Here is a 57671-nt window from a genome sequence, read left to right on the forward strand (position 1 = left end):
CTCGGATGAGTTAATTGCCTATACGCCCATGTCTATTGGTGATTCTTTTCAAATTATTTATACGCATTCGATTCATTTAACCGATGTGGAAGAATCCTATCAAGTTACGAATGAGCAGAAAATCCGCCAGTATGAAATGAGCTTTGACGAATTCGGAATTGGCATGCCCTCATCTGCAACAGGTGACCAAGAACTTGTAATAGAAAATGGACGTTACCATCTTAAAAATATGAATGTTATTCATTCCTACTTGCCGATACGGATTGCCGATGTTGTTCCCGAACAGCGACTCGTTTGGAATGAGGGAAACCAACAAATTTGGTTTAACGATTATTTTGAACCCCGTTCTTACATAACTATTGAGTTGAAATCTTTAAACGTATGGCAAGTTTTGAGAGGAGTAGAATTAAGTGAGCACGAATAACGAAGCGATATCACAGGAAGAACAAGATCAATTAATGCAAAAGTATGATCCAGAATCACGAACACGGAACGTAAAAGGCATTACAGCAGCCATCGTCTTTATAGGGTTGCTGTCGTTTTCATTATTTCATATTTATACAGGGATTTTTGGTGCATTCACAGCGCAAATTCAGCGTACGATTCATTTAGGCTTTGCCTTAACGCTCATTTTCCTACTCTTTCCTGCTAGACGCAAAACAACGAAAGATAGCGTACCATGGTACGATTACTTGCTAGCGTTAACCGCTATTATTGTCAGTGCGTACTGGCCCGTTTTTTACAGTGATTTAGTTCAACAAATTGGCGGGATTGCCACGACGACCCAATTTATTATTGGTGCCTTAGCGGTTGTACTTGTCTTTGAAGCAACACGTCGAGCAGTCGGCTTACCGATTGTCATTATTGCTGGACTTTTCGTAGTCTACGCCCTTTTTGGTCCATATATGCCAGGCTTTCTGGCACATCGAGGTTTAAACTTAGATCAATTCATTAACTCTATGTTCTTTACAACACAAGGAATTTTAGGAACACCCTTACAAGTATCATCAACCTTTATTTTCTTATTTCTTTTATTTGGAGCGTTTTTAATTCAAACGGGGGTCGGCGGATATTTTAATGATTTGGCGATTTCCATTGCCGGACGGAGAATAGGTGGACCTGCTAAAGTAGCGATCTTCTCTAGTGCACTTAACGGTACGATTTCCGGGAGTTCAGTGGCAAATACTGTCACAACAGGTGCCTATACGATACCGATGATGAAAAGATTAGGATATAAGCCGAATTTCGCTGGAGCTGTAGAAGCAGCCGCTTCAACAGGTGGACAGATTATGCCGCCTATCATGGGGGCAGCCGCCTTCTTAATGATTGAATTTGCTGGAGTGAGCTATTGGGAAATCGCCAGAGCTGCGATCATCCCAGCCATTCTCTACTTTTCTGGTATTTGGATTATGACTCATTTTGAAGCTAAACGCTTAAACTTACTCGGATTACCGGCAGACCAAATTCCAGCAAAAATGGTGATTATAAAAAAGCTCCACCTTTTACTCCCAATTTTATTAATCATTTTTTTACTCTTTCGAGGATTTAGTATTGAGCGAGCCGCCTTACTTGGAATTTTGTCTACAGTCATTGTCAGTTTATTTTTAAAAGAAACAAGAATCACGCCAAGTAAATTTGTTCTTGCTTTAACAAGCGGGGCACGTACAGCATTAGGAATTGCTGCTGCAACGGCTTGTGCTGGTATTATTGTTGGCGTTGTCACAACAACTGGGCTTGGATTGAAAATGGGAAATATGATTGTCGGTCTTGCAGGCACGTTTACAACTAGTCCTGAGATCCAATTACTCCTTACACTCGTCCTCACCATGATTACTTGTATTATCATTGGGATGGGTTCACCGACAACAGCAAACTATATCATTACATCGACCATCGCGCTCCCAGCAATTATTGCACTAAATGGAGAATTAGAAGTGGCCATTCCAATTCTTGCTGCGCATATGTTTGTCTTTTATTTCGGTATACTTGCTGACATCACACCGCCCGTTGCGCTGGCCGCATTTGCCGCCACGGGAATATCAGGCGGCGAACCAATACGAACAGGAATTAATGCGACGAAGCTAGCCATAGCCGCATTTATTATTCCTTATATGTTCGTCTTACAACCACAATTGTTAATGATTGATTCGACCCCGCTCGAGATTGGCGTTACCTTCGTCACTGCCTTTGTTGGCATGATCGCCATTGGCGCATGCATGATTGGCTATTGGTATCGTAAAATAAATTGGTTCGAGCGAATACTTTCTCTAGCAGCGGGGCTATTATTGATTTATCCAGAAGGGTACTCAGATATTATTGGATTTGTTCTTTTCGTTGGCTTAATCGTTCTTCAACTCTTGACCATGAAAAAAAATAAATCAACTGCATCCCTTCAAAACTAACCTTAAAAAACCGCCTGAAAGCAGAATCTCTGTCTTCAGGCGGTTATATTTATTTAATCGTGTAAATCATTCGGGTTAGCTCTTCTTCGTAATCCGTATCGGCTTGAAAGCCAACTTCTTCAAACACATGCCGTGCGTGCGTATTGTCCTTGGCAATCAATACACATATTTTATCGGGATCGGTTTCGTCTTTTAAAAACTCGACACACTTTTGTACAAACGCTCGCCCTTTCCCTTTTCCTGTTTCTTCAGGGTTTAAACCAGGAGCGATCTCAATCATTCCATTTATGCGTTTAACACCGATAAAGCCAATTATTTCGTGCTCACGGTAAATCGCGTACTGCCATGTGTTTTTCTTCCCAAACTCCAAAAAGGATGACATATGGGAGTGTTGTTCATCATGAAAAAATGAATACGCTCCTTTGTAATGCCATTGATACGCAACCCACTTTGCTTGATCCTCCGTCATAGCCACAAAGCGCATACGATGTTTCCCCCCATCCAAATTTACAACTTCTCTTTCTTTATTGTTACAAATCGAAAAAATAGCCGTTCTACAAAATGACAGGTATATTGCTTCCCTTAATCAGAAAAACTGATTAAAAAGGAGGTATTTACTTGAAACACGTTGGTATCTTTTTAACAAAACTACTCATTAGTTTGTTTGCCTTCAGCGTCGGTTTCCTTTTCTTTACAGAAGCAACCTATGTTGATGTTCTCACATTTGCTTTATTAACAACTATTTTATCTTACATTGCTGTTGATTTAATCATCTTACCTCGATTTGGCAATCGTACTGCCTTAGTGAGCGATTTTATTCTCACTTACTTTATTGTATGGGTATTTGGTTCTGTCTTGTTTGCGAACTATATGCTTATTGCATGGGGTAGCATCTTGGCAACGAGCATCATTACCTTTTGTGAAGTCTTTGTTCATAACTACCTGCTTAAGCATATGTACGCACAAGAAAGACGCCGTCAACCACGAGCACAATTCGCATTCAATACAGAATTAGCAGAAGATGAAGATCCGACAGCATCAATAAAGAGAGAAAAAGATTAAAATGACGATAGCTTGTCGACTAAGTCGATAAGCTTTTTTATTGTTCTACATTAATCATATAAGGATATTTTTAAACCCTCATTTCTCTAGTGTACCATAATCAACAAAAACTGCGCGAAAGGAGTTTTAAAATTAGACACATTTTCTTCAAGCAACATTTTCCATTAACCGTAAAAAACTTGCTGCGAAATGACACGGCAACAAGTTTCAATCACTAGATGTTTTCTATTAACAATCCTCTTAACTCCGATTGACCGTTAAGAAGGCCTTTCTCAAAAATAAAGGTCCATGGCATACTCGTAAACGGAGGCAATGTGTGAATGGAAAAGTTTTTTTCAGCAATCGTCTGCCCTTTTTCTACGTAAGCAAGAGGCCGCCCCTCCCACTCTTCAGGATGTTCGGACCGATTTTGAACAATCACCGTAACAAGCAAATCGTCTCGATGATTAAAAGCCTGTCGATACGGAATAAAGCGTTGATCAGGCTCCTGCTGTAGCAATTGTTGAATTTGGCTCAAATCGTTTGGGTCAATGGTTTTTTCCCAAGCGGGATGTAGCATAAGTGTCTGCACCATCTATCAACTCCACATTTTTACTACCCTAATCCTATCTCGTTTTTTATGTTTTGTAAAAATGGTGTCGCTTCGTTACGAACCCGTTCCGCTCCCTCCTGCAACAATCGCTTCATTTCCTTTGGCTTTGACATCCACTCTTTGTAGCTTTCTCTTGGTTCTTCTAATGTGCGATTCATCACGGTAAACAATTCCGCTTTCGCCTCTCCCCAGCTAATTCCTTTTTGAAATGCTTCCTTCATGGCATTAACCTCATCGGCAGTCGCAAATACTTGATATAATTGAAACACATTTGACGTAGCTGACTCTTTTGGCTCATGAGGAAGTAAAGAATCAGTCTTAATTTTATTGATTCTTTTCTTAAGTTCCTCTTTTTCCAAAAAAATTGGAATGGTATTCCCATAGCTCTTGCTCATTTTCCGACCATCTAGACCAGGCAATACGGCAACATCTTCCATAATGGATGCATCAGGAAGCCTGATTGACATGCCATGCTTCCGTTTCATTGCCAGTCCTAATTCTCGTGCCATTTCGATATGTTGAATTTGATCTCGCCCTACAGGTACAAGGTCTGGCTGCAAAAGCAAAATGTCCGCTGCCATTAAGATAGGATAGGTGTATAAACCCATGTTCACACCAGAATCGAGATCTCGCTCGGCGCGTTTATTCTCATCAACGATTGCTTTATATGCATGGGCTCGATTCATCAATCCTTTTGGAGAAAGAGTCGCGAGCACCCAACTAAGCTCAAATATTTCTGGAATGCTAGACTGTCGATAAAGAACAGATTTATTTGGATCAAGACCTAATGCCAACCATGTTGCGACAACCCCGTTTGTTGACATTTCTAGCGATTTCTTCTGATGCGCCTGCGTTAACGCATGTCCGTTGGCAACAAAGTAGTAAGCATCATGGTTTTTAGTAAGGTCCAGTGCCGGCTTAATCGCGCCAATATAGTTTCCTAAATGAATTTCTCCAGTTGGTTTAATGCCTGTTAAACTACGCTTCATTCCGTTTTCCTCCTTTTTCAACATAAAAAGGGCTACCCATCCCAAAAAGGACGGATAACCCGTGGTGCCACCTTCATTCGTTCCATATAAGAACGCGCTCATTCCGTACGAGAGTCTTGCTCTGATACGTTGTCTTTTATAACGGTAAGACACCCGCCTTGCCTACTGCACATTTCAGCAAGGAAGCTCCGAAGTCCATTCCCCATGCAGGCTACACTAGTTCGCACCAACCACTAGCTCTCTTAAGCACCCTTACATACGTACTTACTCTTCATCCACGCTTATTTTTATCTATCATAGTGTATTTTCTGACAAACCGCAATAATATTTTGATAAATGAATGAATTTCATAACTTAAAATTGATTCAAATGATACAATTACTCTTATAAGAGAAAGGCGGCGAGCACGTTTGCATATCATTGACACAGTCCCTGATTTTTTAGCAAAAAATGTCCATAGTTTGATGACTCTTAAGGATTATCACCGCACGTATCCAGATGCATTTAAAGAGTACTTCTCTTATCACTGTCCTTCAACGGAAGAGCGGTTTAAACAAGCTTTGCAACGCTATTTAAACGATCTTCCCCATATTAAAACAGTGCACCAGCAGTTGCCATCTATATTAGAAACTATTAATACACGATATAAAGAACGATATGAATTGTCATTTAAGCAACACATTTATTTTATAGTTGGCGCCTATAGTTCAAATGCTTTTACTCATAGGCAAATTACACCTGATATTACATTTGCATTAGAGCAACTCCCACAGCATCATGATGGACTTCGAGTTCTAGCTGCACATGAATTTGGACATGCACTTCATCAAACATGGACCGATACCGCTGGAATGGATTGGTCTCATGTTCAGTGGGACAATCACCTTTTATCCCTTTATCGTGAGGGGGTTGCCACTCACTTTTCAAGAGAAATTGTTCCAGATGCCCCTCCTCACATTTACTTTACATTCGGATCTGACTACTTAGGAAATGAATCTTGGTTAGCCTTTGCTCAAGAAAACGAACAAACGCTCAAATCTGCTTTTTATATGGATTATCAACAACTCAGTCCTCAAGAGGTTTTCCGTGAATGGTTTTCGATTAATGGCGGGAAACGATTTGGCTATACGCGACTCGCTTACTTTCTCGCCGATCGCTTTTTTCAACAAAAGCGAAAGAAAACGGGAGAACGTGAAGCCATCCTTGCTTGGCGAGACCCATTCTTTCTAAAAGAAATCGAAAAGTGGCTTAGAGACGCGTAAGCAGTTTCAAAAATGATACCAAGTTACAAATAAGTGCATACTTGTGCCTCCCTTTGGATCAAACTACACTAGAGTTAGGAAAAACATTCGGATCACTGAGGTCCAAAAGGAGACGATTATGAGTAACGAAAAAATTGCCATTGTTTATTACAGTTCAACTGGTACAAACTACCAACTAGCTAAATGGGCTGAAGAAGCAGCAAAAGCAACTGGTGCAGAAGTGAAAGTACTAAAATTCCCTGAGCTCGCTCCTGATGCAGCGATTGATGCAAACCCTGCATGGCGTGCGCACGTAGACGCGACTAAAGATATTCCTGAAGTAACGGCTAACGACATGGAATGGGCTGACGGATTTATCTTCTCTGTCCCTTCTCGTTTCGGTAACGTACCTGGTCAAGCAAAACAATTCTTTGATACTCTCGGCGGCCTTTGGGCTGGCGGAAAACTTGCCAACAAAGTTGTCAGTGCAATGTCTTCAGCAGCAAATGCACACGGTGGTCAAGAGCAAACAGTTCTTTCTCTATACACAACGATGTTCCACTGGGGTGCCATTATTGCTGGACCTGGATACACAGATCCAGTAGCGTTCTCTTCTGGCGGAAACCCTTACGGCACGAGCGTAACGGTGGATCAAGAAGGAAATATGGTGGAAGACGTAGAAGAAGCGGTTAAACACCAAGCAAGACGCACAGTATCTGTAACAAGCTGGGTAAAAGCAGGTCAATAAATGATAAAAAACGCGAACGATGGATGGAAGCTCCCTTCGTTTGCGTTTTTTCGTTTTATCTTTATTCATAAAATCATTTTACTGAATAGTTGTTCCAATGACTCGATAACCTTTTCGTTTCAAAAACCGAGCCGATCGGCTAATTTCTTGTTCATCTCTGCCAATTAAATGAACGGTTTTATTCCTTATATCTTTATAGTAACGCTTTAAATACGGCAAAGGAATATTAATGGTGTTTGATAATTCATCTTTATATGCAAGGTGATAATCTCTTACATCTACACACTGCACATCCGTTTTAGTACCGTCAGCACTTTGTAAGCACGACATACGTATCGTTCCTCTCCTCTTGTTTCTCTCTATCTATATGATGCCCTTATAGGGTATGTGTTCAACGTGTAAGTTCTCCCAATTCTGTTCCTCTCGTATCATAGCGGACAACGACCGTTTTGCCAACAAAAATGTCTTAGAAATGGGTTACGATTGTGCACCTTGCATATGCGCTTCACTCATTGACTCATACTGTAAAATTTTTTGATCCAATCGATCAAGCGTTTCTGTCATATCTTGTAAACGTTCTTTTAATTGTGCTCGTTGCTCAATCAAAATTTTCGCGGTTGCGCCGTTTCATCTCCTTGTTGATAAAGCGCCACGTATTCAATTAACACTTCAATTGGTAAGCCTGCTTTACGCATACATTTCGCAAACTCAATTCTGCGGCAATCCAGCTCGTCGTATTCACGTATGCCACTTTTGCTTCGTTTCACACGAGGAATCAGTCCGATCCGTTCATAATACCGCAATGTATCTTGAGATAATCCCGTTTTGTCGCTCACTTCAGAAATTAACATATGACAGCCTCCTTCATTCTATCGTAGCACTTGGAGTTTACTTCAAGGCAAGTATCCCATTCCATGTTTTGTCGTTCTATTTTACAGCACCTTTTTCTTTTTCTCCAAAATACTTTTCATGTTTAATCCAATTCTGATTGGGAATACAAGGAGCAACACATGATTACGAGGAGTGACATAAATGAAACCCCAACATTTATATATAAATGGCGAATTTGTTGAATCACAATCGAATGACATCATTGACGTCATTAACCCAGCTACAGAAGAAGTTATTTCTAAAGTTGTTGATGCAACAGAAGAAGAAACGAATAACGCGGTTGAATCTGCTTGGCGCGGTCAAAAAGAGTGGGAAAAAGTACCTCAAATTGAACGCGGACAAATCGTACGCAAAATCGGTGATGAGATTGCCGCAGACAAAGAAACATTTGCTAAAATGCTCAGTGAAGAACAAGGAAAACCTTTAGAAGAAGCCCGTGGCGAAATCGATACAGCAGTAAGCTTTTTCCACTACATGTCTGAATGGAACCGTAAGATTGGCGGCGATATCATGCCGAGCGATGACCCCAATGAACAAATCCTTATTCAGAAAAAGCCAATTGGTGTGGTAGCAGGTATTATTCCTTGGAACTACCCTGTCTTCATCTTTGCACGTAAAGTGGCAACCTCTTTAATTACAGGTTGTTCTGTTGTCATTAAACCATCCGAAGAAACGCCAAATACAGCGATTGCGTTTTCAAAAATCCTTGATAACGTTGGTTTACCAAAAGGCGTTTATAACTTAGTTACAGGTAAAGGTGACACGGTCGGAAATCGCCTAAGCAGCCATCCAAAAGTTGCGCTAATTAGTATGACTGGAAGCGTACCAGCCGGCACAAAAGTAATGGAAGCAGCAGCTCAAAATATTACGAAAGTGAATTTAGAGCTTGGCGGGAAGGCCCCTATCATCGTCTCAAAACATGCTGATCTTGATCTAGCTGTAAAAAATATTAAAGCTTCCCGTATCGAAAATGCTGGACAAGCTTGTATCTCAGCTGAACGAGTTTATGTACAAGAAGAAGTAGCAGACGCATTTACCAAGAAAATGGTCGCAGCTATGGAAGATACAAAAGTTGGCTATTCTTTAAATGATGACAATGTTGAAATGGGACCTCTATCCAGTGCTCATCACTTAGAAAAAGTAGAATCTCTTGTGAACAATGCGAAAGACAACGGCGCACGCATTGAAGTAGGCGGAGAGCGTATGAACATGGATAAAGGATACTTTTATGCACCTACCGTTATTACAAACGTGAAGCATGAAGATGAGATTATGACAACGGAAGTGTTCGGTCCAGTCTTGCCTATCACCACATACAAAACGTTTGCTGAAGCCATTGAGTATGCAAATGATTCCATTTATGGCTTGGCATCTGCTCTTTACACGAACAATTATAATGAAATGATGCAAGCAGCTCGCGACCTTCATTATGGTGAAACATTCGTTAACCGTGAAACAGGAGAAGCAATCCAAGGCTACCACGCAGGAATGCGTCAATCTGGGATTGGCGGTACCGACGGAAAGCACGGTTTAAACGACTTCCTTTCTACACATGTAATGTACTTGGCTTATAAAGACAATAACTAAAAGAAGGTTGGCATGATGCCAACCTTCTTTTTTTATGCAAATTGGCGTAAATCTCGAAAGGATTGAAGGATGTAATCAGGCTTTCCTTCCGCTTCACCAAAACCGTATGCTGCAAAAGCAAATGGAATCCCCGCAATAGCAGCAGCCTTCTCATCGCCTTTCGTATCTCCAACATATAACGGACTTCGCAACTGGTTTCTTTGCATAATAAGCTTAATATTCTCGCCTTTTGGCAGTCCCGTTCTACCAGGGTTTTCATAATCACTAAAATAATGGTTTAATCCATGGGATTGAAAAAAGGCTTCAATATAGCCATCACGACAGTTACTTACGATAAAAAGCTTATAGCGCATAGACAATGCCTTCAGCACTTCTTCGACGTCATCAAATAAGACAGCGCCTTCTTCTTTTAAAACGGCAAGCTCTTCTACCCCACACTCATCCATTAAATGCTTTTTCTCATCAACCGAAAGCTCTGGAAAAAGCACATCCGCTATTTCCGGAATCACAAGTCCCATCGTCCTTGTCAAATCTTCTTTTTCCACAGTTTTCACTGAATACACGCTTTGCGCAATCGCTTTATTCCAGGCACGTACTACCTGTTCCCGTGAATCCCATAACGTACCATCTAAATCAAAGATAATGCTGTCCATTTATTCACCACTCCCTACACGTTCAATCAATCTTACCATTCATTCTAACAACATTAACATCATTCCTTCTAAGATTGTTAAAAATTGCATCGGTTGGGATTTGAAAATAAGCGGATTCTAACTATAACAAGATTCTCTTCTGGAAAGGGGGTAAAGCGATGCAGCCTATTCAAACACTTTTTGATTCCATTATCCCGCTTCCTTCTACTATTGATAAAGCACTTATGATTACTGGGATTACGGATCGATCATCAGAAGTAAAACAAGGATATGTATTTTTCGCCATCAAAGGATATGCCACCGATGGCCACGATTACATTCATGATGCCATTCGAAAAGGGGCAGCCGCCATTATCGGTGAAAAGGAAAACCTAAGCTTGCCAGTACCGTATGTAAACGTCGATCAAAGCAGACTCGTTCTTGCGAAACTTGCTAGTCGTTTTTATGATAAGCAAGAGAAAAAACCAGTTATGATTGGCATTACTGGGACGAACGGGAAAACAACGACCTCATTTATGTTAAAACATCTTTTTGAATCGGTTGGATTATCGTGTGCGTTATTCGGTACGGTCGTAAACATCATTAATGGCGAGGAATTAACTTCGACGACAAATACGACATTAGGACCTATTGAGCTGCATCGACAGCTGGCCTTAAGCAATGACGACATTGTTATTATGGAAGTCTCCTCACATGCATTGACGCAAAACCGCGTTGCCGGCATCACGTTTGATTTCGCTCTTTTTACAAACCTTAGTCAAGATCACCTTGATTATCATCAAACGATGGACGACTATTTTTTAGCGAAAAAAGCGCTGTTTGCTCTATTGCATCGAGATGGAAAAGCAATTATAAATGGTTATAATCAATGGGGCGAAACGCTAGCCACTTCTTTAAAATCGGAACAGCTCCCTGTACACGTATTAGGTGACACAGGGGATTTTAAACTGAAGACGATCCATTTTGATTCTCCTATGAAAGCCATTCTGTCGGAACAAAACCGTGAATGTACGCTTACAGTTCCGCTCATTGGCGAACATAATATGTATAATGCAGCGATGGCGTATATGACTGCACGTTTATATGGCTTGCCACAAGGTAAAATTGTTCAAGCATTCGCTTCGTTCAAAGGAGCACCAGGAAGATTTGAACTGTTTTCTCACCCAGCTGGAGCAACATTTGTTGTCGATTACGCTCACACAGAAGACGCTTTTTCTTATTGCCTGCAAGCCATTAAACAGATGGGAGCCAACTCCATTACGCATATCTTTGGGTTTCGTGGGAATCGTGATTCAGGAAAACGTGAAGCCATGATTGCAACGTCTGAAAAATGGGCCAACCATATTGTGTTAACGTTTGATGATTTAAATAACGTCTCCGAAGAGGACATGCGACGAACCTTATTATCGTTCACATTAAAAAACGGAAGCATTCAAACAAGTCGTCCCCTCGCCATTGAAAAAGCATGGAATTCAGCTAAAAAAGACGACTGGGTTTTAATTACCGGTAAAGGCCATGAACGATATAAGCAAGCGTTCCAATACAATAGCGTTTCAGACAGCGACACAATCAAACATTTACAAAATGGAACCTTAACACGCAGAGCCGTCAAAACATCGTAGGAAGAAATAGAGGTTCAACTCTCACGATAAGAGTTGAACCTTTTTATTTTTGCCAACGATGCTGTTTACACAACCGTCACGTTATACGTTTTTTTCAGTCCATTTAAGCGATTCATCTGTTTCATCCCGGCTGCTGTTTCACTATAAGATTTCCCATTATAAAGAGGAGCTTTGTGATACAGTTTACGAACATTGACCTCTAGACCTTCTCCTCTCACGCTTTCGCTAACGTGTAGACGATCGGTTCGATATAAGAGCACTTCCATAAGTTCTTGAACTTCTTTTTGGTTTGAAGCTTTTAATTCCGCAAGAAGCTCATCATCCGTCATTGACTCAATAGGAGAAGGGTTATCTTGCAAATGTAGTCGCACAGCTTCAGCTAACACCCTATCCACCGCAAGCAGAAGTGGTGACAAAAAAAGAGCATGATCGTTTACCACACAATCCATAATAAAAGCACAAGTGTCGGCATCTGCTTCAATTCCCTGGCTTGTCCAACGAATATGTGGAAGCAGGTCTTTTGGCAACCCCTCTATTCCTCCCAGCATATACGTATCACGTAAGAAACTATCCAGATGATCGAGTCCCATTCCATCAGTCGTCCCTAGTAACCCGTTCTCCTCGTTTAAACATTGAATGACCTTTTCTACTGAAATTCCGTTCTGTGACAAGATTGAGGTAATGTCCTCTTCCGTTCGAATCGATATTTCCGTTAAATGGTGATGGTTATAGCCAAGCGTCCGCTCAACCGCATGGGAAAACGGAAGATGGCCAATATCATGTAAGATTGCCGCTGCTCGCAAATCTTCACGCTCACGAAAAAACATCGCTGTTAGCTTCCATACACCTAGTGTGTGTTCAAATCTTGAATGGGTGACTGGCGAAACAAAAGACCCTGCTCCATAATGGGCTAACTGTTTTAAGCGTTTGATTTTTCTTGTTTGAAAAAGCGCTCGCTCCCAATTGAACATCTGCACATTAGGGTAAAGCGGCTCTATTAGAAGCATAGCTCTCCCTCCTATCGATACGTATCGTGAGAAGGTGTAAAGAGATCTTCCTCAACTTCTCGAACGACTGAAAAATGGTCAACATTATAATGACCGTGCAAGGCGACGTTATGGTGTGCAATAATTTGATTTGCAGACAGCACATCACTATTAGACGTTGAATGAGCATCACCTGCCAACGTTACATCAAAGCCATTAACGGTAGCAGTTCGAACAGCCGTATCAATGCAGTGCTCCGTTTTACAACCAGCTATAACAAGATGCCCCACCTGATGTTGCTTTAAATAATCCAATAACCCGGTTTGATAAAAAGCATTTGTTGCTTCTTTATCAAAACAAACATCGCTACTTGCTCTATTGATTTCAGGGTGAACATCAAACCCTTCTCCCTCTCCTTCTGCCACGTCTTTATCGCGAATAAAAATGACCGGTACTGCAAGCTCCCTTGCTTTTTGAATGAGAAGGTTGATCTTTCTTAATAAGAGATCCTTTTGAAAAACACCTTGTTCCACATGATTCCCTTCAACTAAATCTTTTTGAGTATCAATAATTAGTAAAACTTGGTTCATACATGACCTCCCTCAATTAGTAAGACAACTCATTTTACCATATATTCATTTTTTTCAATTAATTAAAATTTGCACGATTTCCCATCTACACAATTGACGGATAAGGTAAAATAAAAGAACGAAGACGATTTCACATGATTTCAGGAGGATGAATAATGACAGTTAATCTTTTTAACAATGTGGATTTAGTAATCTTTGATTTAGATGGCACACTCTACGAAGATACGGACCACTTTGACTACTATGCGAACACGCTAGCGCAAGAGCTCGAAACGTCAAAACAAGACCAATTTTTTGCGGATTACGAAAAAATGAAAAAAGGTCAACATACGGTAGCCATAGGAAAAGCATACGACGTTAGACGCGATGTCATTGTTGAAGTTGAACCATTTAATGGACATGTTGAAAAAGTACATAGATGGAACGGAGAAGAAGTTCCCCAATCTGAATGGAAAGACATGTACCAAACACCGGTTACATATGATTTTGACACACTTATTGCAATTGGCGATGGCTGGTGGCTTCCGAATGTCGCTGCACGCCACTACGGGATTGAAAACCCACAGCCTGCATACGATGCAACAAAAGAGTATATGGCAACAGAAGATTTTTCGCTTACGATCATTGAAGGATTACGTGAAGGCCTGCTTGCGTTGAAAGAAAAAAATTCAATCGTTTTATTAACGAACAGCACGGAAGATGATGTGGAACGCCTGCTTCACCTTTTGGATCTTGAACATGTTTTTCACGATGTTGTGACGTCTGCACGTAAACCTCAGCACACAGTAGAACGGTTCAAAGAGATTATGGCAACGTATAATGCCTCAACTGAACGAACGTTATCGATCGGTGACAATTATTTAAATGAAATTATTCCTGCGCAAACACTTGGCATGAAAGCGATCTATATTGATTTAGAGGAAGGCCCTATGTCTTTCGGTGATTTAAAAGTACGCAGTATCTCTGATTTAATCGAACAAATGAAAGAGATTTAACCTTTAGGACGAGCACAAAAATTTGCTCGTCTTTTTCTTTTTAACTAAAAGTTCCGACTATTTACCTAAAATACTTGTCAGATTATTTTACAAATTACATACCAATATCCTCTTTTTTCTTTTATGCTATACGTATATGATAAAGATTAACTCATTCACTTACATATTACATATTTAGTAGGAGGTTCATCATGGAAACATTTATTGTAGCGGTAAACAACATCTTATGGAGTTCTCCCGTTGTTTACACATTGCTTGGTATCGGGTTAATATTTTCAATTTTAACTCGATTCTTACAGGTAAGGCATATTAAAGACATGTTTGTGCTTATGTTTAAAGGAAAATCATCCGATGCCGGGGTTTCATCGTTCCAAGCCTTATCCGTCGCCCTAGCAGGAAGAGTTGGGACCGGTAACATAGCTGGTGTCGCTTCCGCTATTTTCTACGGGGGACCAGGTGCGGTCTTTTGGATGTGGGCGATAGCCTTTTTAGGTGCATCAAGCGCGTTTATGGAATCCACCCTCGCTCAAGTTTATAAAACAAAGCAAAATGGCCAATATCGAGGTGGTCCAGCTTACTATATTGAAAAAGGGCTTGGACAAAAATGGTTCGGTATTACATTCGCAATTGCCGCTTTAATCGCGATGTCGCTCCTAATGCCAGGCGTGCAGTCTAACGCAATTGCAGCAGCGATGACAAATGCCTTTGATATTCCGAATTGGGTAACAGGTGTTTTCCTCATCGCTGTGCTCGGCTTAATTATTTTAGGTGGAATCAAATGGATCGCGAATACCGCGGCTTTTATCGTTCCATTTATGGCCATTATTTATATGATTATGGCGGCTGTTATTATTGGCATGAACATTACAGAAGTTCCGGCAACCATTCAGCTAATTGTTAGCAGTGCCTTTGGTATGGACTCTATTTTCGGGGGACTACTCGGAAGTGCAATCGCTTGGGGCGTTATGCGTGGGGTTTACTCAAACGAAGCAGGTCAAGGAACTGGTGCGCACGCGGCAGGTGCAGCAGAAGTATCGCACCCAACAAAACAAGGACTTGTGCAAGCAGGTTCTGTCTATATTGATACGTTACTTGTTTGTTCCGCGACAGCTTTTATGATTCTGTTTACAGGGATGTACAATACACAAGGTGTAAGCGAAGGGGATCCGAATATCGTCAATGCTCTTCCGAATACAGAAGTTGGACCAGAATATACCCAAGCAGCGATTAACAGTATTTTCCCTTCATTCGGAACAGGGTTTGTCGCCATCGCCCTTTTATTCTTTGCCTTTACAACCATTATGGCTTACTACTACATCGCCGAGACCAATGTTGCTTACTTAATGCGAGGAAGAAAAGCAGCCATCCCGATGCTGTTAATAAAATTAATTTTACTTGGCGCTACGTACTTTGGAACCGTTCGAACAGCAGAAAACGCCTGGTTACTCGGGGATATCGGCCTTGGATTGATGGTGTGGATCAACGTCATTGCCATCGTACTACTCGCGAAACCAGCTCTCCGATGCTTAAAAGATTACGAAGAACAAAAAGCACAGGGGCTTGATCCTGTCTTCGATCCGAAAAAATTAGGCATTAAAAATGCAACGTTTTGGGAGACATATGAAGATCCAGAGAAAAGAAAGTCTGTGTAAAACGTAACGAAAAACCCACCATGAGACGATCGTCTCATGATGGGTTTTTAAAATTGAACATTAGCTTGTCTACATATCAATCATTTTAATAATTTTTGCTGGATTTCCGCCAACAACCGCGTTATCTGGTACATCCTTTGTCACAACCGCACCAGAAGCAATGACCGCACGATTACCAATGGTCACACCAGGATTAATGACTGCTCGTCCACCAATCCAGACGTCATCGCCAATTTGAACAGGCTTCCCTAACTCTAACCCACTCGCTCGTTCTACTGGATCAAGAGGATGCGTCGCAGTATAAACATGCACACCAGGTCCTAGCATACAATTGTCTCCAAACGTAATGGCACATACGTCCAAAAACACCGCATCAAAATTCGCAAAAAAATTTTTACCCACACGAATATTATAACCATAGTCAACCTTAATTGTTCCTTCAAAAGAAGCTTGATTCTCTGAGTAGCCAATCAGATTATTTAAAATGGCTTTTCGCTCTGATTCATGGCTCGTTTGGTTGTACGCATGCATCAACGCTCTCGCTTTTTTTCGATCTTTAGCCAGTTCAACATCTGCTGGATTATATAATTTTCCAAGAAGCATCTTTTCTTTTTCCGTTGCCATCATCGTTCCCCCCTAAGACTCAGTTAATTCTAATTGTATATGGTCGGCTAAAAAGCGTTCTCGCAAATTTTCTGGCGGATACTCGTTTGTGATGACCACATCAATATCTGCTAAATCAGCTGATTTGTAATAACTGGTCTTATTAAACTTTTCGTAGTCCGCTAGCACGTACACACGCTTCGCTCGCTTAATGGCTTCTTTTGTTATTCTCGCGTCTTCTTTATCCACAAAATAAATCCCGTCTTCTGTTAAACTAGCCGCGCCGATGAAAGCATAGTCAAAATACACATCTTCTAGTAAGTTTTTTATCAAGTAAAGATCATAAAAAAAGCGGTTTTCATGATTAAAGCGACCACCTAGTAAATGAAAATCAACGAAATCCTTTTTAGCTAAAATTTCAGCGTTATCAAGAGAATGGGTATAGACAGAGATCTTTTTGCTCACAAGATCACTTAATAGCGCGATTGTGGTGGACACATCAAAAAAACATAAGTCATTGTCTTTTAAAAAAGTTGCTGCTTTTTTCGCAATCTCTCTTTTTTCACGCGAAGCCCGTTCCTTCCGCTCATTAAAGCCTGATTCTTTATATTTTTCGAGTTCACTCATTAAAAACGTCGAAGCAATGCCACCGTGAGTACGCACCGCATTTCCCTCATCTACAAGTCGAATAATATCACGCCTCGCTGTATCACGAGACACGTCTAATAACTGACAAACATCTTGATTGGAGAGCTTCCCTCGTTTTTTTAACTCAGCGACTATTTTCACTAGCCTCTCTTCTTGATACATTTGCCATCACCTCAATAAGTATATATAAGCAATTTTAAGTATTTTATATAAATAAGTCAATAAATTATCTAAAACACTTATAAATACTTTTGAAGGAACATTGAGTATCGGAGATTCTATAAGATTAAAATGCTTATAACGTGCTCGCATTTATTTGTATAAAGTTTTTATCTGAATAGTGTTAAAATAAATGTAACAGATTATAGCGAATGGAGAGAACAGAATGAGCTCAATCTTCACAACAAACTTTGATAAGTACGCCAATCCAGATCAATACGATCATGATTATGGTGACTATAAAGATGATTATCTATTTCTCAAAGAGCATATTCAAGCACTCACAGGACCTATCATTGATTTAGCTTGTGGAACCGGGCGTGTAACGATTCCTCTTGCAAAAGCGGGTTATCAATTAATTGGCGTAGACTTACATGGAGGAATGTTAGCACATGCAAAAAGAAAGGCTGAAACGTTAAAACTTCCAATTCATTTCTACGAACAAGATTGCACTCAACTTGACTTGAACACATGTGCACCACTTATTTATATGACCGGAAACTCCTTTCAGCATTTTCTAACAAATGAAAGTCAAGATCAACTCTTTCAGTCTGTAAGAAAACACCTACGACCGAATGGTGAGTTTATTTTTGATACGCGAAACCCTATCTTAGAAGAATTAGCTGAAGACTTCATTGAACACGTAGATTACACGGATAAAGAAGGGAACGTTTTGGTTGAGACACATTCAGAACGATACGATGCTTTAACTCAAATCTTATCTTGCACAACGGAACGTGAAGGAGTTAAGGAATCAATTGATCTGCGCTACATGTATCCCCAGGAGTTACTGCGACTGCTCACAACCCAAGGGTTTACGATAAAAGCAGTACATGGCTCGTGGAAGAAACAACCCTTCACAGCTAAAAGTCCGCAAATCATTGTTCACTGCCAATTAACTACAGAAGAAAAGCCAGTTTAATCAAACTGGCTGAGTCCAATCAGGCTTAAACGGAAACGAACGAAACCCCCATTTACTCATCATCATTAATAAATGAAAAAAACGGGAGCAGCATACCGAGGAAGGCAACTATGCTAATAAGCAAGCCAATAAACAGATAAAGCGGTCGAATACCAACTAAATCCCCAAAACCTCCTCCTACTAAAACGCCAAACGGCATGCTCACTCTTATGAGCAATAACCGAATTGAAAACACTTTTCCCATAAGCCGATTCGGAATTCGTTGCTGGCAGAGCGTGAGGTTATGTATGCTAAAAATGGCCATTGCGAATCCGCCTATCGCTTCGGTGACAATCGCAAAAGAGATACTTTGATTAAAGGCTAAGACAGTGAACGTCATCCCTCCAACAAACAACGCCCCAAGCATGGTTCGCCTTCTACTAACGCTTTTAATTTTCGGCGTAATGATTGCACCGAGTGCATAACCAATCGGAAAACCTGCCATAAAGAATCCATATTGAGCGTACGTTCCTGAGAGTTCACCAGTGATATAAGGCAAGGTTGTTACCATCGTTACCCCTACACCGAACTGCACAAAAGCTAAGAATACGCCTAACCAGACAATAATTTTTTGTTTGAAGAAAAACGTAAATCCCTCGCGAAAATCTTCAAGCCATGCCTTTCTTATCTCCGTATCATCCAGACGTGGTTCATCAATAAAAAGCAATGCGCAACCACTGACCACAAGCAGTATACAAACCATAGCTAACGTTATTTGAACACCAATACCTTCAATCGTTACCCCAGCTGCAATTGGTGCAAGGAACATCATGATTCTGACGGTACTGTCTACATAGGCATTGGCTTGCTTTAATTGATTCGATTTCACAATCGTAGGTAAGATGGCTTGATTCGCTGGGACATACAAGGGAGAGATCAGACCAATGATAATTTGAACGACATAGATGTGCCAAATGTCGATGTTGCCAACAGTTAGGGCCAACAGGGGGACTACAAATACGCACGCCCTTAGCCACTGACTTATGACCATCATCCACTTTCTGCTCCACCGATCAATAAAAGGGCCAATAAATAATTGCAGAACTAAAGATGGTAAAAAATAGAGCAACCACATGCTCCCTAACGCAAACGTTGAACCTGTAAGCTGGAAAACAAGAATTGAATGACAAAATGTCCCGAACGCTCCACCTAATTCTGATATAACATTTCCTGACCAAGTTGCAAGAAAGGAACGATTGGTTAACAGAGAGGGTTGCTTCATCTACACGGATCGCTCTAAATATTTGGCTAGTTCTTTGTCCATTAATAAAAGGGCTTGTCTTCTTAGTGAATATTTCATCCCCTTCATTTCAACAAGCTTTGCTGCGCGCAGCATTTTTAAATGATGGTGAATTGTCGACTTCCCTAACGCTAGTTGTTCCGTCATCTCCTGCAAACTGCAGTCGCCTTCCGCTAAAATTTTCACCATTTTTAATCGAATATCATCACCTAATGCTTTATATTTTTGCACCAAAAAATCTGGAGCCGCGTAGGGGTCGTTAGGCGATAAGCTCGCATTTGAAACAGGGTAATAAAATACTTTTGTCCCTTCAATGTCTGCTTCGATGTTCCATGGACGGTAGCAAATCTGAGGAATGAGCAGGACGTTGAATACATGAGGCTCTGGCTGATAATCTATTCCGCCTGTTGCCCATTGTACAAATTCTTCTGATGAAAGTTGAGTGCTCATTTTCATCTTTTCCTCATAATCCGTTTGTAAAATTTTTATGCGTTCTTGCTCAACATTCGAAACAACCTCGTCATACCACTGTGTCATCACATTCACTAAATGATTTTTTAATTCATTCACATCCACATGAACGATAAACGACATGTACTGAGGAAAAAAGGGATTGTCCGCCGCAACGCCTTTTAACTGATCCAGTGCGTGCTCATCCCCATTTGCAGCCTGTTCCCGCACCTCTTGAAACTCCTCACCAATATAAGGCAAGCAAAAAAATTTGATTTGCGAAGACGACCTCGTCTGAATAAATGTTAAAAATTCATCCAAAGTTGAATCAGGCACCTCATGTAACAATTGAAGCAACGCTTTCCACGTATTATGCTGTTGAACATAACCCAACTGCTCTTTCAACGATTTAGGCAGCGTTTCCTTTAATTGGCGCCATTCTGACTCAGGCACTTCTAATGTATCAAGTAACCGCTCATTTGTAACTGCCGCAATCCCTAGCGCACACTCCCATAGAATCGAATAACGAACTTTCACATGATAAGACTTCCTTTTTCGAACCGTAGATTGAATGATCTCCATTTTCTCGCCTCCATAGTGATGTTTGAGCTCAATCGTAACGGAAAAGAAATAAACATTCAATACTTTTAGAACAAAAAGTTCTATAATTATTGAATATATACTCAAAAAAATCATCTTACTCTTAGTAAGATGACATGTACTAGGTTACCCTTCAAAAAATCTCTCTAACTTAATTGCTTAATGGTAAACGCACGTGAGCCAATTCGTGCGCCTGGAGCAGCAATAGAATAGAAGAATTGCACCACAGATCCAGCCGCTAGTTCCCCCTGCCACAGCAACGGAATACTATCAACAATCGCGACATTTGATCCGAAACTACTGCCAATTAATTGAACATTGTTGGCGACAAAATAAAATTGAACAGGTAAATCTGTCTCTACTTGAACAACAGCCAAAAGTTCATAAACGCCCGTTTGCTGAATTGTGAACGCATCTCCACCAATTGTAATGTTCCGAGCCGGACCAAACGTGTTAAACGTAAAAGGTGCTTGCCCTGCTGTTGGTACAAGCGAACCAGAAACAAAATACTGTGATGCGTAATTCAGTGAAACCGCTGTTCCTGTTCCCGCTGGACCTGGTGGGCCGGTTGGACCCGTCACACCTATTCCTGTCGCTCCTGTTGAACCGGTAACGCCTACTCCTGTAGTACCAGTCGCTCCATTTGGACCTGTTACGCCACTTGGACCTTGTGGCCCTGTGGCGCCTGTAGCTCCTGTAATCCCTATTCCTGTAGAACCTTGATCTCCTGTTGGACCCGTCGGGCCGATTGGACCTTGTAATCCTGTTTCCCCTCTTGGACCAGTCAATCCTCTAGATCCTAGACCAGCTGGTCCCGTTTCCCCAGTGTGGCCTGTCGGACCAGTTGGACCGGTAAATCCAGTCAGTCCCGTTCCGAATCCTGGTGGACCCGTCGGACCGGTTGGACCTGGAATTCGCTGCATACTTTTACCACATTTCGCACCGCCATTTGTTGGTGTCCTCATGTAATGCTCAATTGAGTTACACTGACAATAAGAACCGTTTTTAAAATGATTATTATCCACACCTCTTCAATCCTTTTCATCATTATCTATACAAATAGCTTTATCTATAGATATGAATAGAAAGGAACATGGGTTCACTAAACACCGATTTCTCTATTCATAAGGAAAGCCTTATCGGATTTAAAACACCATACTGTACAAGATCCTCAAACCGATTTTCTTTCCAAACATGTTCACGTAAGACTCCTTCTTGCTTCATTCCGATTTTCTCCATAATTCTACCAGAAGCTGGGTTTGATTTAAAAAAACGCGCAAACACTTTGTGAAGCTGTTTCTCTTGAAAAGCAAATTCAACCATTGCTTGCGCCGCTTCCGTTCCAATCCCTTTACCCCAATAAGGCTCACCAATCCAATAAGCAAGCTCCCCATGCGCGTGCTGTTTATTCGGTGTTAACGCAATGGCTCCATATAACGTACCTGTTTCTAAATCTGTAATCGCAAACTCGTAACGTTTATCCTGGTCAAAATTTTCATGATGGCTTTTCATCCAGAACATTGCATCCTCTTCTGTATAAGGAAACGGAAGGGTCAATGTCGATTTATAAAGATTGTAGTTATTACAAAGACTTTTAATTATAGGCGCATCTTCTTTTCGACAAAATCGCAACTTTAAACGACTTGTGACAATCTCTTTTTGTTTCGCTTTATCCATCTTGATTACTCAGCTCCTTTAAAAGTAAAAAAACTACCGCCTCTGTAGAGACGGTAGGGATGTCCTAACGTGGTACCACTCTTATTCACTTGCGCGTTTAACACAAGTCTCAAATTTGTAACGAAATGCAGTCGGCTGCCCTCCGTCTAGACTTACTTTTTATTTCAGTCTAGCCACTTTATAAGCGACTTCAGGTAAACGATTGACTACCTTTTCAGCAACTGGCAGCTCTCTGACAACCGTTGTCATCCCTACTACTCTTATTCCTCGTGTTTATTCGATAAAGATAAAATTGAGAAAGGTTCTACATACCCACCTGCTCTTATCTAACAACTGTTCATGTAAAAACCAATATTCCTAATAAAATGATCACAATGACACTAAACACGATTCCCGTCGTTTTCCAGCCAAACATTCCAACTAGATCAGCCAACCCGCCTCCATAACCACGATCATAGGCGTCCTTTAGGTTTCCAGTTGGGTTTCTTTTTTGTTCTTGCTGCCGAAGCTTTTCTCGCTTTTGTTCAGAGGATTGTTTTTCATTCGACATGGAGCTCACTTCCTTTTCAAACTCAGCCTTGTAAGATTCAGTATTTAGGCGCTTATTACCTGCATTCTTCTGATAAAAATTTATTGCTTCTGGCAGAAAAAAGACTATTTTTAAGCGGAAAACCGTTTTATAATAAGGAATATCATCAAGAACTTATAAGGAGGGGCGCAAGGATGTTGAGTAGTTTTTTTCTTTTCGCTTTAACGAGCTTTTTACTAATTATCGTACCTGGACCTGATACAGCAATTGTGACCAGAAATACGATTGTGCACAAAACAACTGGTGGCTTTCAGACATTGATTGGCACATGCCTTGCCCTATCTATTCATACAACAGCAGCCGTTATTGGTTTATCCGCGATTATTATGCAATCAGCAGTGATTTTTACCATTTTTAAATATGTTGGAGCCGCTTACTTAATCTATTTAGGTGTGAAGGCGCTTTTTGAAATGAAGAAACGAGGCTATGGTTCCGTTGATGAAGAAGAAGCACTTCCAAGTCAAAATAAATCGCTCATGCTGCAAGGGTTTTTAACAAACATTTCCAACCCAAAAGTAGCAGTATTTTTCTTAACTCTAATGCCGCAATTCGTTCAACCTGGGGCAAATACAATTGTAACCTTCTCCATACTAGGTGCGATTTATTTAATCATTCAATTTCTCTGGTTTGTCGTCTATATATACGTTATTAACTACGCGCGTGTATGGATGAAAAAAGCAAGTGTTAAAAAAGCAATGGACGGCTTAACTGGCGCGGTTTTCATTGGATTTGGTCTACGACTAGCATTTGAAAAACAACCCTAATACATGATCAGACTGGGCTTTTTTCGCCCAGTCTTCGCTTTTAATAAATAAAATCGACCGTATAGCCCTCATCTTCAAGAATGGAAACAATACTCGGTTCTGCCACCAAATGCATAGATCCAACAATCACAAAATATGTTTGGCCACTATCTTCTTGTAAAATTTCGTCAATCGTTTGTGCCATGTCGTAGTTGCGTGATTCATTTAACTCGTACGCATACTCATTATCTACTTCCGATTCCTCTAGTTCATCCCATAAGCTTTCTAATCCTTCAGTATCGCCCTCGACCCACATATCAGCCATTGCCTCAAGCTCTTCATCTGCTTCATCAAACGTTTCAAGCGTTCCTTCTAACATTTGAATTTGGGTTTCCATTGAAAAACCTGAGAGCACCTCAAATTGTGCTTCAATGCTTTCCAACTCTCTAATTTCTTTTTCGTCTTCAACTGCTCGATTTAAGAAATATTCTTCTACCCCTGCCGACTCTTCTACATTACTTTCGCCAATTGAAAAAGCGAGCAACATGTTCTCAACAAACCAAGGTTCAAACCCTTGGAAAAGCTCAATCGGAACACCGTTGTCGGTTAAAATGGCCTCTAACTGTTCGTAAGCTTCATCTGAGATTAACTCATCGAGGGTCGTATCATCCGCCAGCAAAGCCCGCTCGGTCATCATCATCTCTAGCTCATTTAAATCAGCATGGATGAGATCAACTTCTGGAAGAACTACATCCGCAGCATCATAAGCTGCTTCTGTTTGAGGATTTAACGGATAAAAATCCTCTCGTCCTACGTGAATCGTTCCTTGTAAATAAACTTCCGTATCACCTTGTTCTACTTTCCATAAAAATCCACCGTTTCCTTCTTCAATCTCTACCGTCTCTTCTCCTTCATTCTCTTGATTAGCATCATTACATGCAGCGAGTATGGTAACCGCAGCAATCGCCACTAAACCAAATTTTTTATTCATTAATCCATCCTCCAAATACCGTTTATGTATCGTCTTTCCTTTCATATTTAGCGCCTCCAAAAACGATGGAAGCAGCTAGTAAACACCCGATCATGATCCACGTAACGATACTTGAAAACCTATCGTGTAAGAGATAAACGCTAATTAATTGACTAAACATCATGAACACAATAAGTCCATATAAGACATTTACAACCTTCATCCTCTACGCACACCTGCAAAAATCCATTTGTAATAAATCGTCATACTTACCCAAATCATAAATGGCAATAACGCTGCGCCAATTCCCATCGAAAGCAACACAATGGCCCATTTATCAACTGGTGCCACATAGAGAATGATACCGACAGGCAGACCATAAACAACAACGCTTCCTGCTTGCTTCAATAGGAATCCCAACCTCTTTCTACCTTGAGCATGCCACTTATTCGCCACTTCTGTATTGGCGACCCAGAGCAGGATCATTCCGACAGCAGCAGAAATAGAAGCTACCGTACCATTCAGACTTGTGCGCATACTTGAGCTAACATACATCCCTATCCATAAAATCAAGCTCAATCCTAACAAGAAGAACGCCATCCCTACATAAGGCTTTTTGCCATTGTATTTTTCTACTAATGTGTCGCTATCGGTATGCAGGGGCACAGATTGAGGAGCAGAGCGAAACAAGTGTTGGTCACCTGTTGAAAAAATATGCGTCCAACCACTATCAGAAAAATACGCCCTATACTCAGCTTGTTCTTCGAAATCAAGTGAACGCCTATCTAAACTATAGATATACTCTTTTGGCTCGCCTTTCTCCAATGAATAGCCCATAAACGCCTGGTGTTTCACATGCCAGCCTTTTAAAGACATTCTCCTTAATTTTTCCATATCCTTTTTTTCCGCAAAGGCCGTACCGCCTGACATCATATATTTCATCCCTTCCCCCCCTTTTGATTCATGCTAGCTTCTGCAAGTTCAATCAGTTGTTTCCTCACATCGATTTCTTTCATTAACACTTCCTGACCGGATATTGTTAATGCATACGTTTTTCGACGTGCGTCGGTTGCATCATACAGATAAATCCAGTCTAGGTTGAGCATTTTTTTAATGATCGTGTACATAGAGGCAGGACCAATAACGACGGCGCCTTTAGAAGTTTCTTCAATTAGAGTCATAATCGCGTAACCATGCCTCGGCTCTGTTAACGCTGTCATAATATAAAACATTGAGTCTGTTACATGTTCCGTAGATTTCACTGGCTCACCTTCTATATCCATAATAGATATATCACAATATGATATAAAAACAATATCATAGACCTGTGAACATGTCTAGTGTTGAATTATAAATTTTCTAACTTTTCTATCCTTACCGTATCCTTGCTTTTCCAATGTACGGTTTTATTCATTCCTCCGTATACGACTGAAACACTAGTTGCCCCATTTTATCCCTCCAAATTTTTTCTTTCGTGCATGCATGTTACAATAAGCCACATGTTGTAACAAAGGAGATCTAGATCATGAATTCTTTTAAGCTAGCGATTTCGCCTCAAGACGTATCGACCATTATCCTTCTGCTCATAACTTAACGGAAATCAACATGGGCGAATTAAGCATCGTGTTTGCATAAAGAAATCTTAAACGCTGGACTTTTGTTTAAAGCGGTTGACGGCTTACGGTTTTATGCCAAGCAAGAACATCATGCCGCTTACCATTATTCTGAACCAATGAATGTACGCATTGCTTGATGCATAAAAAAAGAAGCAGATCGAATCTGCTTCTTTTTATGAGGTTGGAGAGGACGAATCAGCTTGAATCGTATCTTCAATCTCAAGATGTTCTTTTAACGTGGACTGTATTTCTTGAAGATTCATTGGGTCAACCCGCTCATACCAAATACTTTGACCTTGTGCGTTGGGCTGTCTAAAGCCTTCTGTTTGCAGTTGAAGACTTTCAATTTCATTAATCGACCCTGCGTAACCACTTAGAGAAACAATGTTGCCCATTGTTAAATCCATTCTTAAATTGTTCCCAACTGCTTGAAGAACATCATCAAAATTTGCGACATTTGAAAGAGATGTTGATTCATCAATAACTGCTTCAATAATTTGTTGCTGGCGAATGCCTCTTCCTTTATCGCCGCCGCCTTCAACAGACTTACGTTCTCTCGCATAGGCTAACGCTTTCGAACCGTCCATTTGAGTGGGGCCTTCTGTAAAGGAATAATCCGAATTTGTCGATGCTTCTTTGAAATCAAATTCATACGTAACATCCACTTCTACGCCACCGAGCGCGTCAATCACGTCAACAAAACCATCAAAGCGGATGAGGGCATAATGATCAATCGGGATATCAAGTAAATTTTCCACAGAATCTACTGCCATACTAATTCCACCGAATGCATGGGCATGGTTAATTTTATCGTAGACGCCTCCGCCTTGATGACCGATCATTTCAGTGTACGTATCACGAGGAATACTCGTTAACTTAATCGATCGATCCGACTTATTAAATGTCGCAACAATCATTGTATCCGTTCGTTCATAATCGTCCCCTTCTCGAAAGTCACTTCCGAGCAACAGCATGGAAAAGTTATCTTTCCCAACATCAACAGGTTCGACTCTTAAATTTGATTTATTTCCTCGTTCTAACTGTTCATACGAGTTTGAAGCAGTTGTGTTGACTTGGTTAACCACATACCATGCGCCTGCACCGACTGCCAATAATGCTACAACTGAAAATAATAAAGTTATTTTAAGAATTTTTCTTTTACGATTTGATTTTCTTTTTTTCTGACGAGAATCCATATTACTTCAAGTCCCCTAACGCTAGACAATAATTTTCAATATCTAGACTCATAATGTTACCACACGAGTTTTTAACGCCAAATATGATTCGCTGTTATTACAAAATTTTATGCAAGATTGAAAGATTTCAACGCAATCTCGATGCCGGTCGAAATCACGATAACAGTATAGGCATTATAGCGAATGTAGTATCTGTAAAAATGAGCGCAATGATCCTCATCAAGAATTGAAAAATAATGGCTGTTTTCGTTCCATTCCCTAAAAACGTTTGAATCAATCTTCTTAAGTTCAATGAAAAAATACGTTCTATTCAAATAGAACGTACCTTCTTATCAAAGCGTTTAGTGCAGTTCTCTTAACTCGTATCCTAACAAGCTAAGTGCATCTTCAATACTCTTCACATAATGAAGATCAAGTTTAGACAAATAATGTGTCACCTGACTGTCACTCACCAAATCAGTTGGCACTCCGGATACCATTACCTTCACGCCCATTAATTTCAAAGCGGAAACAAGACGATTCAAAAGCTCCGAAAATTCAAGTCCGCGACGATTAATTTCAGAGATATCAATAATGAAGTTATTTACTTTATGAACGACCGCATAGTCCATCGTATCTTCTATAATCTTTAACGCTCGAGATTGATTAATATTACCCTGTAGCGCAAGGATAGCAATCTCTGACGATATCGGTATAATCGGGACACTAAGCAAGCCAATATCTTCATGGGTTTCATCTAATTCAATAATAAATGAAAGTACATCGGCAATCGTACGTATGTATGTCACGTCTTCCTCAGAAAAAGAGCGCTCCTCTTCATCCATCACGCAAAGTGTTCCAAAAGATTGACCTGACGCGCCATATAACGTAACACCTAAAAATGCCTTTACGTTTAATTGTTCCGTTATTGTACGTTCCGCTGTCTCAAGATTCGTCATCAAATTTGTAAAGTATTGAATACCTGCCTCGTTTTCTAATACATATTTACAATTAGACTCTTTGTAATCCACGGCCATATCGTTTGTTACAATTTTTTTGTCGACATTATAAGAATTGATTACATCCATAACATCATGTTCTTTCTTTGCAATATATGCTGTATTGACGTTCAACTTATCGACTAAGCACGTAAATAATTTATTCGACACATCAATTAATGAATCATGGTTCTGATAACTCTCTTTGTTTGTTTGCATCACCATTTCGCCCCTTTCAAAAAAACTCCTTAGAAAGAGTTTACTATAGATATCAAGCAATTACGAAGAGAGTGGCTTTCTTATTTAAATTTAATACTTTTCCACTAATAAATATGCAAAGATTTCTCGTTTTGTACTCTCACCTAACAACGGTGTCCTCTTAGAAAATTATTCTTTCTTAATAAATTGTTCGAAATGAGTCGTGTTAATCACTCGCACCAACCCTTTCACTTAGTTATCATCTAAAAGGTACTGAGAAAACCAACGTAAATTTTGTTCCATAATCATAGCAGCCAAACCTGGCTCGTTCGCTTCATAAGCCATCCCTTTAAAGAGATACAGCTCTGTATCGATCCCTTTATCTTTTAAACCTCGGTACAACTCATAAGCATTTGCACTGGGAACCCTTGCGTCTAATTCACCATGTTGGATCAGAGTCGGTGTACAGGCTAGTGGGATGTATGTGATTGGAGATGTATCCGTATAAACCTTCTCCTTTTCAGAAGGTGGACCACCAAAATATGTACGAATTTCGTATGGGATATCTGTTAACGCATAATGTGTACGCCAGTTTGTTATGCCACCGCCAACGGACACAGCTTTAAATCGATCACCAAAAGTTGCACAAAAAGCAGCGATATAGCCACCATTACTCCAACCCATTATCCCCACGCGTTCAGAGTTTACTAAACCTCTATCAATAAGTTCATCAACACCTGAAAGCACATCATCATAGTAAGCCAAGCCCAATGTTTGATAATTTGCTTTTAAGAACTCATCACCGTAACCTGAACTACCTCTGTAATTAGGCTCCAACACAATAAAGCCTTTTTCTATAAATGCTTCAATTGGATATTTACCATTGAAGCAGTTGGAAAAGATCGGAAAAGAGGCCCAAGCAGGTCCACCATGAACGACTACTACAAGGGGATAAGCGCTGTTTGGCTGTATATTCACTGGGGTTGAGAGGACACCTTCTATTTCCAACCCATCACAACTTTTCCACGAGATTACTTCTCTTTTACTTCTTAAACGTTCGCCAAAGATGCTGTTTTCTGTAGTAATTCGCTCGTTGTTCAAATAAACATCAGCGATCTCACTGTTTTCAGCTTTTAAATAGGAGAAAGCCTTCCCGTCTTTCGTCGTTGACACGCCCATTATACAGCCATCTTTACTCCATGTTTCAAGAACGCCATCGTCCGTTAATAGACCTATCCTATCATTCGTTTTGTCTTGCCATTTTAAAAGTAAACCTGTTTCGGTCCAACGTATCGGTGTGACACTGCTATCAATATTACCTAAAGGTTGATTGCTTTCACCCGTTTCTAAATCGAGTATTTCAATGGATTGATCCTTTATCTGGTTTCGATAGTAATCTTTTTCTCGTTTGCTCGCGGTATAACAAATCTTTTTTCCTTCAGGTGAAAAACAAATATCCCCTCCTAGCAGTTTATTCACACCTAACTTCTTTCGCTGTCTACTCTCCCAATTCCATAAATAGATGTCACCATGTAAATCATCATCGTTCTTAGGTGATGATGTTGCTACAAAAGCAATCATTTTCCCATCTTCGGAAACCGTAAACTGTTTAAGGTGGAAATCTTTTTTATAAGTAAGTTGCTTAACAGCATGGCTTTCTAGATCAAGATAAAAAAGACAGGCATATTCATCTACAACATACCGCTTCTCTTCTTTTATTGAAGCGACATAATAAACTCCTTTCCCATCAGGAGCCCACTTAAAAAATTGTATGCCGCCAGTCTGGTCGGTCATGTTCATAACGCTTTGATGTTCAAAAGACTTTATAAAGAGTTTGTACGTTCTATCTAAACCAGCTGGTTTGAGATAAGCAAGCTGTTTAGAGTCCGGTGACCATTTTGGTGATAAACAGTTTGTTGAATCATCCATTAACATGACGGTCTTGTTCATCCCATATCCATAAGTCCAAATTTGCGTTTGGTAGCTGTCCTTTTCCCAATTTGTTGTCTTTTTCACAAAGGCTATTTTGGTCCCATCTTCACTGAGCGTTAGTTCTGATAAAGCAGGTAGTGATACTACTTCTTCTATACTTAAGTATGTTTTATCATCCATTGAAACAGGCTCCTAATCGGTTATCATTAAATAAATTTAGAATAGTATAAATTTGATAAGTAGTTCCACTTCACAATAACTGGTAAGTGTCATGACTATGTCTATAGACTTGAATATATCTTTTTACACATAAACAAAAACCCCTTTAGATCATCATATCTAAAGGGGGAATCTTAATCAATCTTATTCTACCGTTACACTTTTCGCTAAGTTTCTTGGCTTATCAACGTCACAACCTCTGTGAAGCGCAGCATAATAAGCAATTAGCTGTGTTGGAATAACGGAAACAAGTGGCGCGATGATTTCGTGGACACGTGGCAGTACAACCGCGTCGCCCTCTTGATCAAGGCCTTCCATTGCAATGATAACTGCTGCAGCACCACGGCTTACGACTTCTTGTACGTTTCCGCGAATACTTAAGTTTACATGCTCATTCGTTGCTAATGCAATAACAGGCGTACCTTCTTCAATAAGCGCAATCGTGCCGTGCTTAAGCTCTCCACCTGCGAATCCTTCCGCTTGGATATAGGAGATTTCTTTAAGCTTCAGCGCACCTTCTAATGCCACATAGTAATCAGACGCACGGCCGATAAAGAATGCGTTTCTTGTAACAGAAAGATAATCCTTTGCAATCTTTTCAAACTCGTCTTTTTGACTACAAAGCGCTTCCATCGCATTTGCCGCAATCCCTAATTCTTGAATTGGATCAAAATCAAGCTTAATTCCTTCTGCATACGCTGTATCAACTGCTAGTAATGTTAGTACCGCCATTTGCGCTGTGTATGCTTTCGTTGATGCAACCGCAATCTCTGGACCTGCAAACGTATGAAGCGTGAAATCAGATTCACGCGAAAGCGTGGAACCCGGTACGTTCGTAATCGTTAACGTACGGTGGCCTTTTTTCTTCACGTCAACAAGTACACCGCGAGAGTCTGCTGTTTCACCACTTTGTGAAATAAAGACAAAGAGTGGATTTTTTGATAACAACGGCATATTGTACAAGAATTCACTTGCAATATGCACTTCTGTAGGTTTGTTTGCCACTTGCTCAAGCAACTGCTTCCCAACTAAACCAGCATGGTAACTCGTTCCTGCTGCAATCACATAAATGCGATCAGATTCTTGCATTGCTGCGCGAATATCTGCATCTAAACGTGTTGAACCATCTTCATGTTGATATTTTTGAATGATGTTACGAATAACAATTGGCTGCTCATCGATCTCTTTTAACATGAAATGATCGTATGTGCCTTTCTCAATGTCACTCGCATCAAGCTCTGCTGTGTAAGGTTGACGATTTTGTACTTCTCCATTGAGCGTTTTGATCTCAATGCCATCACGTTTCACGAGTACAAGCTCTTCATCCATAATCTCAACAAACTGATCCGTTACGTTAAGCATCGCCATGGCATCAGACGCAATGACGTTTACGCCGTCTCCAACGCCGATAAGAAGCGGACTTTTATTTTTCCCTACAAAAATCGTTTCTGGCTCTTCTTTATCGAGAAGCGCAATCGCATAAGAACCCTTCATCATAGAGAGTGCTTTGCTTACTGCAGCTTCTGTTGTTAAGCCATCTTTTGAAAGCTGTTCAATAAACTGAACAATGACTTCCGTATCCGTGTCACTATGAAGCTGTACATCTTGAAGATACTCACGCTTGATTTGTTGATAGTTCTCAATAACCCCATTATGAACAAGGGTAAAGCGCTCTGTAGAGCTTTGATGTGGATGCGCGTTTAACTGACTCGGTACACCATGGGTCGCCCAACGAGTGTGTCCAATCCCTACAGTCGTTTCAACATCCATATCAACTGCGTCACGCAATGTCGCAATTCGTCCTTTTTCTTTAAAAACATGCGTGCCGTCTTCTGTCCGAACTGCAATCCCAGCAGAGTCATAGCCACGATACTCTAGCTTTTCTAGTCCGTTCAGTAAGATCTCTTTTGCATCTTCATTTCCGATGTAACCAACAATTCCACACATAATCCGTTTCCTCCCGATGTAGGAGCAAGACTCCGTAGGGGCAGACTTACCCCCACTCTTTGTTTTTTTGTTGTTTGTGTGCGGCTTTTGTTTTTGTGCATTAAGTCACCTCAATGTTTTTTACAAAAGCTTGCGACTGTCACACGCAGCCGGAGGGAACCCGCCGATTGTCGATTAGCCCTCTTCCTCGTCAACTGATCTCTCGTCAGTCCTGGCGCTTTATTGTACGCTTCTCATTTTCGTACAAGTTCCATATTATAGGAATGAAGAACACACGTCAATTAAGTTCAATGGTTCTTCACATTTTAATTTATGCGGTTCTTTTTCTTTTGTGTCGATCATGGCTAAAATCGTGTTAAACATCAATAAAAAACCACCCTCCGTGATTAGGAGGATGGGTTGTATCATGCACCGAGCTCAGCTTTTACAACATCAACAATTCGGTTCACATAGGTTTCACAAAGCTCATCTGTTTTCGCTTCTACCATAACTCGAACAAGTGGCTCTGTGCCTGAAGGACGTACAAGCACGCGACCTTCTCCAGCCATTTCTTCTTCTACTTCTGCAATGATGGCTTTTACGTTTTCGTTCTCTTTAACCGCATCACGATCTGTCACTCGAACATTAATTAAACACTGCGGGAACGTTTCCATCTCGCCAGCAAGCTCTGACAAAGGTTTACCGGATTGTTTCATAATATGAATCAACTGTACACCCGATAAAAGCCCATCACCAGTTGTATTATGCTCAAGGAAAATGATATGGCCAGATTGTTCACCGCCTAAGTTGTAGTTCCCATTACGCATTTCTTCCATTACATAACGATCGCCAACAGCCGTCTGTTTCGTCTGTATGCCTTTTGCTTCTAATCCTTTATGGAAGCCGAGATTACTCATGACCGTCGCCACTACCGTATTGTTGTTTAATTTCCCTTGTTCACTGAAATACTTCGCAACAATGTACATAATCTGATCGCCATCCACAATATTTCCTTTTTCATCTACCGCGATTAATCGATCCGCATCACCATCAAAAGCAAGACCGATGTCTGCTTCTTTTTCAACTACTAGCTTTGCTAATCCTTCTGGATGAGTGGAGCCGCAGCAATTATTGATATTTGTACCATCTGGTGACGCCCCCATCGAAGAAATATCCGCTTCTAAATCAGCAAGGACATGTGTTGCAAGGGATGAAGCCGATCCATTGGCACAGTCAATCGCAACATGAATCCCTTCAAAATCGCCCTCTACCGTTTGCTTCAGAAATTGCATGTATTTTTGTGCACCTTCAAAATAGTCATTGATTTGACCGAGCGCACTACCAATTGGTCGTGGCATCGTATCTTCGCCATCAATTAACGATTCGATTTCCGCTTCTTGTGCATCCCGAAGTTTAAAACCGTCCGAACCAAAGAATTTAATCCCATTGTCTTCAACTGGATTATGAGATGCCGAAATCATAACACCTGCAGTAGCACTTAACTGCTTTGTTAAAAACGCCACGCCAGGTGTCGAAATCACACCAATCCGCATCACCTCAACACCTATTGAAATAAGTCCTGAAACCAATGCCGCTTCAAGCATTTCCCCAGAAATACGTGTATCTCGACCAATTAAAACTTTTGGTTGACTCGCTTCTTTTGTTAGAACATATCCACCAGCACGACCAAGTTTAAAGGCAAGCTCAGGAGTTAACTCCGTATTTGCTACACCTCTTACGCCGTCCGTTCCAAAATATTTACCCATGCAATCGCTCCTTCTTCTACAACTCACTCTTACACACTATTCGCTAAAGCGCAATACCGTTTCATTTTCATCAAGTTCAAACCGAATATACGAAGGACCAGTAACATTTAAGGGAAATTCCTGGTCTCCAGCGTGCGTACCCGATGCATCGACACTTACTTGGATATCCTCATCAAGCAAATCATTCAACCTTGACTGCGAGCCGAATGCCGTTACATCAACTGTGTTTGGTGCCTCGCTATGAAAATTCACCGCAGCGTCTGCGCCTGTAATTTCAATTGGAATCGATTGAAAAACAAGTTCCTCTTCTTCAGCAAGCGTAAAATCAACAGTCACTTGCTCTGGATCAATTCGCTCTACTTCATCCGGAACTTCAAGGGGAATAGTGAGTTCACCACTTTCCTCAATACTTGTTAAATCAATCGGTTCACTCTCAACAAAGTCAACCGTTTCAAGATCTTCTGCGGACCCATATACGGTTACTTCATTCGGATAAATCGTTACGTCCTCAAAACTTAATCCATCAGGTAATTCATCTTCTCGTATTAACTTAACGGGTACGAGTTTATTCGGGCTCGTTAAGGGCACCGTAACATTTACAAACTGCGGATCCGATTGAACATCAAGTTGATGCCCTTCTTCATTATAAAAATGGACAGGGAACTCATCTTCTATCGTTTCATCTGCACCTGTTAAATCTACATAAACATACACATCTTCAATTGCTTCGATGGTCTCTCTATTCGCTGTCACGTTTACATTTAGCGGACTGACAATAGGAGATCCTAATGAGTTATCTTCAGCAACATCATCTTCATTTTCGAGCTGCACATCCACAGAAAAAGAAGCGGTTTGACGTTCTCTTAACGTCACAGATACCACCTGCGGCTCAATTGAAACCGACAGATCACTTGGGAAATTCCGGTGACTGACGGCTAGCTGATGCCTGCCCTCTTCTTCTATGTCTGACGCATCCACAAACACTTCGGTTGAACGATTGCTTGTAATTTGAAACAAAGAGATAGAGACTTGTGAACCTCGAAGTTCAACATCCACTGCTCCCGGCTCTTCAACAAGTTCAAACCGCTCTTCATCATAAATCACTTCAACAGACTCATCTTCAATCACAAACGGGGCACTGGGCGTGTCTGGTAATAAAGAAGGAGAGCCAATGTTGCTTTGATTCACCATAAAGAAAAGCATTAATGCAATAAAAAACGCCAAAATCCTTACAAACCAAATACTATTTAACATTCTATCCATCTTTTTTACCTCCCCACTGCCAGCGTGTTTCGGTAGTTGTTGAAGGCTTTAATAAGTTTTGTTCCAACAAATCTTGCAGCTGTTCCTTTGTTAAATCTCGATAGAGCGTTCCTCTTTTCGAAATTGAAATCGCCCCTGTTTCTTCAGACACAATAATAGTAACCGCATCAGTGACCTCACTGACACCAAGGGCCGCTCGGTGCCGAGTTCCAAGCTCTTTTGAAATCGAACTATCTTCAGATAACGGTAAATAACAACCTGCCGCAAGAATCTTATCATTTTTCAACACAATCGCACCGTCATGCAAAGGAGTGTTTGGAACAAACAAATTTATTAGTAACTCTGAAGAAATATTCGCATTTAGTGGGATCCCAGATTCCGCATAATCATTTAAACCTGTTTCACGCTCAATTGAAATCAATGCACCAATTCTTCGTTTTCCCATATACACCGATGCTTTTACTAACGCATCGATCGTCGGCTTTAACGCATCGTCTTTTTGCGCAGAACGACTATTAAAGAGTCGACTCCGACCAAGTTGTTCAAGCCCTCTTCTTAATTCCGGTTGGAAAATAATAATAATCGCTAACAAGCCAAACGTAGCCGTCTGTCTCGTGATAAACTCTAACGTACTCAAGCCAAGAAAATTACTAATAAACCAGACAATAAAGATCGCAACAATCCCTTTAACCAGCTGAACCGCCCGGGTGCCGCGTATAATCATAATTAATTTATAAACCACATATGTAACAAGTAAAATATCGACAATTTGCCCGATATATACTAGCCACGGAAACTGATCAAGATTAGCAGAAAGCATATCCGCCCCTCCACATAAACAAACTCTTCTTTATACTTTTGACACAACTTACCATTGCTATACAAATCAGTGTCAAACGTTATCATTATACCATTATCTTCTTATAAAGTTAAAGGAGTTCCCGTTTTACACAGAAACCCCATGTTCTTTTACGTTTGTTCTTATTTAAATTCGATCAAACCACTGATCATTTCCCGATATTAAACCTAAGCCTAACTTCAGCTGAGGCGCTTCGTTTCCGTCAAATTATCAGCTATCCCCATTGAGGAATCCAAACACATCGGTAAAAAAGCCTTTCGTGTTATACCAAATCCATGATAAAAATTGATCAACTTCTTCGATTTCGCCGGTCACTTGGTTAGGCGACGCATAGAGAGAATCCTTGTTAAAAGAACTATTTAATAAAAGAATATCCCCGCGAACTTCCCCCTCAAGCTCTAATTCGCCATTCCGCACCATCAAATCACCTTCAATTACCGCGCCCTCTGGTACAGTCACAACACCGGTTTCCTTATTAATGACAAATGGACCATTCCCAGAAACCACAATGCCATCATTTTGATTCCACGTTGAAAACACTGCCGTGGACATCATCAGAACAAATACCGCAGCAGCAACTAAAATTGGATGCTTCTTCAAAAAACGTTTGACTTTTGGTCCGTTCTTTTTCTTTTTCGGCAAATTTGCCATAATACCTGTTGTAAAATTAGCAGGCGCTTCTATATGAGACGAACTCTGAATAAAAGCAATCGACTTCTTCAGTTCGTTTACATGAGTTTGACAATGGGAACACGTTTCTAAATGAGCATATAACTGTTCCTTTTGCTCGTGCGTTGCATCCCCATCTAAATAAATGTGTATCAGTTCATTGTAAGAATGACAGTTCATAATGTGTGCCACTCCTCCTTATTTAAACATGTCGCATACGTTTGCGTAACGCTTCACGACCGCGATGAATTCGAGTTTTCACTGTTGCAACTGGCAAGTCCATAACTTCACTAATTTCTTTTAAAGATAAGTCTTCTAAGTACTTTAAAATAATAGCCGTTCGATATTTAGGCGGTAAATAATTAATTTCAGATTGAATCCAATCCTGTAATTCTAACTGAACCACTTGATCCTCTGGTAAATCATCTGTTGCGGCAAGCTGTGACTCATACGTGATCGCTTCCGTTCCTTTTACATTGTCCTGTAAATGAACATCCGGCTTCCGCTTCCTCAAACGATCAATTGCTACATTTGTAGCGATCCGAAAGACCCACGTAGAAAATTTACGATTCACATCGTATTTATCTAGATTTGTATATACTCTAAGAAATGCCTCTTGCGCCACATCTTGCGCCTCTTGAGGATGGCCCACCATCCGATAGGCAACTTGATAAACCTTATCTTTGTACAAATCAACTAACTCTGAAAATGCTTGGTCATCACCCTGTTTAATTTCCGAAATTAAGCGCTTTGTTAACGAATCCATGACATCCCCTACCTATATGTAACTTACGGAAGATACTAGAATTAAGTTTCGTTTTTTATAATAACAGAAAAATTAACTTTTTTCTTAATTATGGAAGGATTTTTCTCTTTTTACACCGAATTGTTTCTTAATAAAGAAAGGGAGGTATGGCTATGTCGAATGCGCATCTTGTTTGTCCATTATCACGTTCAATTGAAGACGTACGAATGGAACTAAACGACTCAGCGACAGTGTATTCTTTAAATTCTCCGCATATGTTGAGATTGAGTCGAAAGCTAGATAGCCTGCTCAATCAATACGAAAACCTTTCCAATACCCAAACATAAATCAATTGATCTTTTCATAAAAAGAAAGCGACCACGCAGCTGGTCGCTTTCTTCTCTTCATATGGAGCCTAGCGGGATCGAACCGCTGACCTCCTGCGTGCAAAGCAGGCGCTCTCCCAGCTGAGCTAAGGCCCCTAACAAAAAACGACTTATACAAGTCGTTTTCGTATGAGCCATGAAGGATTCGAACCTTCGACCCTCTGATTAAAAGTCAGATGCTCTACCAACTGAGCTAATGGCTCGATGGCTGGGCTACCTGGGATCGAACCAGGGAATGACGGAATCAAAATCCGTTGCCTTACCGCTTGGCTATAGCCCAATCATTAAATGGTGGAGGGGGACGGATTCGAACCGCCGAACCCGGAGGGAGCGGATTTACAGTCCGCCGCGTTTAGCCACTTCGCTACCCCTCCACATTTGGAAAGTATGGTGGAGGATGACGGGATCGAACCGCCGACCCCCTGCTTGTAAGGCAGGTGCTCTCCCAGCTGAGCTAATCCTCCATTTTAGCTTCAGATAAGCCACGAATTTCTTTGTCCAATTCATGTCTTTCAGTCAGTCGTGTACTGATGTACACTCCCTTCTTCAAGCATTTCTTGTCCTCGAACTTCTTGCTTCTCTTTGCTACTTATTTAATTCAGATAAGCCACGAATTTCTTTGTCCAATTCATGTCTTTCAGTCAGTCGTGTACTGATGTACACTCCCTTCTTCAAGCATTTCTTGTCCTCGAACTTCTTGCTTACCTTTGCTAATTATGTAAGCCTGGCAATGTCCTACTCTCACAGGGGGAAGCCCCCAACTACCATCGGCGCAAAAGAGCTTAACGACCGTGTTCGGCATGGGAACGGGTGTGACCTCTTTGCTATTACCACCAGACTAATATTATTTACCCGACAGAAGCACATTGTAAACAAATAATATTACAATGACCCGTACGGGATTCGAACCCGTGTTACCGCCGTGAAAGGGCGGTGTCTTAACCGCTTGACCAACGGGCCGCTTACTGACAAGTTATATAATAACAAATCGATTTCGTCTGCGCAATAGTTTTTTTATATTTTTTTAAATGAATTTCCTTGCCTAGTATAAACGCATTTTTCTGCTTTTATTCACTTCTTTTAAATTCATTTGCCCAGATTTGTCGCCAAAAATGGATTTTCGCATAGGGTATATTATTCCTAATGCAAAGGTGGTGTACACACATGGGTTACTACGGCGGAGGTTACGGCTATGAAGGATACGGCTACGGACCAGTAGGCGGTGCTTGTGGCGGTGGCGGCAGTTACGGTGGCGGATTCGCGCTAATCGTTGTCTTATTTATTCTTTTAATTATCATTGGAGCGGCTTACGTAAACTAACTCGTGCACCCCACATGCAGACGTTGAAACGTTTGTTAAACAACCGACTCAATTTCGAGTCGGTTGTTTTTAGTGTTTCTATAGACACGCTCTACATAAATGATACCCATGTAAAAATGCTTATCTTCCAATTAACTCTGATACCGTGACAAACGTATACCCTTGTTCTTGTAAAGCTGGAATAATCTCATCCAGTGCATCAGCAGAATAAATTTCTGGGTTTTCCGTATCTACGTCCCCACCATCATGCATTAAAATAATACTGCCTGATTGCGTATTCGTTAAAACTGTCTCCGCCACTTCTGCAGCTGGAATACCAGACCAATCTAGCGTGTCTACATCCCATCCGATAATAGAGTAGTCTAATGCAACAAGACGCTCTGTTTGTTCTCTCGTAATAAAGCCATATGGTGGGCGGAATAAGCTCGTCGTTGATCCGGTTACACTTTCAATCGCTTCATTTGTTTGATTCACTTCTTGCTCAAGCTCTGCCACACTTAAATCCGTTAAGTTTGGATGTGAATATGTATGGTTGGCAATCTCATGTCCACCTGCCTGTACCCGACTAAGCAATTCAGGATCATCATTCACTCGCATACCTAACACAAAAAAAGTTGCCGGAACATTGTACGTTTCAAGCTTATCCAACACTTGTCCTGTAAAGCGCGCATCCGGCCCATCATCAAACGTTAACGCAATCTGGTTACTTGAACGATCTCCATTCACAAATACATTATTCGGAAACTCTCCTTGCAATTGCGGAAGCGGGACCGTTTGAGCTAGTGCTTCATTCGTTAAAAACGAACAAACCATCAACAAACTGAGGATCAACATGATTCGGTTTTTCATCATTAAATAGGCTCCTTTTACGTGATATCTTTTAGCTTTTGTTACAACGCGCTTTTTTATGTCCATTTCGCAAGAAAAAGAGCGCTCGCCTTTTGACGTCGCTCGATCCTAACTATGTACGTTCTTTATTTTCCGCGGTCTCGTCCACAACTTTTACATCGCCCATCTTTACGAAGTGGCGCATCACAGAACCCACAATATTTGATGATTACCAATTCACCCATTTCTTCACCTCGCCACCCTTTTCCCCTTTGCTCTTTAGCCGAAACAAGAAAATCATTGTAAACTATAGAGAAAACAGGAGGAGGGTTAGCTTATGTCATTTACCGTCTATTACGATTACCACGACGGCGTCGAAGTTCCTATTTGGATCGTGGTTTCATTAAAAGAGGTCGACATCGAGACAGACAAACAAACACTTACGCTAACGGCGCAAGCTCCCTTTTATAAACAAGCACGAGAGGATTTTGACCCTGACCAAATGAATGTCACCGTGACGATGAACGAGCTAATAATCGGATCTTCGCCAAATACGTTTACGATTAATATAAAAAGCATTCAAGATCGCTTGGATGAACACAGCATATCAATAGAAGAAGTTGATGGTCTCATCTTGCTCGTTGCCGATGTAGAAGAGCTTCTACAGTTTACCTTGTAACCCAATAAAGACACCTCCTCAACGTAAGAGAAGGTGTCCATTTTCTTAAGAAGGATCGTAATAAATCGGTGCATTCGGCCCTAGCTCCACGCCTAAGAAGATCCAGACTAAGAGCATAATCACCCATGCTAGTAAGAAGAAAATCGAGAACGGTACCATTGTCGAAATTAACGTTCCTATTCCCATCTTTTTATCATATTTTTGTGCAAATGCAATAATCATTGCAAAGTACGTCATTAATGGTGTAATAATATTTGTCGCCGAATCCGACACGCGGTAAACCGCTTGTGCTAACTCAGGAGAATACCCTGTCTGCATCATAATCGGAACAAACACTGGTGCCATCATCGCCCACTTTGCAGAAGCACTTCCAATAAAGAGATTTAAAGTGGCTGTAATTAAAATGAACCCGATAATAACTGGAATGCCATCAATATTAAGTGAAGTCAGCAATTCTCCGCCATTAATACCTAGAACAAGATCTAAGTTTGATTGACCGAAGAACGACACAAATTGACCAGCCGTAAAGGCTAACACTATGAACATCCCCATCGATGCCATCGTGTCTGTCATTTGCTTTGCCACATCTTTATCGCTACGAATCTCTTTTGTTGTAATCCCGTAAACAAGACCAGGAATTAAGAAAAGAATCAGCATCACAACAACGAGTGAATCCATGAATGGCGAGTTTACAATTGGCATAGATGGATCATCGCCACGCATTGGTCCCCACTCAGGAACAATTAATAAACTCATTAAGCCAGCCGTAATTAAGATTGAAATACCTGAAAATAATAATCCTTTTTTCTCAACAGGCTTTAAACGATCAAGGCTTCCACGATAATCCCCTTTGTATTCACCTAAACGAGGCTCAACAATTTTCTCAGAAACCCAAGTCCCCACAATTGTTAATAGGAACGTAGAAGCAATGATGAACCACCAGTTCATCGCAATGTTCATTTGTTCCGCATATGCAGGGTCTATTGTAGCCGCAGCGGCCATCGTTAATTCCCCGAGCATTGGATCTGTTGCAGAGAGTAATAAGTTTGCACTAAAACCACCAGATACCCCAGCAAATGCCGTTGCAAGTCCAGCAATCGGATGGCGTCCCATCGCCGCATAAATCACAGCACCGAGCGGTGGAAGGACCACATAACCTGCATCGGATGCCACGCTAGACATAATCGCAGCAAAAACAAGGCCCATTGTAACCAAACGACTTGGAATCGATAAGACAAAGCCTCTCAATGCCGCACTAATTAAACCACTTCGCTCACAAACTCCAATACCAATCATCGTCGCAAGCACAACGCCTAATGGGGCGAAATTAATGAAATTATCAACCATACTCGTAAATATGTATGTAATTCCCTCACCGGACATCAGGTTGAAAACTTCAACAGTCTCCCCATCAACAGGATCTTGGACACTCACATTAAAGCTCGACGCAATTGCAGAAGCAATCATGACGACAAGCGCCAAAATCGCAAATAACGTAATTGGATGTGGAAGACGATTTCCGCTCTTCTCAACAAAATCTAAGAACTTTTGAAACAGCCCTCGCCGCTTTTTCACATTTTGATTCTCTTCCATCTTACTTTATCTCCTCAATATAGTTAGAATAGAAACACCTTTCCCTTTATATGACAATTTCCGTTAAAAACCTACAAAGTCTATGATGCTTGTACACGTTACCATTGTCAATGAATTACCACTAAAAAGTAAAATTAAGACGATTAGCATAGTCATTTTGTTGCACGCTTTACAGAAAAAAGCCTCTCATCACAACGAGAAGGCTTCCAGTCATTCTGTTTTAAAAACAGTATAAACATCCCCAACTAGTTCATCGTTAGGATTATACCACTGCGCTCCGATCATATAGTCCGACGATCCTTCCCCAATTTTTACTACGTTTGAAGTCAGATGTTGATTGTAACCTGTTGTACCTCGCTCTCCCCGGACATTAGCGAAAAAAAGTAATTGGTCTGGAGAATTTCCCTCTTCCACATGTATCGTCACTTCTTCCGCAGCGATTTGATTTACCTCTGAATCATTCCATACAGCATCTTCAATGTGATCAATGTGAAAACCAACATGATTATCCGTACAATCCTGCCAACAGACAACGCCTGCCTCTTGCTCGATCGCACCATCCGAATCACGTAACGTCACACTTATTTCAGACGGCGATTCCGCCAATTCATCAGTACCACCACACCCTGTCATGACTAAACTCATTGCAATTCCAACTACGGACCACATAAACACCTTCTGCAAATCATCACTCCATCAAAAAATTATTTATTGATTGCAACTGATCAATATAGAAGAAAGAGAAAATAAGAAGTAACAACAAGACCACTCCTATCAAAACAAATCGCAGCTTGGACTTGTTCCAGTTTAAAATGACAAAACCAATGTTTATCGCAATTAAAGAACTAAATAGGAACCCTCTCATTTGTAAGGCATCAACTGAATTCATTACAAACGTAAGCTCCTGTTCACTATATTCATTTTTACTTAATGAAACCGACTCTTGATTTAACACCCCTTTCGTAACCAAAAGATCTGCGTCCCTTTCTTCATAGGTATAAACACCAGGAAACAAGTTGAACACATACATTGCTACAGGCGTAACAATGAGCATGATGCCAATAACGATCATCCCCCATTTATGTTTAATGGGCCTCACCCTTCCTTTCACTCTGAATTAACCGAAAATTACATCTTCCAATTTTACCCTATTTATATGTTGGAATGCCACTTATAAGGAAGACATTTTTATCAAGGATTATTTACGGCATGTCTTCTTCCTTAATAAATTGATATTCTTTTGTATATCTTCCTTTTGCTAATACTCTTACAAATGTACCCGTTTCAAGCCTCGTACTCACACTAAATACGACGCGTTTTGTCTCGTCACCCTCGTTCACTCCATCCAGTTCATACGTATACCTTCCATCATCAGAAGGTTCTCCAACGATTTCAACATATACATACTCTTCAGAAAGCAATGGATTCAAGCGATCGAACGTCTCACGCGATAAGACATATAGACTTGCGATAGCAAGAATGACAACAAAACACGAAATCAAGATTTTCTTCATCATCGATTGTCACCTTCCTTCAATTAACAAACATAGGTTACGTTCAGTGTAGCGCTCGACAAACCTTAGATCGTGCGATTCAGGTGACAAACAGGATGATGATATGACAATGTTGACACCTGCAAGACATGAAAAACGCACCACCCAAATGTAAGGTAGTGCATCTATAATAGATAAATATTTCATTTTATTAAAAAGACTCTTCAACCAAATGCTCAATCGCTAAGACTGCTCACGACGGTTCGTATGGTTCACCTGCGCCTGCAAGACCACCGGTGCCTGTTCCGCCCGCTGTACCAAGAACACCGCTAGTGAAAGAATACCTTCTTTTCTGTGGAATCATGTTTCTATAAACACCTTAACACTATGTAAAAGGGAGAAACAGGAACTTTAGATCCTTCATAGCTTCTTTTACTCGTTAATAGATTTATTCACACTTTATTCAATTTTGTAAACATGTATTCATTACTTTGTAACAAAAACAAGAGGTTCGTAATCTAGTGCACATTGTCATTCACACGATTGATACACTTCACATTAGACTTATAAATGATAAGATCCTTAGATTAAAAAATGGAGCGAGAATGCTAGAGCCGCCTTCATCTAATAAAATTGCAAAACGACGACACCTATGATAAATTTACATAAGAATTTCACGAAACGAGGTGTGTGCATGTTACTGAGTGTTCAAAACTAATAAACGTTAATTGAAAAGGACCCTTTCAAAATTTCAGCATTAGGCGAAGTTTATTTCCTATGCAAAATTTTAAGGCCTTTGTATTTATTAGTAGAGAACATCAGAGTGCATCGCCTTACTGTTCAAACGAGAACGTTAAGACCGTGCTGTGTTCAAGCATGGTCTTTTTTATAGTAGATAAACGAACAATGGATGATTTCTGTATGTTCTCTCGTTATTTTAGGATCGTAAAAACCACGATAGGGAGAATACAGATATGGAACAAACGAACACAACACCGTTATTAAAAAATCGCACGTTCGTCTTGTTATTATTTGCAGGATTAACGACCATCGCAAGCTATAGCATGTTTATTACAACGACCACTTGGTATGTGGTGACAGACCTTGGTTCAGCGAGTCAATTAGGAATGATATTAATTGCAGCAACCGTCCCTCGGTTAATTATGATGGTCTTTGGGGGCGTACTAGCCGACACCTTTAAGAAAACGACAATTATGTTTAGTGCGAACTTAGCACAAGTAATCATCTTAGCAATCATTTATTATTTTGTTGCGATCGATGATATGACATTTTTGCTCATGCTTGGTCTCACGTTATTCTTTGGGATGATTGATGCATTTTTCGGACCTGTAAAAACGTCGATGATTCCTAAGATTGTCGATCAGGAGCAGATGCAAAAAGCGAATGCATGGTTTCAGGGCACAGACCAATTTGCATTTATTTTAGGTCCATTACTCGCCGGCGTTTTCATGGAGTTCGGAACGGTAGCGACCAGTTACCTCGTCGCGACGCTATTAGTAGCCATCTCAACCGTACTTGTATTTCCTCCATTTATTAAAGAAACACCCGTCGAAGCAAAAGTAAAGCATACGCCGCTTCTCGATTTAAAAGAAGGTTTAGTACATGTATTTAAGTCGCGTTACCTTATTACAGGGATCGTCGTCTTAATCTCATTTAATTTCCTGATTATGGGGGCAATTATTGTATCCATCCCCCTCGTCGTTGACCTTTATGGAGGAACACCTATTAACCTTAGTTATCTAGAAGTGAGTTTAGGTATTGGTATGGTCATCGGTTCAGCGATCATAGGATTTGTTCAAATTAAAAATAGAGGAAAAACATCAATTTATGGCTTATTAGGAGCCGCAGCAACCCTACTCTTTTTCAGTCAAATTACCGACTTATTTTGGTTGACGCTAATCGTGTTCTTTATCGGTTTAGCCATGCCGATCATCACGATTCCCTTCTTCACTTCCGCACAAGAAACAACCGATCCAAAACTAATTGGACGCGTGATGAGTCTCATTTACCTGGCCATGAATGGCTTTGACCCGATTGCCTATGGAGTCATTCCGTCACTCGTTGAGGGCGGCTTGTCCATTCAGTACGTGTTATTGAGTTTTGCGTTAGTCGCAATTTTCATCGGTCTCGTTGTTTTATTTCGTGGGAATATTTACCAAAGAGTCTAAGTATAAAACGAGAGCTTACCTATAAGGGGAGCTCTTTTTTTATACACTATGTTTGTTAGCAATTTGGTTTGCAGATTAGTTAGCGCCCTATGGTAGTAATAACTCTATCTAAATAAATTAAAGCATTTTTATATACATTCCTGAAAATCTTTTAAGAGAATAGTCTTATCATTTCGTATCGTTTTGACTCATTCATATAAGATTTCATTCATTAAATCTCTTTAAGTTTAATAAAGAGGCAATGAAGGAATATTTAACTTTAGGGGTTGTCCTTATCAAAGCATCTAACACCCTATTTAATTATCAGTGTCAAAGATAATCAATATGATTTAAAAAACGAGAAGTCCGCATTACATACTCTATGAGCATCGATAGGAGCAGATTGCATGTTTGAAATTTTACGAATCATAAGTTTTGTTCTGGTTGGCATCCTCTTTATCTTACTAATAAAAAGACTAACCTCGCCAAGTGAAAAGGGGATGGTGAAGCTGGAGGAAAATCATGTGACTATCCAGCATGATCTTCCATCAACCTTTAAACTTAAAAATGAATTGGAGATGAAATATACAGTAGACAATATTAGTAAAGGAATTACGGAACGGACTTTTACTGATCATCCAATAAAGTCAGGGTGGAGGAATATTAATTTTAATATAAAAGATTTCATCGAGGATAAAAGCTATACCGTGACTCAAACCAATTTTCATTTTTCATCCATGACAAGAGCCTGGGAAGTGCGTGAAAACGGTTTAAAGGTCGCAGATATTGATACGATTAACGCAGGGCGCGGAAAATTGAATTTTATTATGGATTGGGGAGATACAGAGTATCTGATTGAGGTAGGGTTGCGAAGTGTTTTAATAATTAAGCAGAAAGATTTCTTTGAGCACAAAACAATTGGTTATTCATCCAGACGGTTCTTGAAATCACAAGCGTCTCTGAAAATCAATCAATCGGCTTATCAAGAGAAAAACCTGGTGGCTCTTATCATTCTTTCAAGCATTGCAAGGGCAGCAACAAACAGGGGTTAACTTTTTTGTTACGTATAAGCGTGAAACGATAAGAGTCTCTAGATCAAAGAAGGGACAAAACAGACTATGAGACTATGACCTAAAACAATATTTTCTAATAAATGCTCTGACTTATACCTCCGATACATTATCTTCTCCTTAACGTTAGTAAAGCAATGATCAACCCAACAGCTGATAGCGAAAGAACGACCATTTTAATTTCAATTCTTCTTTCAACAAGGAGGATACATGAAGAAGACATGGCGTTTGCCGCATTAAAACAATCAATCGTGTCCCGTACGCTACATGCAATAATTGGAACGACAATTTGGGCATTTTCCGCATCAATTTTTATTGGCTCCTCAAAAGGGACTAATCATTTAAGAGGTGTTTACATTTGAAAATTAGAACATTGGTCATTTACCTGGTTGTGTTTTTAACAGTATTCTTAATAGGTACCAGCTTAGGATTAGATAGTGATAATCTGAGGTTCCCCGTTGAAACTGATTTAATTTTTATCATTCTATTTGTTGTGCTAGCCTCGGGCATTATACGTAGGTGGAGGAATCGGGACACCAATTGATTCAAGAGTTCGGGACCAGACAGAGCTATACGGTGTTTATTGCAATATAAAAGTGCAGACCTTTGCAACAAAAAAATGCAGAGTCCTGCACTTATTTTAATAAGGGCATAAAAAAAAGACTTGCCCCGTATCCTCAATGAGATTAACACCGGAAATTTTATTGAACCTTCCAAAGAGTCTTTTGCTGCTTATTTAGAAAAGTGGATTTTAAACAAACGAAGTAGATTGAAGGCTTCTACCTTCCAAGTGTATAAAACCCATCTACGTATCCATATCATACCTAAGCTTGGAAATTACAAGCTAGAAAAGCTTAATAGACTCCACCTAAAAACATTCTTTTCTTATTTAGAAAATGATCTTGGATTAGCCCCTGCTACTATTAAAAAAGTTCATACCGTTATTAGTTCAGCTTTGTCAGAGGCTGTAGAAGATGGGATTGTTGGGAAGAACGTAGCAGCTGGTTTAAAAACTGCACGAATTGAACGCAAAGAGATTCATGTATGGGATGAAAAACAGCTTTTACAGTTTCTCAATGCTAGTAAACATGATTCTCTTTATATTGCTTTTCATTTGGCAGCCATGACAGGCATGCGCCGTAGTGAGGTGCTTGGACTTCGTTGGAAAGATGTGGACTTCAAAAATAGTTTATTACGCACGGTTGTTACTCATACACCATATGGTGCTTCAAATGGAAAAACAAAGGCTAGCTTTAATCGTACTATCGATTTAGATGAAGTGACCATTACTGAATTAGAGAAACGAAAAGAACGAGTAGAAAATGAGAAAGAACGAGCTGGAAGAGCATATAAGGATAATGATTTAGTTGTTTGCACTAACTTAGGTACACATGTAACTCCCCGCAACCTAAATCGAAAATGGTATCAACTTAAAGAAGATGCTAATGTGCCGTCGATTCGCTTTCACGATTTACGACATACACATGCTACGTTGATGCTGTTGCAAGGTATTCCAGTAAAGGTAGTAGCGGAAAGATTAGGACATTCGAGTATAACGACAACATTAGATACTTACAATCATTTGTTGCCATCTATTCAAAGGGAAGCGATTGCGATGTTTAGTAAGAACTTGTTTTCAAAATAAAAAATATCTTAATGGGCGTTTAACATTTAAGCGCCCTATTTTATAATTCTTAGAATTGATTCCAAGCTGATATAAGATATATAGCATCAACTTTTATCAAGCAAAGAACAATGATATGATAATTAAAAATAACCTTAAACAAGAAATTACTATTGTTAACAATTGATTCAATCTTATGAAGAAATTTAAGATGAAGGAGATTTTAGGATGAATAAGAAAACTTTTTTGATTTCAGCTATTATTTTTACGGTTGTGACACACATCTTATATAATGTCCTGAATACTGCTATCGGGGCATACTTGATGACAATAAGTTTGTTAGCATTTATAGTTTTAATTATAATGTTTTTATACTACATAATAAAATTTTGTATACAACAATTTAATTATAACCAAAGGAATCGGTAAAGATAAGACTATTTTTCTTCTTTAATATACTAAAGGTTTGCAAACCTCTTTTTACGCAAAAAAATAAGCCTCTCCATCATCGGAGAAACCCTATGTACCAGTACTTATACGAAAGCTTCCAAGCGGACTTGAACCGCTGACCCCCACCTTACCATTTCTGTATCAGGGGTTTTACATGGGCTTCACTTTTCCATGAAGCCCATGAGTAGAGGATTATTGGTAACTCTCTCCCCAGTTAGATTTCATTAATTCCATCTCTTTGTGATTGGTTTGTTAGCAATTTGGTTTGCAAGTAAGGTAGCACATTACCACTGTAGAGAGATCCGTCCTCTTACGTTCGAGCGTACCAAGATACCTAGCTAAATTAGACTTTTTTTAACTTTAATAAGATTTGAGACAAAACAGCTAAAACAGGTAATTCTATTAGTGGTCCGATAATTAATGCCAAAGCTATTAGTGGTTGTTCCGGGAAAGCGGTTAACACGATGGCTAACGCAACCGGTGAATTTCTGGCGATAATTGTCATGTTCAAACTAACAGTATCTTCGTAACTATAATTAAACCATCTACCAATCAATTGAGCAAAAATAAAATTTATCACATAAAATGTTAATAGTGGCAACAACATCAACATAATAACTTCAAGGTTATTTATGAGATAAGAACCTTGTGAAGCAAACATTGCCACAATAGCAAAAGACAAAAAAATAATTTGTGACGAAGAAAAAAAAGGAACAATCTTCTTTTCTAGTTCGTCACGTTTTTTATTAAATAAATATCGAGTCAGGCTTGCTAAGAAAAATGGGGTCAATAAGACTAACACAACACTCTCAAGTATGCTAGATACGCCAACAGTTTCCATAGCCCCTGCAAATAAGAGTAAATATAATGGTAGGAACATAACTTGTAAAATTAAATTTATAGGTAGTACAGATGTTGAGAGTGAAAGATTTCCCTTTGCAATGGATGTGAAAATTAGATACCAATCTGTACACGGTGTTACTAGCAGCAAAATAAACCCTAACCACAATGCAGGGTGTTCAGTTAAAAAGATAGCCCCTAAACCCCATGCTAATATCGGTGTCCAGATAAAATTCAGAATAACATTTGTGCTTAGAAAGTTTATATTTTTGAATGCATTCTTTAAACCATCTAAAGGTATTGTTAAAAACAAACCATACAACATGACAAATAAGAACGGCAAAATAAATAGGTGCGCATATTGCTCAATAATTGTAATCTGCCCCACTAGCAAACCTAAACCTACAGCGGTTAGAATAATAAAAGACTGCATTTTTTCAATGACCTTCATTTAGAACTCTCCTTAATTAATTTAGGAGTAGTTATGCATAACGTACTGTTTCCTTTAATGTACATGATTGTTTCAATATGTGCATTATGGATATTGACTTTGAATTTAGAAAGAAGGAACTAAAATGATTCAAGAGGAATGGCAAGCCATTAAAAATAATAACAAATGTTATGACGGTTCTTTTTATTATGCACTTACTACCACAAAAACCATTTGTCGTCCTTCATGTACTTCAAGAACACCAAATCCAAAGCATGTACGGATTTTTAAAGAGGTAAGTGATGCACTCAAAGTAGGGTTTAGACCATGCACCAGATGTAAACCTAATTTAATGCAATGGAGAGGGTACAAGGAAGAAATTTCAAATCAAACGAAATTATATATCGAAACACACTTTAAAGAAAAGTATAGTTTAAAAAATATCTCAGATACGTTAAACAAAAATCCTCACTACATTCAGAGGTGCTTTAAAGAAATTAACGGTATAACTCCTTTAAATTACCTACATAAGCTTCGAGTAAATGAAGCAAAGCAGTTATTGTCACAAAATTGCTTATCAATAATCGAAATCGCATTAGAAGTTGGATATAATGACAGCACACAATTCTCAGTTCGATTTAAAGAACATACGGGCGTAACTCCTACTATGTTTAGAGGTACTCAATAAAAAAAGGCTTATATGAATTCATACAAGCCATGCTAAAAACTCTTATAAATACCAAGCGTACCATAGCGGTTCCCTTGTTGTTTTAACTTCCAATGCTGTGCAACTTGATTCTGGTAAGGATCTTTCATGCATTAACTTATCTCCGGTACCCAAAGATCGTCGTGTTGCTGCACATCAGGTTGATGTTGATAAATCTCTTGATGGAATTCCCAAAACGGCTCTTCATTTCGATGCCATACTGATTCGCTCGCTCGAGCAGATAATAAATACTCCTCACCATAAAAAGGCGTGTGAATATGAACGATCTTAACAATACCGCTATCTATAAAGTCTCCATTTAATTGAGGAAAACTGTTTCATCAAACACTCTAGCAACTTCTTTAACAACATTAGATGAATTGAAGATAACAACCCAAATGACGACGATCGTTGCTACTTTAACGTAAGAACAACAAGTAATATTTCGCACTATTCATAAACTACTCTTATCATTGAACTGTTTTTATCATATCCTCTTTCATTTCTGTTAAATCTGTAGCCATTCCATCGTAAAAACGTATAACATCTGCATACGAAACTACTTTTTATTCTTTAAAAGACGGAGACTATTGAGTGTAACTAACAAAGTAGCTCCCATGTCTGAAAGAATCGCAATCCATAAAGTCAACCACCCAGGGATGACTAATAGCAAAGCAATTGCTTTTAAGCCTAGGGATAACGCAATATTTTGTTTAATGATGTTTAGAGCTCTTCGACTTAATGAAATGGTATATGGTAGCTTCTCTAAATCATCTCCCATTAAAGCGACATCCGCTGTTTCTAACGCAGTATCCGTTCCAGCACTACCCATAGCAATTCCTACACTTGATGATGCGAGAGCTGGTGCGTCGTTAACTCCGTCACCAACCATTGCTACGCTACCGTATTGAGCATTCACCTCTTTAATTGCAGCCAACTTTTCGTCAGGCAATAATTCTGCTTTCACTTGATCTATGCCAAGTTTTTCACCAATTGCGTCACCTGTTCGCTGATCGTCACCAGTAAGCATCACCGTGTGCTTAATACCGATTGCCTTTAAGGCTCTAAGAACACCCGCGCTTTGTTCCCTTACTTCATCTGCAACGGCTACCAAAGAAAGAACGTTTTCTTCATTCCCTACAAGCATAATGGTGTTTCCGTTGTTTTGCAGATCGTTTAAAATCCCTCTTACATCCTCTGAGAGCAAAATATTCAAATCATCCTCAAAGAGTTGCCTATTCCCTATCCAGTAGGTAGAATGTTTAATTGTTGCTCTAATTCCTTTCCCCATCATTGAAGCGAAATCAGAAATCTCCAATTGCTTATAATTAAGACTTTTGCTTTGAGCATTCCGAAGAATTGCGCCAGCAAGAGGATGCTGGGAATAAGCTTCAATGGCTGCGACAATGGTTAACATTTGATCGTCGGTAAAGTTAGAGTAATTAATAAATTCGGTGACAACAGGCTCTCCTTTAGTTAGCGTGCCTGTTTTATCAAAAGCAACAGCATTTAATCTTCCCATTTCTTCTAGATATACGCCGCCTTTAATAAGAACACCTTGTTTTGCGGCATTACCAATAGCAGTTACGATCGCAACAGGGGTTGAAATAACTAAAGCACATGGACACCCAACGACGAGAACAGCTAACCCTTGATAAATCCAAGCTTCCCAACCTGCACCAAACAGTAATGGAGGAATAATGGCTACTAATAGAGCAATTACCATAATTACTGGAGTATAATATCTTGCAAATCGATCAATAAAGCTTTGAGAGGGAGCTTTTTCTGCCTGTGATTCTTCTACTAAATGAATAATTTTTTGTAGTGTTGTATCTTTTACTAATTTAGTTACCTCTATTTCTAGGTAACCCTCTGTATTTAGTGTTCCCGCATATACAATGTCTCCGGCGTTCTTCTCGACAGGAATTGATTCCCCAGTAATAGCACTTTGATTAATTGATGAATGTCCAGTCGTTACCTTTCCATCCATTGCAAGCTTTTCACCTGGCTTCACAATTAAGCAATCACCGATCACAACATCTTTTACTGACAGAGTGAATTCTTCTCCATTACGACGAATACGGGCTTTGCGTGGTGCAATATTCATTAATGCTTTTATACTTTGTCGCGCTTTGTCCATCGAGAAACGTTCAAGCTGTTCACTTATAGCAAATAAAATGACAACAATTGCACCCTCTGACCACTCACCAATAATTGCTGCACCAATCACAGCAACTGTCATAAGTGTCTTCATATCGAACTGCGCACGTAACAGATTGTTAAATCCTGTTTTAAACAGTGAATAACCACCAATAACAATTGATAGTAGGTATGCTCCAAACGAATAAACATGTTCTTCTCCAAATTGCCATTGATTTATTAAACCGACAATGAAAAAGACCATAGCAATGAGGACATTTTGATATTTTTTTATAAAAGTAAAAGATGGCTGGTCATTACCTTCTTCAGCGTCATCTTCTAGTGATCTTACTTTTAAATTCTCAAACGCTCCTGCTTTTTCAAGTTCATTTATTGATGCAGTTCCTTTTATAGTAATTTTAGATGCTAGGAAATTAACCTCAGCATTGGTGACACCCGGAATACGCTTTACATTTTTTTCAAACGTTCCTGCACAACCAGCACACGAAAAGCCCTCCACACGGTAAATATTTTCTTGCTCATTTTTTTCCATACCTTACTCCTGACTGTGAGTCATTGCCATAGTGATTAGCGTTGTTACATGCGGATCATCCAATGAATAGAAAACCAATTTTCCTTCTTTTCTACTTTTCGCTAGACGTAGATTACGCAAATGTCTTAAATGGTGAGAGGCAGTAGCTTTTGTAACGCCAATAATATTCGCGATATCACAGACGCATAACTCATTTTCTTGGGTTAATGTATACGCAACCTTTAATCGTGTTTCATCAGATAAAGCTTTAAACATATCTGCCACATTCGTAAATTTTTGCTTTTCAAGGCGAGCGGATATACGGTTTACCTTCGTTTCATCAAAACAAAAAACTTCGCATGTATCTTTTTTCTCAGTTAACAACAGAATCACCTCAGTCTTACAATATTATGATCATTTGATTATTATATTATATGAACCGATTATAGTGTATGTCAAATCGAAGTAATTAAAAGTGAGGAATGAATAGTTAGAAGTTTAGAAAAGAAAATCAAAAGTGTATCGGTAGCAAATTACGAAGTTAATTACTTCGGAAGCATTCTAAACTGAACTGAGGTGTTCTACTTGATTATTCTATAGCATTCTATATGTTTGCTTTTGCCAGTAAAGCTACAGTTTCTGTATAGTTAACATCATATTGCACCGATTTAACGTAATAAAGGTTTGCATTTTCATTTTGATTAAAGAAAAAGAATCTCTCATTCTTAAAAAAGCCTAATGTGACAGCACTTACGTACGTGTTAAAAAATACCAGATCCCTGAGCACCACCACCAGATACCTTACCATTTCTGTATCAGGGGTTTTGAGCGGGCTTCACTTTTCCGTAAAGCCCATTAATAATAGATTGTTGGTGCCTCTTCCCCCTGTTCGATCTCGTATATTCCATCTAATTGTGATTGGTTTGTTAGCAATTTGGTTTGCAGATTAGTTAGTACAGCACGGTAGTAGCAGCTCTAAATTTAATTAAAGCTTTTGTTATCTATCGTAAATCTTATAAGAGAATATTTTTATAATTCCGTATCATCTTGATTCATTCATATGAACAAAACCAAACTCCAAGGTACCATAAAAATAATGACTACAAATAAATCATGTGCTTCACCATAATCTTTAAATTTTCAATCAAATAGAAGTGGTGAAAATTCAGTTCTAAACTAAATCTCAAAGGTTAGATTAATTGCAACATACATATCTTCATATGTTTATTTATGGTGAAGTGTTTTATTATTAAACTTAATAGTCTTAATTAGGAGGAATAGTATTAATGGAAATTATAAGCTTAAGCGGTTTCCTTAGTAAATATGAACTTAATAATATGATCAGTGATTTAGATATAGATGAAACTAACTTAAGTGGTATAACCACATTACAGGAATATATAGATGATGAGCAAAGTGTAAATAAAGAAGGCGTGTTTTGTGCATATTCTGAGAAAGAAATTTTTGAATACGAATATATCTTAATTGAGGAGAATGAGTTTTTAAATGAACTATTACATGAAGTTAAATGTTTATTATCTGCCTTAATCAAGAATTGTTCTTCTTGTGATTTAGAAAAAATACCTTATACGCAACAATATGATGACCCTTTTAATTTAAATACTGTTTATGACTTATTAAGTTCCCACTCAGTACCTCAAATTTTTATAAGTAGAATAGGTAGTCTTAAATGTAGTTGTGGAAATGACGTTTATCAAGATGATCCTTACTTGGAAGAAGGAGAGCTTGATGATTGGATAGGCGAAGAAATTAATTTTATTATTGATACATTTGGTATAGATTTAGATGCTGCTGTTGAATTTATTGAATTCCTAAAAATGAATCCAATGATGGCACTTTATCATCCAATTGGGATCTTAATAAGTGATAAAATTCAATCTAGGGAAATAATAGGAGTTGACATAATTAAAAAAAATTCTACCTTTTATCGCGGTCGAAAAAGAAAATTTCATGAGAGAAGAGTTCCGTTTATTAAAGAAGAATTATGGAATCCTGAAGTTGGTCTTCCATCACAAGGTAGATATAATCCTCCAGGAGTATCAAATTTATACTTAGCTAATAATATAGAAGTGGTAAAACAAGAAATAAACCTGGGAATAAATGAATTAGTGGATATAGCAGAGTTCCATATAAATAAGGATCTATTAGTTTTTAATACTACAGTAACAGATATAGATATTTTCGCTAATATGCAAAAGCAAGATGACTTAAGTTTTAATCCAGAGTATATTTTCACAAATTTCTTAGCACAATGTTTAGCCTATCATGGATACCATGGTGTAATATACGAAAGTGTAAAAATTAACCAAGGAATGAATGTTTGTCTTTTTAACGTTGAACCTATTAAAGATTTGGATATACATTATATTCAAGAATCAGTCGGAAAGTCAGAGTCAGAATCTAATTATGACCGTACATCGGTATTTTGAACAATAATTTTTAATATAGATAAAGGTGTCTATAATCTATTTTAACCAGTTTGTAGAAGTACTAAAAATAAGCTACACATTATTCGATAAATTTTTTAAACTGAATTTTTATCATAAATTAAAAGAGCCTCTTTTTAGACGCTCTTTTAATTTAATAGTAAACAAGAATAATCTAGAACATTGATTTTAATCTAAATTAATATTTAAGATATCTTCATATGATTCGCTGATAACATTTTGAACCTCAGAGGTGTATTTCTGTAGTTTCTGAGTAGCTTCATTATAAGAATCAAGTCTAGAAACGATCTTTCTTAACTCATTAGTGTTCTTCGGAATCGATACTTTCATTCCTAAAAACATTTTTTGGTTTAATCTTAATCTACTTGTAGTGGTTGACCCGGTTGATATACGCTCTACCTTATTCCAGAAACTAGGGTTAGAAAAATAATATAAAAGGTATTTTGCTAATAACTCTTTATCTAGTTCAACTTCACCTATGTTAAAAATCGGAAATTCCCCAGATACAAAACAATTATCATGCTCTTCACTGATACGAGCGAATGTCCCTTTAAAGCCAAAAAGACGATTGTATATTAAATCACCTTTTTTTACTTGGAATAACCTATTTGCTTTTATCTCTTTACCTAATTTAGTTTCTCTTAAAAAAGCACCTTTTGCGTACCATTTTACTCCTAATTGATTATAACTTTTATCATCTTCTAATTTGACAGGTCTTTTAATTTCTGTTAAAAGCTCACTTAGTTTAATAGTTCTATATGAAAGACTTTCTACGTCAGATAAATTTCTCTCAAGAGCCACTTTTAAATCAATCTTAGTTTTATTAATCTTATCAACTATATCCTCTAATCTAATTGATGATTCTTTTA

The 57671-nt window shown here is 39.4% G+C and carries 57 protein-coding genes, 6 tRNA genes, 1 rRNA gene, 1 pseudogene and 2 other annotated features (2 of these 67 cut by a window edge); of the genes and pseudogenes, 21 read left to right on the top strand and 44 right to left on the bottom strand.

Annotated features, from left to right (window positions below):
* Both ACE1TH_RS13370 and ACE1TH_RS13375 read left to right on the top strand, forming a co-directional pair.
* Positions 1 to 424 carry the 3' portion of a DUF1850 domain-containing protein gene (locus ACE1TH_RS13370; RefSeq protein WP_375079225.1) on the top strand. It extends 110 nt beyond the left edge of the window, so the window shows 424 of its 534 coding nt (coding positions 111-534); the start codon falls outside the window, past its left edge; it ends in the stop codon at positions 422 to 424.
* Positions 411 to 2402 (top strand): TRAP transporter permease, encoded by a 1992-nt coding sequence (locus tag ACE1TH_RS13375; RefSeq protein WP_373454105.1) that lies wholly within the window; start codon positions 411 to 413, stop codon positions 2400 to 2402. The genes ACE1TH_RS13370 and ACE1TH_RS13375 overlap by 14 nt, the downstream gene beginning before the upstream one ends.
* Before the next feature lie 49 nt (positions 2403 to 2451).
* Here ACE1TH_RS13375 and ACE1TH_RS13380 read toward each other — a convergent pair whose 3' ends face one another.
* Positions 2452 to 2886, bottom strand: a complete 435-nt coding sequence (locus ACE1TH_RS13380; protein ID WP_099303305.1) for a GNAT family N-acetyltransferase — start codon at positions 2884 to 2886, stop codon at positions 2452 to 2454.
* Between the two features lie 134 nt (positions 2887 to 3020).
* Between ACE1TH_RS13380 and ACE1TH_RS13385 the strand changes: the two genes are divergently transcribed.
* Positions 3021 to 3464 carry a YndM family protein gene (locus ACE1TH_RS13385; RefSeq protein ID WP_099303307.1) on the top strand — a complete coding sequence of 148 codons (444 nt, stop codon included), beginning with the start codon at positions 3021 to 3023 and terminating at the stop codon, positions 3462 to 3464.
* Between the two features lie 214 nt (positions 3465 to 3678).
* On the opposite strand, the gene ACE1TH_RS13390 is transcribed toward ACE1TH_RS13385, so the two are convergent.
* Positions 3679 to 4038, bottom strand: coding sequence for an SLAP domain-containing protein (locus ACE1TH_RS13390; RefSeq protein ID WP_375079226.1), 360 nt, complete (start codon positions 4036 to 4038; stop codon positions 3679 to 3681).
* A 20-nt stretch (positions 4039 to 4058) separates the two neighbouring features.
* Positions 4059 to 5045 carry a tryptophan--tRNA ligase gene (locus ACE1TH_RS13395; RefSeq protein WP_375079227.1) on the bottom strand — a complete coding sequence of 329 codons (987 nt, stop codon included), beginning with the start codon at positions 5043 to 5045 and terminating at the stop codon, positions 4059 to 4061.
* 43 nt (positions 5046 to 5088) lie between these two features.
* Positions 5089 to 5332 (bottom strand) — a binding site (T-box leader).
* Positions 5333 to 5455: 123 nt separating this feature from the next.
* Between ACE1TH_RS13395 and ACE1TH_RS13400 the strand changes: the two genes are divergently transcribed.
* On the top strand, positions 5456 to 6307 hold the full coding sequence (locus ACE1TH_RS13400; RefSeq protein WP_375079228.1) for a hypothetical protein: 852 nt from the start codon (positions 5456 to 5458) through the stop codon (positions 6305 to 6307).
* Positions 6308 to 6425: 118 nt separating this feature from the next.
* Positions 6426 to 7034, top strand: a complete 609-nt coding sequence (gene wrbA, locus ACE1TH_RS13405; protein WP_099303314.1) for an NAD(P)H:quinone oxidoreductase — start codon at positions 6426 to 6428, stop codon at positions 7032 to 7034.
* Positions 7035 to 7112: 78 nt separating this feature from the next.
* Here wrbA and ACE1TH_RS13410 read toward each other — a convergent pair whose 3' ends face one another.
* Both ACE1TH_RS13410 and ACE1TH_RS13420 read right to left on the bottom strand, forming a co-directional pair.
* Complete coding sequence (locus ACE1TH_RS13410; RefSeq protein ID WP_099303316.1) at positions 7113 to 7364, bottom strand: hypothetical protein; 252 nt, start codon at positions 7362 to 7364, stop codon at positions 7113 to 7115.
* A gap of 147 nt (positions 7365 to 7511) precedes the next feature.
* Positions 7512 to 7885: pseudogene (locus tag ACE1TH_RS13420) on the bottom strand (MerR family transcriptional regulator).
* Positions 7886 to 8066: 181 nt separating this feature from the next.
* Between ACE1TH_RS13420 and aldA the strand changes: the two are divergent.
* Positions 8067 to 9512 carry an aldehyde dehydrogenase gene (aldA, locus tag ACE1TH_RS13425; RefSeq protein ID WP_375079231.1) on the top strand — a complete coding sequence of 482 codons (1446 nt, stop codon included), beginning with the start codon at positions 8067 to 8069 and terminating at the stop codon, positions 9510 to 9512.
* Between the two features lie 32 nt (positions 9513 to 9544).
* Here aldA and ACE1TH_RS13430 read toward each other — a convergent pair whose 3' ends face one another.
* Positions 9545 to 10165, bottom strand: a complete 621-nt coding sequence (locus ACE1TH_RS13430) for an HAD family hydrolase (protein WP_099303322.1) — start codon at positions 10163 to 10165, stop codon at positions 9545 to 9547.
* 158 nt (positions 10166 to 10323) lie between these two features.
* On the opposite strand from ACE1TH_RS13430, the gene ACE1TH_RS13435 reads away from it, so the two are divergent.
* Positions 10324 to 11787, top strand: coding sequence for a UDP-N-acetylmuramoyl-L-alanyl-D-glutamate--2,6-diaminopimelate ligase (locus ACE1TH_RS13435; protein ID WP_375079232.1), 1464 nt, complete (start codon positions 10324 to 10326; stop codon positions 11785 to 11787).
* A gap of 65 nt (positions 11788 to 11852) precedes the next feature.
* Here ACE1TH_RS13435 and ACE1TH_RS13440 read toward each other — a convergent pair whose 3' ends face one another.
* The gene (locus tag ACE1TH_RS13440) at positions 11853 to 12794 is read right to left on the bottom strand and encodes an HD domain-containing protein (protein WP_099303326.1); all 942 of its coding nucleotides are present in this window, start codon (positions 12792 to 12794) and stop codon (positions 11853 to 11855) included.
* A gap of 11 nt (positions 12795 to 12805) precedes the next feature.
* On the bottom strand, positions 12806 to 13363 hold the full coding sequence (locus ACE1TH_RS13445) for an isochorismatase family protein (RefSeq protein WP_099303328.1): 558 nt from the start codon (positions 13361 to 13363) through the stop codon (positions 12806 to 12808).
* Positions 13364 to 13518: 155 nt separating this feature from the next.
* Here ACE1TH_RS13445 and ACE1TH_RS13450 point away from each other — a divergent pair, with 155 nt between their 5' ends.
* Together ACE1TH_RS13450 and ACE1TH_RS13455 are read left to right on the top strand one after the other, a co-directional pair.
* Entirely contained in the window at positions 13519 to 14358 is an 840-nt protein-coding gene (locus ACE1TH_RS13450; RefSeq protein WP_375079233.1) for an HAD family hydrolase, read from the top strand.
* A 191-nt stretch (positions 14359 to 14549) separates the two neighbouring features.
* A complete protein-coding gene (locus ACE1TH_RS13455; RefSeq protein WP_099303332.1) occupies positions 14550 to 16010 on the top strand; it encodes an alanine/glycine:cation symporter family protein in 1461 nt (486 codons plus the stop codon).
* A 69-nt stretch (positions 16011 to 16079) separates the two neighbouring features.
* On the opposite strand, the gene ACE1TH_RS13460 is transcribed toward ACE1TH_RS13455, so the two are convergent.
* Complete coding sequence (locus ACE1TH_RS13460; RefSeq protein WP_255225328.1) at positions 16080 to 16634, bottom strand: maltose acetyltransferase domain-containing protein; 555 nt, start codon at positions 16632 to 16634, stop codon at positions 16080 to 16082.
* A gap of 12 nt (positions 16635 to 16646) precedes the next feature.
* Positions 16647 to 17423 carry a DeoR/GlpR family DNA-binding transcription regulator gene (locus tag ACE1TH_RS13465; protein ID WP_099303336.1) on the bottom strand — a complete coding sequence of 259 codons (777 nt, stop codon included), beginning with the start codon at positions 17421 to 17423 and terminating at the stop codon, positions 16647 to 16649.
* Between the two features lie 223 nt (positions 17424 to 17646).
* On the opposite strand from ACE1TH_RS13465, the gene ACE1TH_RS13470 reads away from it, so the two are divergent.
* A complete protein-coding gene (locus ACE1TH_RS13470) occupies positions 17647 to 18402 on the top strand; it encodes a class I SAM-dependent DNA methyltransferase (protein WP_099303338.1) in 756 nt (251 codons plus the stop codon).
* A gap of 52 nt (positions 18403 to 18454) precedes the next feature.
* Here ACE1TH_RS13470 and ACE1TH_RS13475 read toward each other — a convergent pair whose 3' ends face one another.
* From ACE1TH_RS13475 to ACE1TH_RS13495, 5 genes are all read right to left on the bottom strand, one after another.
* Entirely contained in the window at positions 18455 to 19663 is a 1209-nt protein-coding gene (locus ACE1TH_RS13475; RefSeq protein ID WP_375079234.1) for an MFS transporter, read from the bottom strand.
* Entirely contained in the window at positions 19664 to 20713 is a 1050-nt protein-coding gene (locus ACE1TH_RS13480) for an ArsR/SmtB family transcription factor (protein ID WP_375079235.1), read from the bottom strand.
* A gap of 164 nt (positions 20714 to 20877) precedes the next feature.
* Positions 20878 to 21696, bottom strand: coding sequence for a collagen-like protein (locus ACE1TH_RS13485; RefSeq protein ID WP_375079236.1), 819 nt, complete (start codon positions 21694 to 21696; stop codon positions 20878 to 20880).
* A gap of 157 nt (positions 21697 to 21853) precedes the next feature.
* The gene (locus ACE1TH_RS13490; protein ID WP_375079237.1) at positions 21854 to 22408 is read right to left on the bottom strand and encodes a GNAT family N-acetyltransferase; all 555 of its coding nucleotides are present in this window, start codon (positions 22406 to 22408) and stop codon (positions 21854 to 21856) included.
* A 43-nt stretch (positions 22409 to 22451) separates the two neighbouring features.
* Positions 22452 to 22685 (bottom strand) — a binding site (T-box leader).
* Between the two features lie 60 nt (positions 22686 to 22745).
* Positions 22746 to 22958, bottom strand: a complete 213-nt coding sequence (locus tag ACE1TH_RS13495; RefSeq protein WP_375079238.1) for a DUF6366 family protein — start codon at positions 22956 to 22958, stop codon at positions 22746 to 22748.
* 176 nt (positions 22959 to 23134) lie between these two features.
* Between ACE1TH_RS13495 and ACE1TH_RS13500 the strand changes: the two genes are divergently transcribed.
* Positions 23135 to 23761, top strand: coding sequence for a LysE family translocator (locus tag ACE1TH_RS13500; protein ID WP_255225327.1), 627 nt, complete (start codon positions 23135 to 23137; stop codon positions 23759 to 23761).
* 40 nt (positions 23762 to 23801) lie between these two features.
* On the opposite strand, the gene ACE1TH_RS13505 is transcribed toward ACE1TH_RS13500, so the two are convergent.
* From ACE1TH_RS13505 to ACE1TH_RS13520, 4 genes are read right to left on the bottom strand one after another with little or no spacing between them, the layout of a single operon-like run.
* A complete protein-coding gene (locus ACE1TH_RS13505) occupies positions 23802 to 24731 on the bottom strand; it encodes a TraB/GumN family protein (protein WP_375079239.1) in 930 nt (309 codons plus the stop codon).
* Positions 24732 to 24753: 22 nt separating this feature from the next.
* Positions 24754 to 24933 (bottom strand): hypothetical protein, encoded by a 180-nt coding sequence (locus ACE1TH_RS13510; RefSeq protein ID WP_375079240.1) that lies wholly within the window; start codon positions 24931 to 24933, stop codon positions 24754 to 24756.
* Complete coding sequence (locus ACE1TH_RS13515) at positions 24930 to 25652, bottom strand: DUF2812 domain-containing protein (protein ID WP_255224373.1); 723 nt, start codon at positions 25650 to 25652, stop codon at positions 24930 to 24932. Before ACE1TH_RS13515 ends, ACE1TH_RS13510 begins: the two co-directional genes overlap by 4 nt.
* Positions 25649 to 25972 (bottom strand): PadR family transcriptional regulator, encoded by a 324-nt coding sequence (locus tag ACE1TH_RS13520; RefSeq protein WP_375079241.1) that lies wholly within the window; start codon positions 25970 to 25972, stop codon positions 25649 to 25651. Before ACE1TH_RS13520 ends, ACE1TH_RS13515 begins: the two co-directional genes overlap by 4 nt.
* A gap of 365 nt (positions 25973 to 26337) precedes the next feature.
* On the opposite strand from ACE1TH_RS13520, the gene ACE1TH_RS13525 reads away from it, so the two are divergent.
* Positions 26338 to 26463 (top strand): hypothetical protein, encoded by a 126-nt coding sequence (locus ACE1TH_RS13525; protein WP_375079242.1) that lies wholly within the window; start codon positions 26338 to 26340, stop codon positions 26461 to 26463.
* A gap of 36 nt (positions 26464 to 26499) precedes the next feature.
* On the opposite strand, the gene ACE1TH_RS13530 is transcribed toward ACE1TH_RS13525, so the two are convergent.
* The 9 genes from ACE1TH_RS13530 to sigW all read right to left on the bottom strand — a co-directional run bounded on the left by ACE1TH_RS13530 (position 26500) and on the right by sigW (position 38097).
* Positions 26500 to 27522 (bottom strand): LCP family glycopolymer transferase, encoded by a 1023-nt coding sequence (locus ACE1TH_RS13530; RefSeq protein WP_255224371.1) that lies wholly within the window; start codon positions 27520 to 27522, stop codon positions 26500 to 26502.
* A 341-nt stretch (positions 27523 to 27863) separates the two neighbouring features.
* Positions 27864 to 28718 carry a GAF domain-containing protein gene (locus tag ACE1TH_RS13535; protein ID WP_255224370.1) on the bottom strand — a complete coding sequence of 285 codons (855 nt, stop codon included), beginning with the start codon at positions 28716 to 28718 and terminating at the stop codon, positions 27864 to 27866.
* A gap of 231 nt (positions 28719 to 28949) precedes the next feature.
* The gene (locus ACE1TH_RS13540) at positions 28950 to 30809 is read right to left on the bottom strand and encodes a S9 family peptidase (RefSeq protein ID WP_255224369.1); all 1860 of its coding nucleotides are present in this window, start codon (positions 30807 to 30809) and stop codon (positions 28950 to 28952) included.
* Positions 30810 to 30992: 183 nt separating this feature from the next.
* Positions 30993 to 32795 carry a glutamine--fructose-6-phosphate transaminase (isomerizing) gene (gene glmS, locus ACE1TH_RS13545; protein WP_375079243.1) on the bottom strand — a complete coding sequence of 601 codons (1803 nt, stop codon included), beginning with the start codon at positions 32793 to 32795 and terminating at the stop codon, positions 30993 to 30995.
* Positions 32796 to 33199: 404 nt separating this feature from the next.
* A complete protein-coding gene (gene glmM, locus ACE1TH_RS13550; RefSeq protein WP_099303366.1) occupies positions 33200 to 34540 on the bottom strand; it encodes a phosphoglucosamine mutase in 1341 nt (446 codons plus the stop codon).
* A 36-nt stretch (positions 34541 to 34576) separates the two neighbouring features.
* Positions 34577 to 35803, bottom strand: coding sequence for a CdaR family protein (locus ACE1TH_RS13555; protein WP_375079244.1), 1227 nt, complete (start codon positions 35801 to 35803; stop codon positions 34577 to 34579).
* The gene (gene cdaA, locus ACE1TH_RS13560) at positions 35796 to 36623 is read right to left on the bottom strand and encodes a diadenylate cyclase CdaA (RefSeq protein ID WP_099303370.1); all 828 of its coding nucleotides are present in this window, start codon (positions 36621 to 36623) and stop codon (positions 35796 to 35798) included. The genes ACE1TH_RS13555 and cdaA overlap by 8 nt, the downstream gene beginning before the upstream one ends.
* 249 nt (positions 36624 to 36872) lie before the next feature.
* Entirely contained in the window at positions 36873 to 37523 is a 651-nt protein-coding gene (locus ACE1TH_RS13565) for a zf-HC2 domain-containing protein (RefSeq protein WP_375079245.1), read from the bottom strand.
* Between the two features lie 10 nt (positions 37524 to 37533).
* Positions 37534 to 38097 carry an RNA polymerase sigma factor SigW gene (gene sigW, locus ACE1TH_RS13570; protein WP_099303372.1) on the bottom strand — a complete coding sequence of 188 codons (564 nt, stop codon included), beginning with the start codon at positions 38095 to 38097 and terminating at the stop codon, positions 37534 to 37536.
* 152 nt (positions 38098 to 38249) lie between these two features.
* On the opposite strand from sigW, the gene ACE1TH_RS13575 reads away from it, so the two are divergent.
* On the top strand, positions 38250 to 38423 hold the full coding sequence (locus ACE1TH_RS13575) for an aspartyl-phosphate phosphatase Spo0E family protein (protein WP_375079246.1): 174 nt from the start codon (positions 38250 to 38252) through the stop codon (positions 38421 to 38423).
* 62 nt (positions 38424 to 38485) lie between these two features.
* Here ACE1TH_RS13575 and ACE1TH_RS13580 read toward each other — a convergent pair.
* The 7 genes from ACE1TH_RS13580 to ACE1TH_RS13610 form a co-directional block, all read right to left on the bottom strand.
* Positions 38486 to 38558 (bottom strand) — tRNA-Ala (locus ACE1TH_RS13580).
* 34 nt (positions 38559 to 38592) lie between these two features.
* Positions 38593 to 38665 (bottom strand) — tRNA-Lys (locus ACE1TH_RS13585).
* 2 nt (positions 38666 to 38667) lie between these two features.
* Positions 38668 to 38742, bottom strand: a tRNA-Gln gene (locus ACE1TH_RS13590).
* 9 nt (positions 38743 to 38751) lie between these two features.
* Positions 38752 to 38836 (bottom strand) — tRNA-Tyr (locus ACE1TH_RS13595).
* Positions 38837 to 38850: 14 nt separating this feature from the next.
* Positions 38851 to 38926 (bottom strand) — tRNA-Val (locus tag ACE1TH_RS13600).
* 258 nt (positions 38927 to 39184) lie between these two features.
* A 5S ribosomal RNA gene (rrf, locus tag ACE1TH_RS13605) occupies positions 39185 to 39300 on the bottom strand.
* Between the two features lie 50 nt (positions 39301 to 39350).
* A tRNA-Glu gene (locus ACE1TH_RS13610) sits at positions 39351 to 39422 on the bottom strand.
* A gap of 204 nt (positions 39423 to 39626) precedes the next feature.
* Here ACE1TH_RS13610 and ACE1TH_RS13615 point away from each other — a divergent pair.
* Positions 39627 to 39782, top strand: coding sequence for a YjcZ family sporulation protein (locus ACE1TH_RS13615; RefSeq protein ID WP_099303376.1), 156 nt, complete (start codon positions 39627 to 39629; stop codon positions 39780 to 39782).
* Between the two features lie 120 nt (positions 39783 to 39902).
* Here the strand turns inward: ACE1TH_RS13615 and ACE1TH_RS13620 are convergent, their stop codons facing one another.
* Complete coding sequence (locus ACE1TH_RS13620) at positions 39903 to 40634, bottom strand: polysaccharide deacetylase family protein (RefSeq protein ID WP_255224366.1); 732 nt, start codon at positions 40632 to 40634, stop codon at positions 39903 to 39905.
* 313 nt (positions 40635 to 40947) lie between these two features.
* Here ACE1TH_RS13620 and ACE1TH_RS13625 point away from each other — a divergent pair, with 313 nt between their 5' ends.
* Positions 40948 to 41289, top strand: a complete 342-nt coding sequence (locus ACE1TH_RS13625; RefSeq protein WP_099303378.1) for a hypothetical protein — start codon at positions 40948 to 40950, stop codon at positions 41287 to 41289.
* Positions 41290 to 41334: 45 nt separating this feature from the next.
* Here the strand turns inward: ACE1TH_RS13625 and ACE1TH_RS13630 are convergent, their stop codons facing one another.
* From ACE1TH_RS13630 to ACE1TH_RS13645, 4 genes are all read right to left on the bottom strand, one after another.
* Positions 41335 to 42882, bottom strand: a complete 1548-nt coding sequence (locus tag ACE1TH_RS13630; protein WP_099303380.1) for an AbgT family transporter — start codon at positions 42880 to 42882, stop codon at positions 41335 to 41337.
* Between the two features lie 210 nt (positions 42883 to 43092).
* Positions 43093 to 43566, bottom strand: coding sequence for a hypothetical protein (locus tag ACE1TH_RS13635; protein ID WP_375079247.1), 474 nt, complete (start codon positions 43564 to 43566; stop codon positions 43093 to 43095).
* Positions 43567 to 43570: 4 nt separating this feature from the next.
* Positions 43571 to 43981, bottom strand: a complete 411-nt coding sequence (locus ACE1TH_RS13640; RefSeq protein ID WP_375079248.1) for a hypothetical protein — start codon at positions 43979 to 43981, stop codon at positions 43571 to 43573.
* A 103-nt stretch (positions 43982 to 44084) separates the two neighbouring features.
* Complete coding sequence (locus ACE1TH_RS13645) at positions 44085 to 44399, bottom strand: YxeA family protein (RefSeq protein ID WP_255301198.1); 315 nt, start codon at positions 44397 to 44399, stop codon at positions 44085 to 44087.
* A gap of 950 nt (positions 44400 to 45349) precedes the next feature.
* Between ACE1TH_RS13645 and ACE1TH_RS13650 the strand changes: the two genes are divergently transcribed.
* The 4 genes from ACE1TH_RS13650 (at position 45350) to ACE1TH_RS13665 (ending at position 49258) form a co-directional block, all read left to right on the top strand.
* Positions 45350 to 46564 (top strand): MFS transporter, encoded by a 1215-nt coding sequence (locus ACE1TH_RS13650; protein WP_375079249.1) that lies wholly within the window; start codon positions 45350 to 45352, stop codon positions 46562 to 46564.
* A gap of 386 nt (positions 46565 to 46950) precedes the next feature.
* A complete protein-coding gene (locus ACE1TH_RS13655; protein ID WP_375079250.1) occupies positions 46951 to 47595 on the top strand; it encodes a hypothetical protein in 645 nt (214 codons plus the stop codon).
* Positions 47596 to 47750: 155 nt separating this feature from the next.
* Positions 47751 to 47975 (top strand): hypothetical protein, encoded by a 225-nt coding sequence (locus ACE1TH_RS13660; protein ID WP_375079251.1) that lies wholly within the window; start codon positions 47751 to 47753, stop codon positions 47973 to 47975.
* Positions 47976 to 48277: 302 nt separating this feature from the next.
* Positions 48278 to 49258 carry a tyrosine-type recombinase/integrase gene (locus tag ACE1TH_RS13665; RefSeq protein ID WP_375079252.1) on the top strand — a complete coding sequence of 327 codons (981 nt, stop codon included), beginning with the start codon at positions 48278 to 48280 and terminating at the stop codon, positions 49256 to 49258.
* A 772-nt stretch (positions 49259 to 50030) separates the two neighbouring features.
* Here ACE1TH_RS13665 and ACE1TH_RS13670 read toward each other — a convergent pair.
* A complete protein-coding gene (locus tag ACE1TH_RS13670) occupies positions 50031 to 50978 on the bottom strand; it encodes an arsenic resistance protein (protein WP_375079253.1) in 948 nt (315 codons plus the stop codon).
* 124 nt (positions 50979 to 51102) lie between these two features.
* Between ACE1TH_RS13670 and ACE1TH_RS13675 the strand changes: the two genes are divergently transcribed.
* Positions 51103 to 51645: an Ada metal-binding domain-containing protein gene (locus tag ACE1TH_RS13675; protein WP_375079254.1), complete on the top strand. Its 543-nt coding sequence runs from the start codon at positions 51103 to 51105 to the stop codon at positions 51643 to 51645.
* Between the two features lie 577 nt (positions 51646 to 52222).
* Here ACE1TH_RS13675 and ACE1TH_RS13680 read toward each other — a convergent pair.
* Positions 52223 to 54355 (bottom strand): heavy metal translocating P-type ATPase, encoded by a 2133-nt coding sequence (locus ACE1TH_RS13680; RefSeq protein ID WP_375079255.1) that lies wholly within the window; start codon positions 54353 to 54355, stop codon positions 52223 to 52225.
* A gap of 3 nt (positions 54356 to 54358) precedes the next feature.
* Positions 54359 to 54718 (bottom strand): ArsR/SmtB family transcription factor, encoded by a 360-nt coding sequence (locus ACE1TH_RS13685; protein ID WP_055736578.1) that lies wholly within the window; start codon positions 54716 to 54718, stop codon positions 54359 to 54361.
* A 902-nt stretch (positions 54719 to 55620) separates the two neighbouring features.
* On the opposite strand from ACE1TH_RS13685, the gene ACE1TH_RS13690 reads away from it, so the two are divergent.
* Positions 55621 to 56784: an RES family NAD+ phosphorylase gene (locus tag ACE1TH_RS13690; protein WP_375079256.1), complete on the top strand. Its 1164-nt coding sequence runs from the start codon at positions 55621 to 55623 to the stop codon at positions 56782 to 56784.
* Between the two features lie 186 nt (positions 56785 to 56970).
* Here the strand turns inward: ACE1TH_RS13690 and ACE1TH_RS13695 are convergent, their stop codons facing one another.
* A protein-coding gene (locus ACE1TH_RS13695) for an N-6 DNA methylase (RefSeq protein WP_375079257.1) crosses the window boundary here: on the bottom strand, positions 56971 to 57671 show its 3' end. 1804 nt of this gene lie beyond the right edge of the window; 701 of the gene's 2505 nt are visible here — the last part of the coding sequence; its start codon lies beyond the right edge, outside the window; it ends in the stop codon at positions 56971 to 56973.

The sequence above is a fragment of the Shouchella sp. JSM 1781072 genome, assembly GCF_041949915.1.
Classification (GTDB): Bacteria; Bacillota; Bacilli; order Bacillales; family Bacillaceae_D; genus Shouchella.

Excerpts from the sequence above, each read along its gene's own strand:
- ACE1TH_RS13380 (WP_099303305.1), bottom strand. The coding sequence starts at position 2,886 with ATGCGCTTTGTGGCTATGACGGAGGATCAAGCAAAGTGGGTTGCGTAT.
- ACE1TH_RS13390 (WP_375079226.1), bottom strand. The coding sequence starts at position 4,038 with ATGGTGCAGACACTTATGCTACATCCCGCTTGGGAAAAAACCATTGAC.
- ACE1TH_RS13395 (WP_375079227.1), bottom strand. The coding sequence starts at position 5,045 with ATGAAGCGTAGTTTAACAGGCATTAAACCAACTGGAGAAATTCATTTA.
- wrbA (WP_099303314.1), top strand. The coding sequence starts at position 6,426 with ATGAGTAACGAAAAAATTGCCATTGTTTATTACAGTTCAACTGGTACA.
- ACE1TH_RS13410 (WP_099303316.1), bottom strand. The coding sequence starts at position 7,364 with ATGTCGTGCTTACAAAGTGCTGACGGTACTAAAACGGATGTGCAGTGT.
- aldA (WP_375079231.1), top strand. The coding sequence starts at position 8,067 with ATGAAACCCCAACATTTATATATAAATGGCGAATTTGTTGAATCACAA.
- ACE1TH_RS13430 (WP_099303322.1), bottom strand. The coding sequence starts at position 10,165 with ATGGACAGCATTATCTTTGATTTAGATGGTACGTTATGGGATTCACGG.
- ACE1TH_RS13435 (WP_375079232.1), top strand. The coding sequence starts at position 10,324 with ATGCAGCCTATTCAAACACTTTTTGATTCCATTATCCCGCTTCCTTCT.
- ACE1TH_RS13440 (WP_099303326.1), bottom strand. The coding sequence starts at position 12,794 with ATGCTTCTAATAGAGCCGCTTTACCCTAATGTGCAGATGTTCAATTGG.
- ACE1TH_RS13445 (WP_099303328.1), bottom strand. The coding sequence starts at position 13,363 with ATGAACCAAGTTTTACTAATTATTGATACTCAAAAAGATTTAGTTGAA.
- ACE1TH_RS13450 (WP_375079233.1), top strand. The coding sequence starts at position 13,519 with ATGACAGTTAATCTTTTTAACAATGTGGATTTAGTAATCTTTGATTTA.
- ACE1TH_RS13455 (WP_099303332.1), top strand. The coding sequence starts at position 14,550 with ATGGAAACATTTATTGTAGCGGTAAACAACATCTTATGGAGTTCTCCC.
- ACE1TH_RS13460 (WP_255225328.1), bottom strand. The coding sequence starts at position 16,634 with ATGGCAACGGAAAAAGAAAAGATGCTTCTTGGAAAATTATATAATCCA.
- ACE1TH_RS13465 (WP_099303336.1), bottom strand. The coding sequence starts at position 17,423 with ATGTATCAAGAAGAGAGGCTAGTGAAAATAGTCGCTGAGTTAAAAAAA.
- ACE1TH_RS13470 (WP_099303338.1), top strand. The coding sequence starts at position 17,647 with ATGAGCTCAATCTTCACAACAAACTTTGATAAGTACGCCAATCCAGAT.
- ACE1TH_RS13475 (WP_375079234.1), bottom strand. The coding sequence starts at position 19,663 with ATGAAGCAACCCTCTCTGTTAACCAATCGTTCCTTTCTTGCAACTTGG.
- ACE1TH_RS13480 (WP_375079235.1), bottom strand. The coding sequence starts at position 20,713 with ATGGAGATCATTCAATCTACGGTTCGAAAAAGGAAGTCTTATCATGTG.
- ACE1TH_RS13485 (WP_375079236.1), bottom strand. The coding sequence starts at position 21,696 with ATGAGGACACCAACAAATGGCGGTGCGAAATGTGGTAAAAGTATGCAG.
- ACE1TH_RS13490 (WP_375079237.1), bottom strand. The coding sequence starts at position 22,408 with ATGGATAAAGCGAAACAAAAAGAGATTGTCACAAGTCGTTTAAAGTTG.
- ACE1TH_RS13495 (WP_375079238.1), bottom strand. The coding sequence starts at position 22,958 with ATGTCGAATGAAAAACAATCCTCTGAACAAAAGCGAGAAAAGCTTCGG.
- ACE1TH_RS13505 (WP_375079239.1), bottom strand. The coding sequence starts at position 24,731 with ATGAATAAAAAATTTGGTTTAGTGGCGATTGCTGCGGTTACCATACTC.
- ACE1TH_RS13510 (WP_375079240.1), bottom strand. The coding sequence starts at position 24,933 with ATGAAGGTTGTAAATGTCTTATATGGACTTATTGTGTTCATGATGTTT.
- ACE1TH_RS13515 (WP_255224373.1), bottom strand. The coding sequence starts at position 25,652 with ATGAAATATATGATGTCAGGCGGTACGGCCTTTGCGGAAAAAAAGGAT.
- ACE1TH_RS13530 (WP_255224371.1), bottom strand. The coding sequence starts at position 27,522 with ATGGATTCTCGTCAGAAAAAAAGAAAATCAAATCGTAAAAGAAAAATT.
- ACE1TH_RS13535 (WP_255224370.1), bottom strand. The coding sequence starts at position 28,718 with ATGCAAACAAACAAAGAGAGTTATCAGAACCATGATTCATTAATTGAT.
- ACE1TH_RS13540 (WP_255224369.1), bottom strand. The coding sequence starts at position 30,809 with ATGGATGATAAAACATACTTAAGTATAGAAGAAGTAGTATCACTACCT.
- glmS (WP_375079243.1), bottom strand. The coding sequence starts at position 32,795 with ATGTGTGGAATTGTTGGTTACATCGGAAATGAAGATGCAAAAGAGATC.
- glmM (WP_099303366.1), bottom strand. The coding sequence starts at position 34,540 with ATGGGTAAATATTTTGGAACGGACGGCGTAAGAGGTGTAGCAAATACG.
- ACE1TH_RS13555 (WP_375079244.1), bottom strand. The coding sequence starts at position 35,803 with ATGGATAGAATGTTAAATAGTATTTGGTTTGTAAGGATTTTGGCGTTT.
- cdaA (WP_099303370.1), bottom strand. The coding sequence starts at position 36,623 with ATGCTTTCTGCTAATCTTGATCAGTTTCCGTGGCTAGTATATATCGGG.
- sigW (WP_099303372.1), bottom strand. The coding sequence starts at position 38,097 with ATGGATTCGTTAACAAAGCGCTTAATTTCGGAAATTAAACAGGGTGAT.
- ACE1TH_RS13575 (WP_375079246.1), top strand. The coding sequence starts at position 38,250 with ATGTCGAATGCGCATCTTGTTTGTCCATTATCACGTTCAATTGAAGAC.
- ACE1TH_RS13615 (WP_099303376.1), top strand. The coding sequence starts at position 39,627 with ATGGGTTACTACGGCGGAGGTTACGGCTATGAAGGATACGGCTACGGA.
- ACE1TH_RS13620 (WP_255224366.1), bottom strand. The coding sequence starts at position 40,634 with ATGATGAAAAACCGAATCATGTTGATCCTCAGTTTGTTGATGGTTTGT.
- ACE1TH_RS13625 (WP_099303378.1), top strand. The coding sequence starts at position 40,948 with ATGTCATTTACCGTCTATTACGATTACCACGACGGCGTCGAAGTTCCT.
- ACE1TH_RS13630 (WP_099303380.1), bottom strand. The coding sequence starts at position 42,882 with ATGGAAGAGAATCAAAATGTGAAAAAGCGGCGAGGGCTGTTTCAAAAG.
- ACE1TH_RS13645 (WP_255301198.1), bottom strand. The coding sequence starts at position 44,399 with ATGATGAAGAAAATCTTGATTTCGTGTTTTGTTGTCATTCTTGCTATC.
- ACE1TH_RS13650 (WP_375079249.1), top strand. The coding sequence starts at position 45,350 with ATGGAACAAACGAACACAACACCGTTATTAAAAAATCGCACGTTCGTC.
- ACE1TH_RS13655 (WP_375079250.1), top strand. The coding sequence starts at position 46,951 with ATGTTTGAAATTTTACGAATCATAAGTTTTGTTCTGGTTGGCATCCTC.
- ACE1TH_RS13660 (WP_375079251.1), top strand. The coding sequence starts at position 47,751 with ATGATCAACCCAACAGCTGATAGCGAAAGAACGACCATTTTAATTTCA.
- ACE1TH_RS13670 (WP_375079253.1), bottom strand. The coding sequence starts at position 50,978 with ATGAAGGTCATTGAAAAAATGCAGTCTTTTATTATTCTAACCGCTGTA.
- ACE1TH_RS13675 (WP_375079254.1), top strand. The coding sequence starts at position 51,103 with ATGATTCAAGAGGAATGGCAAGCCATTAAAAATAATAACAAATGTTAT.
- ACE1TH_RS13680 (WP_375079255.1), bottom strand. The coding sequence starts at position 54,355 with ATGGAAAAAAATGAGCAAGAAAATATTTACCGTGTGGAGGGCTTTTCG.
- ACE1TH_RS13690 (WP_375079256.1), top strand. The coding sequence starts at position 55,621 with ATGGAAATTATAAGCTTAAGCGGTTTCCTTAGTAAATATGAACTTAAT.